This is a genomic window from Flavobacterium macrobrachii, from assembly GCF_014486675.1.
Lineage (GTDB): Bacteria > Bacteroidota > Bacteroidia > Flavobacteriales > Flavobacteriaceae > Flavobacterium > Flavobacterium macrobrachii.
Genome location: NZ_JACTAC010000008.1, coordinates 1 through 57,671 on the forward strand (window position 1 = coordinate 1; position 57,671 = coordinate 57,671).

Sequence of the window (57,671 nt, forward strand, 5' to 3'; positions counted from 1 at the left end):
GTTTATATATGTATGGTTTATTTTTTTGCTGCTTTCTTTTCCCAGAATTCTGTAAGTTCGTCTATATCGACTGGATTGGCAGCTTCTTGGTTTACTAATCTTCCTCGTGTAAATGCGCGATCGAGTATGGATTCTATAAGAAAGTCTTCATTTACTTCGTAAGGAAGGTATTTTGCTTTTAGACTTATATCAAATAATTTAGCGGTATTGTTTGACCAAAATGCTTTCCAACCGCTTTTATAGTCTTTTATTAGTTCGAATGTTGTGAAACCGGTTTGTCTATGGATTAGCTTTACTAATATTTGTCCTTGTTTACGGGAGAGTTTTTTTAATTGAGCTGTGAATTCGTTCTCCATATAGTTCTCGACTAACTTAAAGTATTTCTTTTTTTCTTTGTTGGTTTTTAACTTTTCGAGGTTTTTGTTTAGGAAGGTCAATCGGTCGGCAGCTACTTTTGCAAAAGGATATACTTTGTAAACTCTGCTTTGAAGTAATAGAAAATCTTTCTTTTCTTGTGCCGACATATTATCGCGATACACGAACAACTCGGGAAGTTTTATAGTATCAGAAGAGGTTGAATCTATTTCAAAGTGGACTATTTCCTTTTTAATAGTATCGGTTTTTACTTGAGCTAATGAGCTTATATAGAAAAACATTAATAAGACGATTATTTTAAATCTCTCCATGGTTAGTTAAAATTATTTGTAAAAATATAGATAATCACTACAACTCTAATGCCAAATTTATATTTTAGCAAAAAAAAATTATGGCAACTAAATCTATACTTTCTAAAAGTTCTATTTCCTTTTTGGAAAAATACCTTAATAATGCTTCTCCAACTGGTCACGAATCGGAAGGACAAAAAATTTGGATGGACTATCTTAAACCTTATGTTGATACTTTTATAACGGATACCTATGGAACGGCTGTTGGAGTGATTAATCCTGAATCCAATTTTAAGGTTGTTATTGAAGGTCATTCGGATGAAATTTCGTGGTATGTAAACTATATTACTGATAATGGTCTTATTTATGTAATAAGAAACGGCGGAAGTGATCATCAAATTGCGCCTTCAAAACGTGTAAATATTCATACTAAAAACGGAATCGTGAAAGGTGTTTTTGGTTGGCCAGCCATTCATACGAGAAATCGAGGCAAAGAAGAATCGGCTACTTTACACAATATTTTTATTGATTGTGGTTGTTCTACTAAAGAAGAAGTTGAAAAATTAGGCATTCATGTAGGTTGTGTGATTACTTATCCTGATGAATTTATGATTTTGAATAATGATAAATTCGTATGTAGAGCAATCGATAATAGAATGGGCGGATTTATGATTGCAGAAGTTGCTCGTTTATTAAAAGAAAATAAAAAGAAATTGCCTTTTGGTTTATACATTGTAAATTCTGTTCAGGAAGAAATTGGTCTTCGCGGTGCTGAAATGATTACGCAAACCATCAAACCAAACGTTGCCATTGTTACCGATGTTTGTCACGACACTTCAACGCCGATGATTGACAAAAAAATTGAAGGTGATCTTCAAATGGGAAAAGGTCCAGTTATTGCTTATGCGCCAGCTACACAAAACGTTTTAAGAGAATTAATTGTTGATACTGCTGTAGAAAACAAAATTCCATTTCAGCGACACGCTACTTCGAGAGTTACTGGAACTGACACTGATGCTTTTGCTTACAGTAACGGCGGAGTTGCATCGGCATTGATTTCGCTTCCGTTGCGATACATGCATACAACGGTTGAAATGGTTCACAAAGAAGATGTCGAAAATGTGATTAAACTGATTTATGAAAGTTTACTTAAAATAGAAAACAATCATAATTTTTCTTATTTCAAATAAAAGTCAAAAAGCATCATTATCACAATGATGCTTTTTTTCTAACCCAAAAACAAATTACTAAAACAAATTCTTAAAGTTTCATTTCTTCCACTTTTAATGAGGTTTTATTGTCAGACATTGGAAAACGCTTCATATTTTTATTTATTTTCTCAAAATCCAATGGATAAGTTTCCGTTGAAACTGTACTTTCAATGATTTGGTTATCTTCCAAAATAACATCTTCCAATGTTCTATCGATGCATAATGGTTGATAGTCTTCTGTTTCAGCTTGAATAATTTCGTTGTCCATTTTTATTTCATCTACAATTGATGAGTGATAAGTCGCTAAAACATTTGAAGGACTAAAATATAGCGGTTCTACTGATGCAACCGAGCTAACTTCAAGTTGATTATTACTTACTAAAGTCGTGATAAACTGCTCGTTTTCTAATTGTGGCTGAAAAACTTCTTTTGTAGAAGCATTACTAAAAGTAACAAAACTTAATGCTACAATTCCTAAAATCTTGATTGATGTTCTCATGATGATTGATTTTTTTAATTGATTGATGATGATTTTTTTGGTATTGTTATTAATATCCTATGCAAATATATATCTAAAACAATATACCTTGTATTGCATAGTACTTAAATTTAACGTAATTTTAACAAATTGGTATTTTTAATCAAATCTTATAATCTTGAAAGAAAAACAACGCTTTTGAGTAAAAGCGTTGTTTTTGAACTAATCTAAACCTGTTTTAAGTAAGCAACAGCTTCGGTAGCATTGGAATTCACTGCATATTGCAATGCTGTTTTCCCATTATTGTCTTTTGCATCAGCTTTTGCTCCATTTGCAATTAACACTTTTAGGATTTCAACTTTGTTGTATCTCGCTGCTAACATTAAAGGAGTTGAACCATTGGATTGTTCGTTAACATTAACGCCATATTCAATGAATTTTTTAACCGATTCTAAATCACCTTTGGCAATAGCATTACAAAGTGGTGTGTTTGTGTTTTCAAAAAACTCCATTTGAGCTTTTGATGTTGAAGTTTCGTTAGCAAATGAAACATTTCCAAATACTAAACAAGCCAGTCCTAAATAAATGATTGATTTTCTCATGATGATTAAATTATTTTGATTAATAAAAGAATAGACGATAGATCTTAATCTTCGTTACACCAAAGAGTTAACTATAACATTTATTTAACATTACTAACAAAAAAAGCCACGAAATACGTGGCTTTGAGTTTTTATATGACTTACATTATTTGATTAAAAACTGTAAGACATTGTTTTCTATTCGCTTATGAATATCCGAAATATCGGCTTTTACAAATTTATCCCCAATAATATTTTCAAATAATTCGATGTAGCGTTCAGAAACTGTTCCTATATATTCATCAGTCATATTTGGAATAACTTGTCCTTCTTTTCCTTGAAATCCGTTTTCAATTAACCATCGACGAACAAACTCTTTTGACAACTGTTTTTGTTCTTCACCTTTTTCTTGTCGTTCCTGATAACCATCAGCATAAAAATAACGAGACGAATCGGGTGTATGAATTTCATCAATCAAAACGATTTTGCCATCTTTTGTTTTTCCAAATTCATATTTAGTATCAACCAAAATCAATCCTCTTGAAGCTGCAATTTCAGTTCCTCTTTGATACAACGCTCGAGTATATTTTTCTAAAACCAAATAATCTTCTTTTGTAACTATTCCGTTTGATAAAATAGCTTCACGGGAAATATCTTCATCGTGTGAACCATTATCAGCTTTTGTTGTTGGCGTTATAATCGGTTCTGGAAGTTTATCATTTTCTTTTAAACCTTCTGCTAAAGTAACACCACATAAAGTTCTTTTTCCTGCTGCATATTCGCGAGCAGCATGACCAGCAAGATAACCTCTAATTACCATTTCAACTTTAAATGGTTCGCAAAGATGACCAACGGCTACATTTGGATCAGGAGTTGCAATCAACCAATTTGGCACAATATCTTCGGTTAATTGCATAAATCGTGTGGCAATTTGGTTTAGAATTTGTCCTTTATAAGGAATTCCTTTTGGCATTACGACATCAAATGCAGATAATCTATCGGTAGCAATCATGACCAAAAGTTCATCATTAATGTTATAAACTTCTCTTACTTTACCTCTATAAACAGATTTTTGATTAGGAAACTGGAAATCAGTTGTTGTAATTGTATTCATTATTGTTGTGTTGTTGTGTGGTGCAAAAGTAGTTCCTTTTAAAAACAATGACAATACCATTTTTAATATTTATTCAAAATTGATTTGTATGTTTGATGAAATTTTATTTGATGAAGAAAAAAATCATTATTGTTTTCGCTTTATTACTAATTGCTCTAGCCATATTAAACTACAGAATTCCATTTTTTCACGAAATTGGTGGTGCTTGGTCAATTGGTTATAATTTTTCTGAAAAATTCCCTGAGAATATTAAGATAGAGAAGAATAAAATTTTTTCTGTTGAAGATCTTAAAAGAGTATCCGATAGTACTCAGTTTTTGGCAGATCCATTTTTTATAAAAGAAAAAGATAGTTTCTATATTTTTTTTGAACATAAAAAAATCAAAAAACATCCTGCCGAAATCGGTCTTTTAACATCAAAAGATGGTGAAAAATATACCTATAAAGGAACAGTTTTAAAACAAAATTTCCATCTATCATATCCACAAGTTTTTAAATATAAAAATAACTTTTATATGCTACCAGAAACTCAAGGTGGTAATAACGTCATATTGTATAAGGCAAGTAATTTTCCTTACGATTGGAAGGTTGAAGATACTTTAATAGCGAATATAAAATTGAAAGACCCAACGATATTTCTTTCAGACACACTTAATATTATAGCAGCAACAGATTCAAATACAAACCTTTTCATTTACACCTCTAAATCGCTAAATGGAAAATGGGAATTACACAAAAAACCAATTGCAATGATAGGAACTGAGGCAAGACCTGGCGGAAGATTTTTTAAAGACTCAAAAGGTCTAATCTTACCCATTCAAAATTCAAAATTGGGTTACGGTTCAGGGTTATCACTTTATCGTTTTCAATTTAAAAATAATACTTATTCCATTGAAAAAATAAAACATCTTTACTTGTCCAAAAACAAATCTTTTAAAGAGTTTAATTACGGAATGCATCATATAGATATTCAAAAAGTAGATGACAAATACTATTATGTGTATGATGGAAATCGATTAGAGAACAACGACAAAAAATTTAATATTAAACGTTCTTTAAAAGCTAACTATTATGATTTAAAGAATTGGACTTTTCAGACTATTTTAAAATAAAAAAGAGCAGTTAATAACTGCTCTTTCTATTTAACAAAAATCCTTATTAGAATTTTAAATTATATGTTGCTCCAATTCCTACTGCTTGAAGATTTGTATCATTTTCAGCAAAAGTATTTTGGAAGTAAGCATAAATATTCCAGTTAGAATTATGGTAACCAACTTGTGGGTTAACATAAAGTCCACCAGCGTTATCTTCAACATTAGTAAGGAAACCATAACCTAAATCAGCTCCAACGAATACACCTTCGTTTTGGAAATAATATCTTCCAAAAGCAGCAACTGGAACTAAACCAAAATCATCTGCTCCATCTTTTCCAAAGAAATGGTTGTAACCAGAAGTTAATCCAATTCCAAAATGAGGTGTTACTAAATATTGACCTCTTAAATCCAATCCTAATGCAAAAGAAGAAACATCAGAAGCATCACCAACAGGTAAAGCTGCGTTTAATCCTAATTTTAACCACGAGTTTTTAGCATTGATTTCAACATCTTGTGCAAAAGTTGAAGTTCCAACAATCATGGCGAATAATAAAAATACTTTTTTCATTTTTTTTATAAATTTTAATTTAACAAGTCGCAACTGTCAATTTCTGTGCCAAAATTTATGATTCCCATAGTTTATTGCACAAAAAAATACCTAATTCACTGATTTAAAAAAGTTACAACCAATAAAAAAGCCTGACATTTTGTATCAGGCTTATTATGTTAATCATGATTTTCGATACTTTTATAGGCATCAATTACTTTTTTAACTAATCGGTGGCGAACAATATCTTTGTCATCGAGGTATAAAATTCCAATTCCTTCTACGTCTTTCAAAATTAAAATAGCTTCTTTCAATCCCGAAATGGTTCTTCGTGGTAAATCAACTTGTCCTGGATCGCCAGTTATAATGAATTTGGCATTTTTTCCCATACGGGTTAAAAACATTTTCATCTGCGAATGGGTTGTATTTTGTGCTTCGTCCAAAATTACAAAGGCATTATCCAACGTTCGTCCACGCATAAAAGCCAACGGTGCAATTTGGATTATTCCTTTCAAAATATAATCTTCCAAAGTTTGCGGTGGCAACATATCGCGCAATGCATCATATAAAGGTTGCATGTACGGATCCAATTTTTCCTTCATATCACCAGGAAGAAAACCTAAATTTTCACCAGCTTCAACAGCAGGTCGAGTTAATATAATTCGCTTGACTTGTTTTTCCTTTAATGCTTTTACTGCCAATGCAACTCCAGTGTAGGTTTTTCCTGTTCCAGCTGGACCAATGGCAAAAACCATATCATTTTTAGAAACAAAATCTACTAGTTTCTGTTGATTAGGTGTAAGTGCTTTGATAAGTTTTCCGCCAATTCCGTGTACCAAAATCTTGTCATGATCTGGCATTCGTTGTTCTTCGCTAGAATTACTTTGGATAACTCTATCAATAACATTGGTGTCAATGTTATTATAACGTGTAAAATGCAACATCAATCTATTGAAACGATTTTCAAATTCATCCAATTCTTCTTTTTCGCCAAATGCTTTTAAAGTTGTGCCACGTGCCACAATTTTTAATTTTGGATAATACTTTTTTATCGTTTCAAGATGAGCATCTTGTGCACCCCAAAATTCTTTTGGAGCAATGTCGTGTAATTCAATGATACGTTCGTTCAAAAGCAGTAGTATTAAATTAATTTTTTAGCTAAAAATAAATTAGCTTTGCATTCAAATTTAATCAAAATAGATGATTGATTTTTCTATTTTTGGAACAGATTTCAATCAAGTTATAAACAATTAATGTCAATAATTACTCTTACAACAGATTACGGATTAAAAGACCATTTTGTGGGTTCGCTAAAAGGAAAAATTCTAACCGAATTTACCGAAGCAACCATTATTGATATTTCTCATAACATTGATGCGTTTAACATTGCCGAAACAAGTTATATTATCGGTGCAGCTTATTCTAGTTTTCCAAAAGGAACGGTTCATTTAATTGGTGTTGATATTGAAAGAAATCGAGAAACGCAGCATATTGCTATGCAATGGAACGATCAATACTTTATTTGTGCCGATAATGGTGTTTTAAGTATTTTAACCCAAAAGATTATTCCGCAAAAAATTGTGGCTATCAATATTCACGACCGTTTACACAGTGATGCAACCGATTTGGATGTTTTTGTAAAAGTAGCTTGTCATCTTGCAAAAGGCGGTTTGCTCAACGTTATTGGTAAAGAAATCACTTCTGTTAAAGATGTAACCGAATTACAAGCAACGGTTTTAGACAACCAAATTAAAGGAAATGTAATTTATATTGATCATTATGGTAATGTAGTTACTAATATTTCCAAAAATCTGTTTCTTGAAATCGGAAAAGGTCGACCTTATGAAATAAAGTTCAAGACCAAAACTATCAAAACTATTTTACCAAACTATTCGGATATTGTAATTTCTGATAAATATTCGATAAAAGATTATGAAGGCGAAAAATTAGCCATTTTCAACGAAGCTGGTTTCCTTGAAATTGCTCTGTTTAGAAGTAATCCTGAAACCGTTGGAACTGCCAATACTTTATTAGGTTTAAATTATCGCGATACTATTTTAATTGAATTTAAAAATTAAAACCTTATGTTCATACGCATCGTAAAAATGAGTTTTCACGAAGAAAATATTCCAAAATTCATGGAAAATTTCAATTTAATTAAAGAAAAAATACGAAACTCGCCTGGAAACCGTTATCTAGAATTGTATCAGGATAAAAACAATCCCGAAATATTTTTCACCTATAGTTTTTGGGAAACCGAAGAAGATTTAGAAAATTACCGAAAATCGGCTTTGTTTGACGAAGTTTGGACGTTTACAAAAAAACTATTCAACGATAAACCCGAAGCTTGGAGCGTAAATAAATTAGTAAGTTTAACATAGTTGTCGGTTCTCAGTTGTCAGTTCAAAAACAATAACCGACAACCGAAAACTGATAACAGACAACAAAAAAATATGAAATCAATCGCATTAAGAGAAATTAAATCCTTTTTTGGTTCGCCAATTGGTTATTTGGTTATCGCCATTTTTCTGTTGCTCAACGGATTATTCCTTTGGGTTTTTGATGGAGAATATAATATTTTACAAAGCGGTTTTGCCGATTTAAGTCCGTTTTTTACACTTTCGCCATGGATTTTAATTTTCCTAATTCCAGCAGTAACCATGCGAAGCTTTTCGGATGAAAAAAAACAAGGAACAATCGAATTACTTTTGACCAAGCCTTTATCAATTTGGCAAATTGTAAACGGAAAATTCCTTGGCGCATTTCTTTTAATCGTTATCGCCATTATTCCAACATTAATTTATGTTTACGTAGTTTCGTCTTTAGGATTGGATAGTAATATTGATTTAGGAGGTACAATGGGTTCTTATTTTGGACTATTATTTTTAGTTGCCGCTTATACTTCCATCGGAATTTTCACTTCAACGTTATCCGAAAACCAGATTGTATCGTTTATACTTTCGGTGTTTTTATGCTTTTTGTTCTATTATGGTTTTGAAGGCATGACAACTTTGGTAAAATCACAATCGGATGTAATTTCACGAATTGGAATGGATTATCATTTTAAAAGTATGGCACGCGGCGTTATCGATACTCGCGATGTTCTTTACTTTGTAAGTGTTTCGTTTTTATTTTTATCGCTAACCGTTATTAACTTAAAATCGTTGAAATCCTAATGAAAACAGTACAACATAATTTCAAGAAAATCATCGTTATTCTGGCTGTTTTGGTTGGAATAAACATTGCTGGTCATTTTATTTTTAAACGATTTGACTTAACAGCAGACAAACGTTATACGTTATCCGAAACGTCACTTCAAATTGTAGATGAAATAACGGAACCAGTTTATATTGATGTTTTTTTGGAAGGAAATTTTCCTGGCGAATTCAAAAAACTACAAACAGAAACGCAACAATTATTAGAAGAATTTAAAGCTGAAAATCCGAATGTTATTTTCCAATTTGTAAATCCGTTGGATGAAGAAGCTAATCGTGACGAAACCATTCAATCGTTTTTGGAACGCGGTTTAACTCCAGTAAATGTTACGGTTAACGAAAAAGGACAACAAACTCAAGAAGTGGTTTTTCCGTGGGCAATTGCTACTTGTGGCGATAAAAGTATCAAAGTTCCATTATTGAAAAACATGATGGGTGCATCGACTGCCGAAAAAGTAATTAGTTCAGTGCAACATCTTGAATATGCTTTTGCTAATGCTATAAATTCTGTTTCTAAAGAAAAGCAAAAACGCGTTGCTGTTATCAAAGGAAATGGCGAACTACACGATATTCTAATTGCTGATTTTGTAAAATCGGTTCGTGATAATTACTACATTGGAACTTTTACATTAGATTCTGTCGCAAAAAACCCAAACGAATCGCTTAAATATCTAAAAAAATATGACTTAGCTGTTATTGCAAAACCTACCGAAGTCTTTACTGATGCCGAAAAACAAGTGCTTGACCAGTTTGTTATCAACGGCGGAAAAACCCTTTGGTTGATGGATCATGTTAGCATGGAAATGGATAGTTTAATGCAAACAGGTGAAAATTTGGCGTTTCCACGTGATTTGAATTTGAACGATATGTTCTTTAAATATGGTATTAGAATTCGCCCTGATTTGATTAAAGATTTAATGAATACGCCAATTGCTTTAGCAACTGGTCAACAAGGAAGTGCAACGCAATACAGTCAGTTTCCATGGTTTTTTTCGCCAGCAGTTTATAGCGAATCGGCTAATCCTATTGTGAGTAATTTAGATGTCATCAAATTTGAATTTGCTAATCCAATTGAACCTCTAAAAAATGACATCAACAAAACGGTTTTATTAACGTCTTCTAAATATTCAAAACTTATTGGAACACCAAGTGAAATCAATTTAAACATGGTTGAAGAACGACCAGAGCAAAAAGAATTTGCTGGCGGCGGAAATTATCCTGTTGCTGTTTTATTAGAAGGAAAATTTCATTCGGCATTTGAAAATCGAGTTTTAGCGTTTAACGACAATACGTTTAAACCTGTTGGAAAAGACAATAAAATGATTGTAATTTCAGATGGTGATGTTATTAAAAATCAATTGGATAAAAACTTCCAACCCTTGGAATTAGGTTATGACAAATGGACTAATAATTTGTATGCCAACAAAGAATTCCTGATGAATTGTGTCAATTATTTGCTTGACGACAACGGACTTATTAACATCCGAAGTAAAGAAGTTAATTTACCAATGTTAGATAAAGAAAAAGTAGTCGAAAACTATACAACGTCACAAATCATAACCGTTGGTTTACCGCTAGTTGTCTTATTAGTATTTGGTCTTGTATTTACATTTTTGCGTAAGCGAAAATATAGTAAGTAATGTTAATAAAAAACTTTTTGAAATCTATTAGTTTAAGATATATTTGTAAAAATTAAATTCACTATGAAGTTTATAGTATCGAGTTCATACTTATTAAAACAATTACAGGTTTTAGGTAGCGTTATCAACAGTAGCAACACCTTACCTATTTTAGATAATTTCCTTTTTGAATTAGACAATAAAACGTTAACCGTTTCTGCATCTGATTTAGAAACTACGATGTCTGCCACTCTTGAATTAGAATCAGACAGCAAAGGAAGCGTTGCCGTTCCTGCAAAACTTTTGTTGGATATTTTAAAAACTTTTCCTGAACAACCGTTAACATTTACCGTTGAAGAAAACAGCACGATTGAAATTAGCTCTAATTCTGGAAAATATGCTATTGCTTATGCACCAGGAGAAGAATTTCCAAAATCGGTAAATCTAGACGAACCATCATCAACAGTTGTTCCTGCCGATGTTTTAGCAACAGCAATCAGTAAAACCATTTTTGCTGCTGGAAACGATGATTTACGTCCAGTTATGTCGGGAGTTTTCTTCCAATTTTCGCCAGAAGGTTTAATTTTTGTAGCAACCGATGCGCATAAATTAGTAAAATATGCTCGTACCGATGTAAAAGCGTCGCAAGTAGCTGATTTTATTATGCCAAAAAAACCTTTGAATATCTTGAAAAGTATTCTTGGAGCAACCGACAGCGAAGTTACAATTGAATACAACGACTCTAATGCAACTTTTTCTTTTGACAATTATGTATTAACGTGTCGATTAATTGATGGAAAATATCCAAATTATGAAGCTGTTATTCCAAAAGAAAATCCTAACAAATTAATGATTAACAGAAACATGTTCTTGAGTTCTGTTCGTCGTGTTGCAATTTTCTCTAATAAAACAACACACCAAATTCGTTTGAAAATTGCTGGAGCTGAATTAAATATTTCTGCCGAAGATATTGATTACTCAAACAAAGCTGAAGAACGTTTGACTTGTGATTATCAAGGCGACGATATTCAAATTGGTTTTAATTCTCGTTTTCTTTCAGAAATGTTGACCAATTTAACTTCAGACGAAATTCAGTTGGAAATGTCTATGCCAAACCGCGCTGGAATTTTAACTCCAATTGACGGTTTAGACGAAGGCGAAACCGTTACTATGCTTGTTATGCCAGTAATGCTAAACAACTAAAACTAACTAACCAATCTTTATATTTAAAAACCGTTTTGCTGAAAATCAAAGCGGTTTTTTTATACTTAAATTAATAAGTAAAAAGTAAAAAACTAATTACTATTGACTAATTACTACTTACTAAATTTAATCTTTGTAAAAATTTTTAAAAATGATTTCACAAGAAACGATTGTTGCTTTAGCTTCGCCATCTGGTGCTGGTGCAATTGCAGTTATTAGACTATCAGGAAAAGATGCCATCACCATTGCCGAAAGTGTGTTTCAATCGGTTTCAGGAAAAAAAATCAGCAATCAAAAAACGCATACCATTCATCTTGGACATATTGTTGACGAAGGAAAAACGTTTGATCAAGTTCTTTTATCTATTTTTAAAAATCCAAATTCCTATACAGGCGAAAATGTTGTTGAAATTTCGTGTCACGGTTCAACTTACATTCAACAACAAATTATTCAATTATTACTTCGTAAAGGTTGTAAAATGGCACAAGCTGGTGAATTTACGTTGCGTGCTTTTTTAAACGGAAAACTCGATTTATCTCAAGCCGAAGCAGTTGCCGATTTAATTTCTTCGGATAATGAAGCGTCACATCAAATTGCGATGCAGCAAATGCGTGGCGGATTTAGTTCTGAAATTGCCAAATTGAGAGAAGAATTATTGAATTTTGCTTCGCTAATTGAACTCGAATTAGACTTTGCCGAAGAAGATGTAGAATTTGCTGACAGAACACAATTCAAAGAACTTTTAACTCGAATTGAATTTGTTTTAAAACGATTGATTGACAGTTTTGCCGTTGGAAATGTCATAAAAAACGGAATTCCTGTTGCTATCGTTGGCGAACCAAACGTTGGAAAATCAACGCTTTTAAACGCATTGTTAAACGAAGAACGAGCTATAGTTTCAGATATTGCTGGAACAACTCGTGACACCATTGAAGACGAATTAGTAATTGATGGAATTGGTTTCCGATTTATCGATACTGCTGGAATTCGAGAAACAAAAGATGTGGTAGAAAGTATCGGAATTAAGAAAACATTTGAAAAAATTGAACAAGCGCAAGTCGTTTTATACTTGTTTGAGAGTTTAAAATTTAAAGTTCAAAGTTCTGAATATATTATAGAAATTGAAAAGATTAAAAACCAATTTCCATTAAAACCATTAGTTGTAGTTATCAATAAAATTGATTTGCTTTCAGAAACTGAAATTCTAAACATAAAGGAACAACTTGAAACACTGAACGTCAAACTACAAACCATTTCAGCTAAAAACAACCTTGGAATTGATGATTTAAAAAGTCAATTGCTATCCTTTGTCAATACTGGTGCTTTGCGAAACAATGAAACCATAGTAACCAATACTCGTCATTATGATTCATTACTAAAAGCTTTGGAAGAAATTCAAAAAGTGCGTTTTGGTCTCGATGGCGGTTTGTCTTCTGATTTAATGGCAATTGATATCAAACAAGCGTTATACTACTTTGGTGAGATTACTGGCGAAGTCACAAATGATGAACTTTTAGGCAATATTTTTGCTAATTTCTGCATTGGAAAGTAAACATTAAATTTTATTAAAAATACAACCTGTTTTTTTTTACTAGCTAAAGTTACATTAAATACAAAAAATAATGAGTTTTAATCTCAACATAAAAAAAATGTCGCTTTGGTTTTTAAAAAGACCAAAAACAATAGGAACGATTGTATTTTTTGTAATGCTAACAATTGCTGGTATTGCTGTTAAACTTCGATATGAAGTTATAAAAGAAAATGAGGAAAGAGAAATGTCTAACACAATCAACATTGTAAGACAAAACTTTGAAGAAGTTTTTAAAAACTGTTACACCTCAGCTTTGACACTAGCAATGACGATAAATGACAAAGGAATACCAGAGAATTTTGACAAAATTAGCCAGCAATTATTAAATAAAAACGAATCAATTGATGCTGTTCAATTAGTTCCAAATGGTGTAATAAAATATGTTTATCCGTTTGAAGAAAACAAAGCAGCTTTAAATTACGACATCTTAAATGCGAATTCATCTGTTAGTTATGAAGCAAAAAAATCTATTAAATCAAAGATAATGTTTTTTGCTGGTCCATTTCAATTAAAACAAGGAGGAATTGCTGTTATTGGACGACTACCTGTATATAAAAACAATAAATTTTGGGGCTTTTCTGCAGTAATAATAAAGCTTGAAACACTACTTAAACAATCAGGAATTAAATCAATAGATATTTCCAAGTATTACTTTCAATTTTCGAAAAAAAATCCAATTACAAATAAGGAAGAATTTTTTCTACCTGAAAAAATGGATATCCAAAACAAACATTATCAAATTGTATCTATACCCGATGGTGATTGGAAGTTATATCTTATCCATAGAAACAAAAACGTCATCATTGAGCAAATATATACTTCTTTGTTTCTAGGAATTTTTTTAGCGTTAATTTCTGGATTATGGATTTACTCCATTTTAAAAAAACCTGCCGAACTACAGCAATTAATTGAAAAACAAACTAGAAAAATTTTAAAACGTGAAACCGAGTTTAGAGCTATTTTTAATCAAGCTCCAGTAGGAATAGCAAAAATTGATACAATGACTGGAAAATTCATCACAGTAAATGATGAGTATGGAAAAATTGTTGGATATTCTACAGAAGAACTTTTAAATACTGATTTTCAATCAATAACTCACTCAAGTGATTTAGAATTAGACATAAAAATGATGTCTGATTTAAAAAATGGTCTTGTCAATGATTTCCATATTGAAAAAAGGTACATAAATAAATCAGGAAATATTGTATGGGTTAATTTATTTGTAGCAACACTGTGGAAAAAACAAAATATAATTATTAATCACATAGCAATTGTAGAAGATATAACAGAAAAGAAAAAAGCCGAGGAAGAATTAAATCAATCTTTCATGTTAGTTTCGGAACAAAATAAAAGGTTATTAAATTTTTCATACATCGTTTCCCATAATTTACGTTCTCACACAAGTAATATCCAACTTATTGCAGATCTACTAGAAAATTCAAAATCAAAAGATGAACAAGATGAAATGATCACACTTTTGAAAAAAGTTTCACAATCGCTTGACGAAACAATGAGAAATTTGAATGAAGTTGTAAATATTAGAAACAATATTAACCTAAAAATTGAAAACTTAAATTTAAATAATTTTATAGAAAACACCTTAAGTCTTTTAAAACCACAAATTGAAAACAAATCAGCTATTGTAGAAAACAATGCATCAGATGATATTTTTATTGAATACAATAGAGCTTATCTGGAAAGTATTTTACACAATTTCATCTCCAATGCTCTACGCTACAGTCATCCAGATAGAAATCCTATCATTACATTATCATTTAACAAAAATGAAAAAATTGAGTATTAAAGATAATGGCATTGGAATTGATTTGAAAAGAAACAAAGAAGATCTTTTTGGAATGTATAAAACATTTAATAATAATCCAGATGCAAAAGGCTTAGGTCTATTTTTAACTAAAAATCAAATAGATGCTATGGGAGGAAAAATTGAAACAGAAAGCGAGCTTGGTATTGGTACTAATTTTATAATTTATTTCAAATAAAACTCATAATTTGACAAAACAGATGTTATTTTAAAATAATCCTCTTAACCAAAACGCCATCATTAGTTTTAATTTTTGCAAAATAAACTCCCGAACTTAAATTTGGTGTTATTGTTGTTTCGGGTTGAATTCTTTGTTGGAAAACTTTCATCCCTAAATTGTTGTATAATTCAATTTCGGCATTATGATTTATACCAAAAACGGAGAAGCTTTCGCTGGCAGGATTTGGATATAAAACGATTTTCGCCAATTGGTTTTCTGGAGTAGAAAGTGATGTAAACCATTGTTGATCTGCATTTGCTCCCCAAATGTAATCGGCTAAATTTGGATAATCAATAAACGGATTTCTATTGTATTGCCATGTATAGATGTAATTGTTTCTATTCATTTCAAAATCGTCACTTGGATCAATTTGATTCCATTGTAAAAGCGAAGCCAAATCGCCAATTTGTCCAACAGTTGAATCGGGTAAATCTCCATTTACCACTTCTAATCCGTTGTATCGAACTGCCATATAAAACAAAGCTCTAGCTACGTCGCCTTTCCATGAACCTTGATTTCCATTTGGACCATTATAACCAGTTAATCCATAATCTTTGTTGCTTCTGTTGGTGTTTTCTGGCCCATCTTCAGCTCTAAGGTGATGCGCATCAGCATGTCCAGCAGCAATATCGCTAGCACTTGTTGGAAGCCAAATATCAATTCCATCAGCCGTATCAGAAGTTGCATTAGAAAAACCACCACGTGATTGTGGATAAATATGTTCGCGATTCCATTTTCCTGTACTAATGCTTCCTGTTTGATATTCTAATTTTGCTCTTGGACTTTCAACATACATCAACCAAACTTGATTACTATTTAGCGGATTTTGGTCTGCAGACTTTAGAATTTCTACAATATCACCATAAGTATGCGCACGAACAACCTCAGGATTTGCAATAATATTTTGTAATTCTTGTCTTAAAGCTGTACCTGACAAACCTTCTAGTGAATCATAATAACCAGTTGGTGCAGTACTTTGAACAATTCCATAAGTTGGTGCTAATGGCGTTCCAAAAGACGCAACAATAAAATCATTATCGATTACTCTAACTTCTATAAAATCGTTTAATCTGTTGTAGCCAAATGGCAAAGTGTTGAATTTGATAACTACAACTTCATCGCCTTCGTCTAATGTGTCATCTACTGTTGTAATTGTTCTTGAAATTGATGCTGTTCCAGTTGGAATAGTAATATCGGTTGAACCTGTAAAATCACTGTTGTTGAATGTTCCGTTATTTAATGAAAACGAAAAAGTTAAATCTGTAGTAACTGGATTTTGGGTAGTAAAAGTTATTGAAAACGAATTACCTTCATTCACTTGAGTTGCAGAAATTGATATGGTTATTCCATTATAAACAAAACCACTACCATCGTTGTTTGCTCCTGGAGTTGGTAGTTTTATCTCATAAGTTCCATCGTTTTTTCGTTGGATAGAATTTGTTGCACTTGGACCATTTCCGCTTTCGTCAAGTTGAATTGTTACTCCTAATAAAGTCATCAATGAAGTAGCTGGAGGATCATTTGTTCCATATACAATGGCATCAATCAAATTATCAGTTGTTGCTGTAGAATTATTTGGAAAATCTGAGGATGAACCTAAGTAAAGTGCAACGCCATCAGGACCATTTTGAAAAATATTATCCGGCAATAATTTATCTGGAACGGGTGAAACTAATTTGTTTCCAATAGTAGCAATTCCATTAATATCAGTAGTTAAACCATCTAAATCAATTACATAATAGCTTAAATTTGCTAAACTTCCAGTTCCATTAAATAGTACTAAAACATATCCATCAAGTGAGAAATTAGGTGTTGTTGATTTTAATTCTATAAACTCTCTATCATCAACCGAAGGTGTATCAGAATCTAGTTCATTGATAACAACTTGTGAAAAACTTATTGTAGAAAATAGAAGTAGTAAAAATGATAATTTTTTAATCATTGCAATTTTTTCCCAAAGGTAAAAACACAATAGGATACTTTTATCAAAATTAACGGTTAATTGATGATTTATTATTATTTATTAAGAGTAATCGCTCTTTAGTTTACCTTTAAAGACTAAACTTTTATTAAATAAAAATGGTTATGATATAAAATTAAATACATTTGCATTCGAAATTAAAATAACAAACATAATAAATGAAAAAATTAGTATCATTTGGATTACTCGCTATTTTACTAGTATCTTGTAAAAAAGATGGCGAATATACTATCGAAGGCTCAGTAAAAGGATTAAAAACAGGAAAAGTATTTTTAGAAAGACAAGACGATGCATTAGGGTTTGTTCCTGTTGATACTGTTGATATGGTCGATGGTAAATTTAACATTAAAGGAATTGCAGAAGGACCAGAAATGTATTTTGTTCAGGTAGAAAAAGTACAAGGTAAAGTTCCATTTATTCTTGAAGAAGGAGAAATCGGAATGGAAGTTGACAAAGACAGTTTGTTTAAATCTAAAATTTCTGGAACATACAGTAACGATGAGTTCTTTAAATTCCAAACAGAGTCCAATAAAATTCAAAAGAAATCCCAAAAAGCAGTTATGGAATTTCAAATGAAAAATATGGCTAAAATGAATGATGCGCAAAAAAACAACGATACAGTTGTAATTAATTCATTGCGAAAAGAATACAAAGCACTTCAAAAAGAAATGACGGATTATATGTTTAGTTACCCAGAAAAAAATCCAAAATCATATATTAGTTTATTAATCACACAATCTATGGTTGGAAACCCTGAGTTTACTGATGTAAAAACAGAAAAAATCTTCAACAGTCTTGATAAGGAACTTAAAGAAAGTAAAGTAGGTAAAAAAGTTGCCGAAAAAATTAAAGAAGTAAAACAATTAAAATCAGCAGTAAGTGCACCAATACCAAGTGCTGTAAAAGTAGGTAGTCCAGCTCCAGATTTTAAAGGAAAATCTCCAGAAGGAAAAGAAGTTTCGTTAAAACAAAGTTTAGGAAAAGTTACCATTATCGATTTTTGGGCTAGTTGGTGCGGACCATGTAGAGCTGAAAATCCTAGTGTTGTAGCTTTATATAATGAGTTTCATGCAAAAGGATTAAATATCGTTGGTGTTTCTCTTGACGAAAAAGCAGATAAATGGAAAGAAGCCATTGCAAAAGATAAAATCACTTGGACACAAATTTCTAATCTTAAAGGTTGGGAAGATCCTATTGCTAAACAATATAATGTAACCGAAATTCCATCAACATATGTACTTGATGAAAAAGGAGTAATTATTGCAGTAAATTTAAGAGGTGATGAATTGAAGAAAAAAATTGCTTCATTACTTTAATAAATGGTTTAAACAAAGAATTAAAAGAAATCTCCTTAAGGAGATTTTTTTATGTCTTTCGTTTTGAAATGATTACATTTTTTGCAAAAATAAAATTGATTTTTTGTTTGTCTAAGTCAAAAGTGTTCCTATATTTGCAACCGCTATTAATGCTGGGGAGATACTCAAGCGGCCAACGAGGGCGGACTGTAAATCCGCTGATTACATCTTCGCAGGTTCGAATCCTGCTCTCCCCACAAAAACATCACCATAAAAACACATCAAAGTTGATGTGTTTTTTTTATTTAAAATAATCTCATTTTTATTTCTACAAAAAAATTAATTTAATTAATAAAAGTTCTAGTTCAGTATCACAACTAGTTGAAAAAACAATACAGAAAAGAGCTGAAACAAAATCAAATCTTAACATTTTTATTAAATAATTTTCACTAGCATTGCAACTGCTAAAAAACTAACCTACCAAATGAAAATTATTAAAACGCTATTTGCGTTTGCTGCGATATTCTCAATGAATTCGGGCAGTGCACGAGCAATTATTGAAACGTGGCCAGAAATCAAAAACTACCACGACCTAATGACGAAGTCCTACAAATCAGCCAAAAAAGGAGACTTTAATCCTATCAAAAATTACGCAACTACTCTTTCTAAAGATGCCGAAAAACTTTGTATTGAAAACATGCCCCAAAATTTTAGACAACCTAAAACCATTGAAGCCTTAGTAAAACTAAAAAGAGAAAGCAAAAACATGCACGAACTCGTAGAAAACAAAGCTACTAACAACGAAATTTTTGAAACCTTAAAGTCAATTCATCTTACGTTTAAAAAAATGTCGGATTTATGTTGCCAAAAAAAGTAATTCTATCAAGTCCTCAACACATCATTTATTTTAGCACAATTTATTATCAACAAATCACAAATCTTAAACTGATTTCCTAAAATTATATTTTACCTTTGTTGGCTCAAAAAAAAGGATTATGATTTATAAATTCAGAGCAATACTTGATGCTGAAGAAGATGTATTCAGAGATATTGCGATAAACGAAGATGATACTTTAGAAGATTTACACAACGCCATCGTTAATGCTTTTGGTTTTGACGGAATGGAAGTAGCTTCATTCTACACTTGTGACGATACTTGGAACCAAGAAGATGAAATTCCAATGTTTGATTCAGGTGATGTTATTGGCGAACAAAAAACAATGAGCGATTATCAAATTAATGATTTGCTTAGCGAAGACCAAACCAAAATTATCTACGTTTATGATTTTATCAACATGTGGACATTTTTAGTTGAACTGGCTGCTGTCCAAGAACCAGAAGTTGGTGTAACTTATCCAAGTCTTTTGTTTTCTCACGGAGAATTGCCAGCCGAAGCCATTGAAAAACAATTTGAAGCAGATAATGACGACGATTTATACTCAGAATTTGAAGACGATTTAGACGAAGATGATTTAGACATGTTTGGCGGAGATGATAGCTTTGAAGACTATGGATTTGAAGAAAATTGGAATTAAAAATTAGAAATTGACCTATAAATGATAAACTTATTTAATACCCATGTAGAAACACTTTCCATTCACCGAGTGGGAAATAAAAGCCGCAACGAAGCCATTTTTATTTCAGACGAACCCTATCAGCTGAATGACGAAATTATGCCATTATTGAAGGAATTTTTCTTTAAGTCGTTTCGCGAAAAAGAAGAAAACTATTTTCAGTTTGCACATGATGTTGATTTAGAATACAACGATATGTTCAATTTGGCATCAGAAATTTTCACAAATCCTAGTGATTTTCATGAAGTTTCAAAAAAAATAACCAAACACCTTTTTGAACAATCCAATCATCCGCATATAAAAAACGGAGAAGTTTATATTTCTTATCTAACCAACGTTTCGATTGACAATACTGTTGTTGATGCCATTGGTGTTTTTAAAAGCGAAATCAAGACCGATTTTCTTCAATTTGAAGAAAAAGAAAAAAATCTGGAAATGATTTTACAACAAGGAATTAATCTTAACAAACTTGATAAAGGTTGTTTAATTTTTAATCATAAAAAAGAAGAAGGTTATAAAATCCTTACGGTTGATAGCAATCGATATGATGCAAGATATTGGCTAGAACATTTTCTTTCGGTTGATGCTTTTCAAGACGAAAATTTCTATACTAAAAAGTATTTAAAATTCTGTCAAAGTTTTGCCAAAGACGTTGTTCTTCCAGCCGAAGACAAGAAAGAAGAAGTAATGTTCATGAACCGTGCGGTAAATCATTTTGCTAAAAATGATGAATTTGAAGAAACCAAATTCTTAAACGAAGTTTTGGACAATCCAGATTTAATTCCGGAATTCAAAAACTACAAAGTTGATAAAGGCGAAAAATTCAGCATTGAAGATATTACGACTTTCCCAATTGCAAATGCAGCCGTTAGCGATGCACGAAAATCAATAAAAAACGTAATAAATTTAGACACAAATATTCAAATCAAACTGGATTTTATCAATCCAGAAAGTGCTGAAAAATTTGTAGAAAAAGGTTGGGACGAAGAAAAACAAATGTATTATTACTTAGTTTATTTCAACAAAGAACAGAAATCATAATTTTTAAATTCCAATATTATAAATTCCAAATTCCTAACAATCAATAGCTTAGGAATTTGGAATTTGTTTTTTCATTGAATTTGGAATTTCAGTATTGAAATTTAATTTTTATTTATATCTTTCATCATATTTCCCCAAATTTATGGCAAAGAAACTTTTGGTTTTACTCCTATTTGTCTTTTGTTGTCAAAATTTGACAGCTCAGCAAACAGTTGCAAAAGACTCAGCAAAAGTTTATAAAGACATTGAAAAATTCTCAAAAAAATCAAAGTTTGGAAAATTTGTTCATAGGTTGTTATTCAAATCCACCCGAAAATCAAAACCTTCCAAAAAAGCATCTACCCAAAGATACTATCTAAAAAAAGCTTTTGATAAACACGAAGGCAAAATCATTAGAAACATAAACATCGAAACACTCGATCCGTTTGGATATTCAGTTGATAATACAAAAGATCAACCCGAAAAAGGAATTGAAAAATTTGGAAACGCACTGCATGCTAAATCCAAAAATTTTACCATTCGAAATATTTTATTATTCAAAAAGAATGAACCTTTGGATTCTATTATTGCAAAAGAATCCGAACGTTTAATTAGACGTCAACGATTCGTTAGAAGTGTTATTATTAAACCTTTACCTATTGAAAATAATAAGGATTCTGTAGATATTTCCATTCGAGTTCTTGATTCTTGGAGTTTAATACCAACAGGTTCAATATCTGGTTCGAGAGCAAATTTTGAACTATCAGAACGAAATGTTTTTGGTCTTGCCCATGAACTATCACACGATTTTACCCAACGTTTTTCAGATAAAAGCAACTCTCACAATTCTAGGTATTTAATTAGAAATATTAAAAATTCGTTTACTAATGTGACTTTGAATTATAACGAGTCGTTAGAAAAAAATATTTCTAAAAGCATTCGAGTGGAACGATTATTTTTCTCGCCTTTGACAAGACTTGCTGGTGGAATTTTTTTAGAAAACAGAGCTTTTTCTGACTCGCTACCCAATTTATCAAATGAATTTGAAACAATTCGCTTCAAAAATGAAACACGTGATTTTTGGCTTGGACATGCTTTTAAACTTTTTGGCGGAAAAAATGAAGATTATAGAACAACCAATTTGGTTACAACCATTGGATATAAAAAAATAAATTACATCAAAACACCAACCTTAGAAATTGATCCCAATCGTTTTTTTGCGAACGAAGAACTTTACTTAGCAAGTATTGGTGTAAACACAAGAAAATTTGCCGAAGACAAATATCTTTTCAATTTTGGCATTATTGAAGACATTCCTTTTGGGCAAGTCTATTCCATTACAGGTGGATTTCAGAATAAAAACAATCAAAAACGAGCTTATTTTGGCGGAAGATTTGCTTATGGTAATTATTTCGACTTTGGTTATCTTGGAATCAATTCCGAATGGGGAAGTTTTTTTGAAGGTAGAGATACAAGAGAAACAACATTTAAAATTGAAGCAAACTATTTTACAAATTTGATTTATTTTGGCGATTGGAAAATTAGACAATTTATAAAATCGTCAATAGTTATTGGAAATAATCGTGTTCCTATTTTAAAAGATAGAGTAATGCTTGGTGACGATGATGGAATTCAAGGTTTTAATAATCCTTTGATTAGCGGAATTAGAAAAGCAACAATTACTTTGCAAACCCAAACCTACGTTCCTGGAAGTTGGCATGGATTTCGTTTCAGTCCATTTTACAATATGACACTTGGTATGCTTGGAAATGAAACCGATAAATTTTTAAACAAAAGTTTATTATCAAAATTTAGCATTGGCGTGTTGATTAATAATGATTATTTAGTTTTCAATAGTTTTCAAATTTCCTTCTCTTTTTATCCAAAAATACCTTTTCAAGGAACTAATATTTTTAATACAAATAGTTATAAAAATAATGATTTATCACTTCCTGATTATGAAATTGGTCAACCTACAATTGCTTTGTTTAGATAAATCTCTCTTGTTATTTTTTGTAATTATTAACTTATTTTTATTGTAAAAAAATGTATTTAATCGATTTTTTATTGCTTTTTAACACAAATTAAACTATTTTTAATTGTTCAGAAAAAATAGAAAACATGAAAATTAAAAGGTATTCTAAAAATTTATTCGGCAAAAAAATTGTATGTATAGTTTTTGGACATCAGTTTATTGAAACCAAAAAAGTAAACATTCACTTTAGCGAATTTGAATGTTCCTACTGTAAAATGCAAGCTACCAACGATAAAATTGGAAAGAAAACCGCTTTGACCAATGAATTGAAAGAAATCAATGAAACACTATCATATTTGAATTTAAAAAAAGAATTTGTAAAAAGATTTTATTACTCCAAAAAAGATTAGTAACAAATTAAGGCTACAATCGTCATACATTAAATCCTTAATCAAAAAAAAACTTGGAGAATTCAATCCTTTCAATCAAAAATCTACACAAAAAATATGGTAAAGTCCATGCTGTAAATGACGTTTCACTCGACATATACAAAGGAAATGTATATGGAATTTTAGGTCCAAACGGTAGTGGAAAATCAACTACACTTGGAATTGTACTAAACGTTGTAAACAAAACTTCTGGCGAATACTACTGGTTTGGCGGAAAATTGGAAACTCACGATGCACTGAAAAAAGTGGGTGCCATTATCGAACGTCCAAACTTTTATCCTTATATGACTGCCAAAGAAAATCTAGAATTGGTATGCAGAATAAAAGGTGTTAACTCTGAAAAAGTGGATGAAAAACTGGAAATTGTTGGATTAATCGACCGCAAAAACAGTAAATTCAAAACTTTCTCTTTGGGAATGAAACAGCGTTTAGCCATTGCTTCGGCTTTATTAAACGATCCCGAAATTTTAATTTTAGACGAACCAACCAATGGTTTAGATCCACAAGGAATTCATCAAGTTCGCGATATTATTCGCCTTATTGCTTCTCAAGGAACAACTATTTTGTTGGCTTCGCATCTACTTGACGAAGTTGAAAAAGTATGTAGTCATGTTTTAGTTCTACGTTTTGGAAAAATTCTTTACAATGGAAAAGTAGATGAAATGGTTAACCATAACGCCTATTTTGAACTACAGAGCAGCAACAATCAAAAGCTTATTGAAGTCCTAAAATATCATCCTGAATTGGAAAATTTTGAAGGCAATGAGGAAAAAATCATTGCTCATTTTAAAACCCAAGTTGAAGCTTCTGAACTAAATAAATTTTTCTTTGAAAAAGGAATTTCTTTAAATCATTTAGTAAAAAGAAAGCAAAGCCTGGAAGAACAATTTCTTACATTAACCAATTCAATCGAAACCCAATCATGAAACGTTTATTAGCCATAGAGCTTCAAAAAATCTGGAAAAATCGCGCTAGCAAAGTATTAACCATTGGATATTTTGTTATTCTTTCCTTCATCGCTTTAATTGCTGCAATAAAATTTGACATCGGAATTTTTAAATTTCATTTAGCAGAAATGGGAATTTTTAACTTTCCATATATTTGGCATTTCAACACATTTATCGCTGCATTTTTAAAAATATTTTTAGCAGTCATAATTGTTTCTATGATGGCAAACGAATACAGTTATGGAACGTTAAAGCAAAATCTCATCGACGGAATGAGTAAAAAAGAACTGATTTTGTCAAAATTCTTAACCATTGTTCTTTTTGCTGGAATTTCAACTGTTTTTGTTTTTATAATGTCATTACTTTTAGGATTTGGCTTTTCATCCTATACTGAAATTGGAATTGTTTTCTCAGATTTAGAGTATCTTCTCGCCTATTTTGTCAAATTATTAGGTTTTTTTTCGTTGTGTTTATTTCTAGGAATACTAATTAAACGTTCTGCTTTTGCATTGGGTTCGCTTTTTATTTGGTTTATATTTGAAATGATTACCTATGGTATTTCACTCAACCAAATAAAAAACACAGCTTTAGTTGATAAAGTTTATGATTTTTTTCCTTTAATGTCTATGTGGAATTTAATTAAAGAACCAATAACAAGACTAAGTTCTGTAAAAAATCTTCAAGAAGCTGTAGGTGAAAATTCTATCAAAGATTATGATGTTCATTTTTCTTCACTACTTATTGTTTTGGTTTGGACGGCTATTTTTGTTTATTCTTCTTACATTATTATTAAAAAAAGAGATTTGTAAACAAATTGTAATGGACAGAATCTTAAAGAAAACATAAAGCGAGGCAATCATTTTATGTTTTCTTATTTATTTGTTAATTTTAGCAAATGAAAAAGAAGCTTAGATTTATATTTTTATTTTTATTAATTTTTAACAATTGTTTATCACAATTCAGTAAAACTCATTATATTCCACCACTTTGTGGCTCATCGAGTGTTATTCCTGGACAACAATTTATTTATATATCAACTCCAAATACTCTTCCAGTAAATTTTAAAATTATTGAAATTGGAGGAAATGTAATAGAAGGTACTGTTTCAAAGTCTAATCCATACATATATAATGTAGGTTTTGGGCAAGACTCTCAATTACATGTTGATGCAAGTATCAGCTCAAACATTTTTAATAACAAAGGTTTTATAATTGAAGCAGAAGATTTAATGTATGTTTCTGCAAGAGTAATTGATACAAGTAGTAATCAAGCTGGACAATTAGTTTCAAAAGGTAAAGCTTCGCTTGGTAACCGTTTCAGAATTGGTGCATTAACAAACTTAGATGTATCTGTTTACACCAATATACATACTACTTTTATATCAGTTTTGGCTACTGAAAATAATACCACTATTAACTTTAGCAATTTTAAACAAGGTGTAACTTTAGTAAATGGAAGTACTGGAGATAATCCGTTTAGCATATCATTGAATAGTGGTGAAAGTTATGTATTGGCCGTTCAAGGTCCAAATAATGCAAATAGAGATGGATTAATTGGAGCACTAGTAACATCAGACAAACCTATTGCAGTAAATTGTGGTTCATTTGGTGGAAGTAATGCAACTGGAAACTTAGACTTAGGTTTTGATCAAATCGTTCCGGCTGAGAGAATCAATACAAACGAGTATATATTTATTAAGAGTACAGGTATTGACACTGTTGAAAAAGTTTTACTAGTAGCTGATGAAGATGGAACAGAAATAACACTTCGAGACGATTTAACACCGTCTTTTACACTAAATGCTGGAGAATATCTTGCATTAAATGGTGATACTTTCGACGCGCTAGGTAATTTATACATCCGTTCAAATAAAAGAGTTTTTGCCTATCAAAGTGTTGGTGATAACGGTGCGCAGGATCAACGAAATCAAGAACTTTTCTTTGTGCCACCACTAAGCTGTCAAACTCCAAGAATTATTGATAACATTCCTCAAATTGATTTTATTGGCAACAGACAATTTAATGGAAGAGTAACAATTGTAACTCAAACTGGTTCAACCTTAAATTTCACAATTAACGGAGACAATTTTACTACAGCAACTTTTCCTTTTCCTTTATCTGGTCCAAATCCTGTAACTGGAAATCCAAATTACGAAACCTATGTAATTACAGGTTTAACTGGAAATGTTTCAGTATTTTCTACAGGTGAAATTTATCTTGCCGCTTATGGTTCAGAACAAGCGGCAACTTTTGGCGGATTTTATTCAGGATTTACATTTGAACCCGAAATATCTTTTGCTAAACTTGATGTAGCACAAGATTCCTGTATCCCAAATACCCGATTATCTGTAAATACCTTGAGTCCATTTGACACGTTTCAATGGTTTTTTAATGACGCTTTGATTCCTTCAGCGACTGATAATTTTTTTATACCAACTCAACCTGGCTATTATAAAGTTTCCGCAACTATTTCGGGTTGTGGCTTACCTATTGAATCTAATAATATTCCTGTAAGTTCTTGCTCGCTTGATACTGATGGAGATGGAATTAATAACAATTTGGACACCGATAATGATAATGATGGATTGATCAATTGTCAAGAGTCTTATGGCGATGTAAATTTTAATTTTACAAATTCGCCTGTTGGAACAATACAAATTGGCAATTACAGCAATACTTATCTTGAAACTGTTACTACAGCAGGAAGCGTTACGCCATCAGCAACACCTTTTATTACTGAAACAAATGGAAATTTTGTTTCTGAAGCTGCAACTGGAAAAGGAAATTCGGTAACTTACACTGCTAATTTCAACAACCCAATTAATCTTGCTATTGAATATGCATCTGTTATAACTAATCCAAACAATATATTAAGTCAAGATACCGAGATAAAAGTTTCATGTCCTGTTGATAAAACTATTACTATTTTAAATCCTGATAATCAACTATTGATTGACACAAATTATGATGGTGTTTTTGAAAGCGGTGTTACACAATTTTCCTCTTTTGAAATTCGTTTTCGTTTAAATTCTGGTCTAACATTAACTCCAGAAAACAGTACTTTTTCAATAAAAGCAAATTCGATAAGCAGCATATCCATTACCAATACGAATCTAACCGATTCAAATACTAGTCGTGTTACGCTAAAACTCGTAGCAACTTGTGTTCCAAAAGATAGTGATGTCGATGGAATTCCGGACCAAAACGACTATGACAGCGACAACGATTCGATTGCTGATTATTATGAAAGTCAAGGAGCAAATTTTGTTGCAAGAAGCAATGTCGATGCCAATCTTGATGGAATTGACGATGCATTTGGAACAGGAATTACTGCTGCTGATACTGACAGCGATGGTGTTCCAGATTATTTAGATGCTGATTCTGATAACGATGGAATTTTTGACATCATAGAATCCGGAAGTCCAGGAAATCAAAACAATACCAACGGAATTATGGTTGGCAATTTTGGAACAAATGGATTACAAAATAGTCTAGAAACTTTTCCAAATAGCGGAATTCTAAACTATACCATTGCCGATAGCGATAATGATGGAATTTGGAATTTTATTGAACTAGATAGCGATGATGATGGTTGTTTTGATACCATAGAAGCAAGTTTTGAAGACAACAACAACGATGGAATTCTCGGTAGTGATATTCCAACAAATATTGTTGATGGACTTGTTATTTCTGCCAGCGGTTATGGAATTCCTAATCAAAATTACACAATTGGCGCGCCAATTTCCATTACAACTCATCCAGCCGATGCTACTATTTGCGAACTTCAAAATGCAATATTTACTATTAATTCTCCTGCAGTTGATAGCTATCAATGGCAACTTTCTACTGATGATGAAACAACTTGGAACAACTTAACTAATAACGCAACCTATTCTGGCACAACAACTGTTAGCTTAACGGTTTCTAATGTTTCGCCAACAATGGTTGGCTATAAATACCGTGTTTTCTTAAATAGAATTGGAAATTCCTGCGGATTATATTCCAATACTGCTAGATTGACAACATATGCTTTACCAGTTGTAACAACGCCAATTACATTAAGACAATGTGATGTTGATACCGATGGAATCTCTGATTTTAATTTGACACAAATTAATGGCTTAATTTCAACAAATGCTGCAAACGAAACTTTTACTTATTTCACTTCACAAATTGCAGCTGAACAAGAAATTGCAAATCAAGAAATTACCAATCCAATTGCTTATAATACCGGAACTTCAACAGTTTTTGCTCGTGTAGAAAATTCAAACGGTTGTTATAGTGTTACACAAATTAATTTGGTGGTTTCCGTTAGCCAAATTCCACCGAGTTTTGCAATTTTAAATATTGACATACACAAATGTGATGATTATCTTGATGCAACCAATGATGATCGGGATGGAATAACTTCGTTCAATTTTACAACTATCAAAAACGATCTACAAGCCATTCTTCCGGCAACAGTTTCTATCAGTTTCTACAGAAATGAAGCCGATTTTCTAGCTGAAACTGATGCTGATGGAAATTCATTAGCCATAACAGATATTGCAAATTACAGAAATATTGGTTATCCAAATTCGCAGACGATTTGGATTCGAGTTGATAGTACCATCGATAATTCTTGTTTTGGATTTAAAACATTTGAAATCATTGTAGAAGCATTGCCTATTGCAAATAATGTAAATGCAACCAACCAAATTCGCCATTGTGATGATGACCATGATGGAATTTATGCATTTGACACAACTGGAATTGAAGCTACCGTTTTAAACGGGCAAACCAATGTAAATATGCTTTATACCAGAGCAAATGGAACGCAAACCACTACATTACCAAATCCTTTATTGATAAACCAAAGCGAAACAATAACTGTAAGAGTAATTAATAATGTTACTCCGATTCAAACTGAAAAATGTTTTGACGAAATCCAATTGGAATTTATTGTTGACGATTTGCCAGAAGCTTTTGCCGTTCCAGTTACAGCAATAACCTATTGTGACGACGAAGCTGATCCATTATATCAAGACGGAATTGTAGATTTTGACACTACCGATTTTCAAACTACCATTTTGGGTGGACAATCCAATATGAATGTTTATTATTTTGATGAAAATAATAATCCATTGCCAAGTCCATTACCAAATCCTTTTAGAAGCGGAACGCAAAATATTCGTGTAGTTGTTGAAAATAAAATAAACACTGGTTGTAAAGCTGAAGTTGTGCTTCCATTTATAGTAAATCCAACACCAAAAATAGATTTAAACGAGCGTGTTTTAATTTGTCTTCCTGATACACAAACTACTATTGACGCACATGTTTTAGACGGAACGCCGATTTCTAGTTATACCTATCAATGGTTTTTAAACGGAAATTTATTAGTTGGAGAAACAAGTTATGACATAACTGTAGTAACACCAGGAATTTACAACGTAACCGTTACAAACAGTACTAATTGTGTCATGTCACGAAAAATTGAGGTAGTCATTTCTGAAGCTCCAACATTTGATAGTCTTATTATACAAGATTTAACCGATATCAATACGATTTTGGTAAATGTAACAGGTACTGGAGATTATGAATTTGCGCTTGACGACATTGCTGGTCCATATCAAAGTTCAAACCTTTTCTACCAAGTACCGTTTGGCTTACATCAAGTTTATATTAGAGATATTGAAGGTTGTGCTACTATTGGACCTTTTCAAGCTGCAGTACTCGGAATTCCTCAATATTTCACTCCAAACGGAGATGGTTTTCATGATACTTGGAATGTAAAAGGAGTTACTAATACATACAACTCGCTTTCAATTATTTACATTTTTGATAGATTTGGAAAACTTTTAAAACAAATTAGTCCAGTTAGCGAAGGTTGGGACGGTTCATATAATGGTCGTGTAATGCCATCTGATGATTATTGGTATTCAATACAATTCGAAGATGGTCGAAGTGCAAAAGGGCATTTTTCATTGAAACGATAATTTTTTTCATTACCAATTAAATTATGTTATTTAAAAGATTTTATCTAATTATAGGATTAGTTTTTAGTTCGGCTTCTGCTCAATATATTACTACCGATGAAACGCGAACAGCGGTCGAATTGATAGAAGATGTGTTGATAAATTCAGGTTGTGCTAACATTTCAAATGTATCCGCTTCGGGAGGATTTTTTGCTTCAGGAGAAAAAAGTTGGGGTTATTTTAATGCCACTGGAACCAGTTTCCCTTTTGAAGAAGGCATTGTTTTAAGTACTGGAAAAATTGTAAACACACAAGGTCCAAATAGCTTTATTTCAGATGATGGTGGCGGAATGGGTTGGACAGGCGATAACGACTTAAATCAAGCATTGGGTTTAAACAATACTTTTAATGCAACTGTCTTAGAATTTGATTTTATTCCACTTGGTAACCAAATTAGCTTTGATTATATCTTTTCTTCCGAACAATACTTAACTAATCCAAATCCAAATCAATGTAGTTTTACCGATGGTTTTGTTTTTTTATTAAAAGAAGTTCCTAGTCAATCGAATTATGAAAATTTAGCCGTAATTCCAAACACAACTATTCCTGTAAAAGTGAATACCGTTCGTGGAACAGGAACAATTTGTCCTGCTGCTAATGCAACTTATTTTGATGCTTTCAATGGCACAGAACATCCAACTAATTTCAACGGACAAACTAAAGTCTTAACTGCAAAAGCAGATATTATTCCGGGACAAAAGTATCACATAAAATTAGTCATTGCCGATGAAGGAAATTATCGATACGATTCGGCTATTTTCTTGAAAGGAAGCAGTTTTTCTACTGGAGTAAATTTAGGTGATGACAAAACTTTTGTCAATCAAAATCCGGTTTGCCCTAGTGAAAGCATTACGCTAAACGCTACTACAACAGGAGTTCTAAACTATCAATGGTTTTTTAACGATAATCCAATTCCGGGTGAAACGGATAGCACTTTGACCTTAAATCCGCCATATAACGTTAACCAAAACGGAACGTATTCTGTTGAATTGACTTTTTCACCTACTTGTATATCAACTTCTGAAATTGATTTGGATTTTGCAACAGCACTTACAGTTGACCAAACTTCATATACTTTTTGTGATACCGATGCTGCTCAAGATGGAATTACAACTGTTACTCTTAGCGATATTATTCCAACGTTGTTCTTGAATTTACCTTCTAATCTTCAAATGAATTTTTACAGTAGTCCAACAAGTACAGTTCCTTTATCAAATTCGTTTTTGCTTACAACTCCTTTTCAGCAAACAATTTATGCTAAAATAAGTAATAGTTCTTGTTACAATCCTATTGCTGTAACGTTGAACATCAACACTTTTAACGCAATTATTAATGACGAAACGGCTACTATTTGCAACAATATTTCAACTACTTTAACGGCTGATAGCGGTTTTCAATCGTATACTTGGAATACTGGCGAGACAACTCCATCAATTAATGTTACTACTGCTGGAACTTATACCGTTTTGATTGAAAATACAAATGGTTGTACAAAAACGAAAACATTTACCGTTACCAATTCTGAAATTGCTACTATAGAAAACATTGTAATTACTGGTTTTGACGAAAATACTTCGGCTGAAATTTTAGTTTCTGGCAACGGAATTTATGAATTTTCTATTGATGGTGTAAATTATCAGAATAGTCAAATTTTTACTAATTTGACAGGTTTGGTCTATACGGCTTTTGTAAAAAATGGTTGTGGTATTGTGCCAAAAGATTTTTATTTAGTTCAAATCCCGAAGTTTTTTACACCCAATGGAGATAACATAAACGATATTTGGTACATCAAAGGTATTCGTCCAATGACGCCAAATGCTCGTTCGATTGTTTCAATTTTTGATCGATATGGCAAATTGTTAACTCTGTTTCCTGCTTTTGGAAATGGTTGGGATGGAACTTATAATGGACAGCAAATGTTTGCTGATGATTATTGGTATGTTATTGAATTAGGCGATGGACGAACGGCAAAAGGTCATTTTTCGTTGTTGAGATAATTAATTTACCACAGATTTAACGGATTTTTGCTGAAGTAAAAATAATGGTTTGCTGCTTTTTATCCCGAAGCTTCGGGACTGATTGAAGTGGAAATCCTTTTATGAATTGCCATGGGTTTAAACCCGGCAATTCAAAAGATTGAAACGGAAAGCAGGAAAATGGTTTTTAAAAATTCTCGAATGATACGCTCCAAAAAAAATCCCAAACTCTTTATTGAAATTTGGGATTTAGATTTTTGGAATGTTATTCCTTATATCTTGAAACGTTTTCTATCGTTTTCGTTCAAATAGATTTTACGTAAACGTAGTGATTTTGGTGTTACTTCTACATATTCGTCTTTTTGAATGTATTCTAAAGCTTCTTCTAATGAGAATTTGATTGCTGGAACAATTTTGTTTTTATCGTCGGCACCAGCTGAACGGAAGTTGGTTAACTGCTTGGTTTTGGTGATGTTAATAGTCATATCATCGCCACGAGAATTTTCTCCAACTACTTGTCCTTCGTAGATGTCTTCGTTTGGATCAACAAAGAATTTACCTCTATCTTGTAGTTTATTGATTGAGTAAGGAATGGCTTTTCCGTTTTCCATAGAGATTAACGAACCGTTGATACGACCAGCGATTTCTCCTTTGAATGGTTCGTATCCAATAAAACGATGCGCCATGATTGCTTCTCCAGCGGTTGCTGTTAACAATTGATTTCTCAATCCGATGATTCCACGTGATGGAATGTTGAATTTGATAATCATTCGCTCGCCTTTTCCTTCCATAGAAAGCATTTCTCCTTTTCGAACTGAAACGAATTCAACTGCTCTTCCTGAAACGTGTTCTGGTAAATCGATGGTTAATTCTTCGATTGGCTCACATTTTACACCATCAATTTCTTTGATAATTACTTGTGGTTGACCAATTTGCAACTCATAACCTTCTCTTCTCATGGTTTCGATCAAAACTGATAAGTGAAGTACACCACGACCGAAAACCATAAATTTGTCGGCTGAATCAGTATCGGCTACACGAAGTGCAAGGTTTTTTTCTAATTCTTTTGCTAAACGATCTTTGATGTGTCGTGATGTTACAAACTTTCCTTCTTTTCCGAAGAAAGGAGAATCGTTAATTGTAAATAACATACTCATGGTTGGTTCGTCGATTGCAATGGTTTGCAATGCTTCCGGATTTTCGAAATCTGCGATTGTATCTCCAATTTCAAAACCTTCTACTCCAACGATTGCACAAATATCTCCAGCGATTACACTTTCTACTTTTTTACGTCCAAGACCTTCAAAAGTGTGTAATTCTTTAATTCTTGATTTAATAACTTTTCCATCTCTTTTTACTAAAGAAATTGGCATTCCTTCTTTTAAAACACCTCTTTCAAGACGACCAATAGCGATACGACCTGTAAATGAAGAGAAATCTAACGATGTAATCAACATTTGTGGTGTTCCTTCTGATACTTTTGGAGCTGGAACGTGTTCTACAACCATATCTAATAATGGTTCGATGTTTTCTGTTTGGTTTTCCCAATGGTCAGACATCCAGTTGTTTTTAGCAGAACCATAAACAGTTGGGAAATCCAACTGCCATTCTTCTGCTCCTAATTCAAACATTAGGTCGAAAACTTTTTCGTGAACTTCTTCTGGTGTACAGTTTTCTTTGTCAACCTTATTGATTACTACACACGGTTTTAATCCTAAGTCGATTGCTTTTTGCAACACGAAACGCGTTTGTGGCATTGGACCTTCAAATGCATCTACTAAAAGACAAACTCCGTCTGCCATGTTCAATACACGTTCTACTTCACCACCAAAATCTGCGTGACCTGGAGTATCGATAATATTAATTTTTGTACCTTTATATACTACCGAAACATTCTTTGAAGTAATCGTAATTCCTCTTTCGCGTTCTAAATCGTTGTTGTCCAATATTAAATCGCCAGTATTCTCGTTTTCACGAAAAAGTTGACAGTGATACATAATTTTATCAACCAAAGTCGTTTTACCGTGGTCAACGTGAGCAATAATAGCAATGTTTCTAATAGATTCCATCTGTGTTTTTTTTGAAGGTGCAAAGGTACACTTTTATTTTCATATAAAAAACGCACGTTAAGTAGTTTAAAAATAAAATAATAGAAACTATTTAATGTTATTTCATCGATTAGTTGGTTGTAAATTTTTATATTTATTTTAATTTTATATATATTTGGAGTAATGAAAATTAACTCTAATAGAATAACCCTCATTTATTTTGTTATCTTGATAGCAGTGGTATTTTTGACCCAAAAAATATTTACTACTTATTCTCTTACGAATGAAACTAATTTGATATTTACCAATAAAGAAATTGTAATTATATTATTATCAATTGTTTTGTTCCGATATTTCTTGTATGCAAACGAAAAACACAACAAATCAGTATTAAACAAACTTAAAAAAAGTAATCAAGATATTATAGAGTCAAAGGAGCGATATGATATAGTTGCCAAAGCAACAAGTGATACTATTTGGGATTGGAAAATTGATGATGATGCATTTATATGGAATAAAGGTATTCAAGGTGTTTTTGGTTACAAAAAAGAAGACGTTGGTAAAAATTCAAACTGGTGGTTTGAAAGAATACATCCAGAAGATAGTTTAAAAATGTCAGTACGTCTTTATTCATTTTTAGATTACAAAACAGATAAATGGCAAGATGAGTATCGTTTTCAATGTGCAGATGGCTCATATAAATACGTAATAGACAAAGGATTTCTTGTTAAAGATGATAAGGGAAAAATAATCCGAATGATTGGTGCAATTCAAGATGTTACCAAACAAAAAGAAGAAGAACAAAGATTAAGATTACTTGAAACAGTTATTACAAAATCAAATGATGCCGTAATGATTTGTGGAATTAAATTAAACGAAAATTCACTTCCAAGTATAGTTTTTGTTAATTCCGCCTTTGAGGATATGACCGGATACAAAACATCTGAAGCAATTGGAATGCCACTTGACATTATTTTTGGAGCAAAATCTGATAGTAAACAAATAGACTTACTCAAACAAAAAATAAAGGAATACCAAATTTGTGATATTGAAACGGTTTGCTACAAAAAAGACAACACATTGTTTTGGATTAATTTTACAATGATTCCTGTTACCAATAAGGATGGTGAACATTCGCATTGGATTTCAGTACAAAGAGATGTAACAGAATTAAAGGAAAAAGAAAAAGAAAGAGAACAATTAATTCGAGAATTAACAAAAAACAACAATGATTTAAAACAATTTTCCTATATAACTTCACATAACTTAAGAGCACCACTTTCTAACTTAACTGGATTATTAAATCTAATTGATGATATACCAATTGAAAATCCAGATTTAAAAGAATTAATTGATGGCTTCAGCACCTCAACTCACTTATTAAATGAAACAATAAATGACTTAGTAAAAGTTATAATAATAAAAGACAATCCAGCTATTGAAAAAGAAAGAATATTGATTAAAGATATTTTCGAAAATGTATTTAATCAGCTTAACTTCTTAATTAACTTACACAAACCTATTTTAAAGATTGAACTTTCAGAGGAATATATATCAAATATTAACAAATCTTATCTTGAGAGTATCTTTTTAAACTTAATGACAAATTCAATCAAATACCGATCAGCAACAAATCAGTTAAAAATCACAATAACTTCTAAAGTTATTAATGAAGAACTTGTGATAAGTTTCAAGGATAACGGAATTGGTATTGATATGGGCAGAAACAAAGATAAAATTTTTGGATTATACCAAAGATTCCACAACCATCCTGACAGTAAAGGATTAGGCCTATATTTGGTAAAATCGCAAGTAGAAAGCATGGGAGGAAACATTTCAGTTGAAAGTAAACTTGGAAAAGGAACTACATTTACATTAAACTTTAAAAACATTTAAAATGCTAAGAAAAGTAATTTGTATTGACGACGACCCAATTACTTTGAAGCTTTGCAAAAAAGTAATGGAAAGAGTAGAATTTGCATCAGAAATAAATACTTTACAAAACGGAGAAGAAGCCATAAAACAATTTGAAGACTATGAAAAAATTGATACGAAAAATGCCCCAGATATGGTATTTATTGACTTAAACATGCCTGTAATGAATGGCTGGGAATTTTTAGATGAATATTTTAAAAGAGAATACCATAAAAAATTCAAAACTCACTTCATAGTTCTTTCTTCAACAATTGACCCAAAAGATGTCGAAAAGTCCAAATTATACTCAATGGTAGTTGACTTTCTTTCAAAACCAATAACAAAAACTATGTTAGAAGAATTAAAAAGTAAATATTAAAAAAAAAGGATAATCACTTGATTATCCTTTTTTTATATTTAAATTTCTATTAACATATTACAATTTTGCAACGTGCCTAGTTAATTTTGATTTTAGGTTAGAAGCTTTATTATCATGAATGATGTTTTTCTTAGCTAATTTATCAATCATAGATATTACAGAAGATAATTTAGCAGCTGCTTCAGTTTTATCAGTAGCTAATCTTAATGCTTTAATTGCATTACGAGTAGTTTTGTGTTGATATCTATTCAACACTCTTTTCTTTTCATTGCTTCTAATTCTTTTTAGAGCTGACTTATGATTTGCCATTTTCTTTTAATTTAATTGTAATAATTGTATAAACTATTAGTTAAAAAAGAAAAACCTCCCACATTAGCCTAAGCGAATACTTTGGTTTTAACTAATAAAACAAAGTCCGAGACACTGGATGATTGTTTTATAAAACTATTTTACAACTAATTTGTAGCCCGTAGGGGAATCGAACCCCTCTTACCAGGATGAAAACCTGGCGTCCTAACCGATAGACGAACGGGCCATTTTTATAACCTTTTCGAAATAAACAATACGTTTACAGAACTTGTAGCCCGTAGGGGAATCGAACCCCTCTTACCAGGATGAAAACCTGGCGTCCTAACCGATAGACGAACGGGCCATTTTTTACTTAAAATTGCGGTGGCAAAAATACAACTATTTTTTAATTCCGCAAGAGTAAAACCAATTTTTTATATTTTTTTATTAGTATGCTTTTGCAAACAACACTCTACCAGCAGATTTACCTCCAGAAAAAATACAAATTCCTTCTTCATTTTTTCTATCTAAAGGAACACATCGGATAGTTGCTTTGGTCAATTCCTTAATTTTTTCTTCAGTTTCTGGTGTTCCATCCCAATGAGCAGAAACAAATCCTGCTTTGTTATCTAAAACCTCTTTAAACTCTTCAAAAGAATTTACTTCGGTAATATGAGAATTTCTGTAAGACAAAGCTTTACTGAATAATTCCGCTTGTATTTGCTCTAATAAAGACTGAATATATTCTACAATTTCGTCCTTTGAAACAATTTCTTTAGACAAATTATCACGTCTTGCTACTTCAAACGTACCATTTTCCAAATCATTTGGACCAACAGCTATCCTAACTGGAACTCCTTTTAATTCATATTCTGCGAATTTGAAACCTGGTTTTTGAGTAGTTCTGTTATCGTATTTTACAGAAATATTCAACTTTCTAAATTTAGAAACTAACTCCTCAACAACAGCATTTATAGCTTCCAATTGTTCATCTGTTCTATGAATTGGAACAATAACCACTTGTATTGGTGCTAAATTTGGAGGTAGAACAAGTCCATTATCATCAGAATGCGTCATTACCAACGCACCCATTAATCGAGTTGAAACTCCCCAAGATGTTCCCCAAACATACTCTTGCTTTCCTTCTTGATTAGCAAATTTTACATCAAAGGCTTTTGCAAAATTTTGACCTAAAAAGTGAGAAGTTCCAGCTTGTAATGCTTTTCCATCTTGCATCAAAGCTTCAATACAATAGGTCTCATCGGCACCAGCAAAACGTTCATTGGCTGTTTTTATTCCTTTCACAACTGGAATTGCCATAAAACCTTCAACAAAATCAGCATAAACATTCATCATTCTTTCTGTTTCTTCAATTGCTTCTTGACGTGTTGCATGTGCTGTGTGTCCTTCTTGCCATAAAAACTCTGCTGTTCTTAAAAACAAACGAGTTCTCATTTCCCAACGAACAACATTTGCCCATTGATTTATCAAAAGTGGCAAGTCACGATACGACTGAACCCAGCCTTTGTATGTTGACCAAATAATTGCTTCACTCGTTGGGCGAACAATTAATTCTTCTTCTAACTTTGCATTAGGATCAACCATTAATTTTCCTGGACGAGTTTCATCGTTTTTCAATCGATAATGCGTGACAATTGCACATTCTTTTGCAAAACCTTCGGCATTTTTCTCCTCGGCTTCAAACATACTTTTGGGTACAAAAAGCGGGAAATAAGCATTAGAATGTCCTGTTTCTTTAAACATTTTATCCAATTGGGCTTGCATTTTTTCCCAAATAGCATAACCATATGGCTTAATAACCATACAACCACGAACTCCTGAATTTTCAGCTAAATCAGCCTTCACAACCAATTCGTTATACCATTTTGAATAATCTTCTTCTCTTTTTGTTAAGTTTTTGCTCATGATGAAATTTTGGCACAAATATTGTTAATCTTTTTTTAACTATTTTATTCAGCAAAACTAACTATTTTTGTATAGTCCAACAATAAAAATGCTAATGTTATGAAAACTAATATCTTTTTCCTCAAAAAATCATCCTTCCTATTTGTAGTTGGATGTTTATCAACTTTGTTTTATTCATGTGGTTCTTACCAAAATTCGTCTTATTATGACAACGATGGTATTTATGCCGATCAACAAAACAGAACCGCTCAACCAGTTCAAAAAAGTTCTAACAATAATCAATATAAAGAATACTTTAGTTCTTTAAATCAAGAAGCGCAAGAAGTTTTTACTGATGTAGAAAGTTATTCATCTGTTCAACCAGAGCAAACTACAAATCAAACCGAAAACTCTATTTCCTATTCAAGCTGGGGAAACAATCCTCAAAACGTAACTGTTAATGTCTATGACAACAATTGGGGATTAGCTAATTGGAACAACTACTGGTACGGAAATTATTGGGGATGGAACAACTGGGCATGGAATAGTTGGTATGGACCAAACTGGGGTTGGAATGCTGGTTGGGGTTGGAACAATTGGGCATGGAATAGCTGGTATGGACCAAACTGGGGTTGGGGTTGGAATAACTGGTATGGACCAAACTGGGGTTGGAATAACGGATTTCACAACAATTGGCATTATGGCAATGGAAGAAGAGGTACAAACCAAAACTACTCTATGGGTAGTCGCTATGCAAACAGAAGCAACTCTAACTTTGCTACATCAGGAAGAAGAGGTACAACTTTTGGAACGAGAAACTCTTCAATTGGAACTCGAAACACTACTTTTGGAACATCTAGAAACAATTCTGTTACAAGACCTGTAAATACCACAAGAGAAAATAGTGGAACAAGAAATCCAAACGCAACAACTACACAAACAAGAAATAATACAGTTCGTTCTACATCTACTCCATCTAGAAACTATTCTGAAACTCCAAGAAGTAATTCAAATTCTGGAACACGTTCTAATTCAAACATGGGCGGAGGAAGAAGTTCTTCTGGTGGATTTGGCGGAGGAAGCTATGGTGGCGGAGGCGGAAGATCTGGCGGAGGCGGAAGACGTTAATAGACTCTAATCCCATGAAACAAAAAAGTCTCATGGGTTTCTTTTAATAAATAATTGTTACTATGAAAAAATACATTTCAATCATTCTCTTAGGATTATCGATACCTAACTTTTATGCGCAACAAATAACCATAGACGAACCGCTTCGTTTGTCTGTGGATAACATTACAGGAACAGCAAGATTTAGAGCTATGAGCGGAGCTTTTGGTGCGCTTGGCGGCGATTTATCTGCCATTACTCAAAATCCTGCAGGTTCGGTATTTTTTAATAATAATTTTGGAACAATTACAGCTTCCAACTATAACTCCAAAAATATTGCTCGCTATTTTGGAACAACAACAAGAGACAATGACAGTTCATTAGACTTAAACCAAATTGGTGCTGTTTTTATTTTTAAAGATGCAAGCGGAGCTAGTGATTGGAAGAAAATTTCACTGGCAATCAACTATGAAAATACCAGTAATTTTGATAACAGCACTTTCATTGCTGGTACAAATCCATACAATTCTATAGGAAATTACTTTGTTGATATTGCGCAAGGAATTGAATTGGATTATTTAACAAACTATTATTACGAGCAATTACCTTTTGATATGCAGCAAGCATATTTAGGTTATGATACGTATATTTTTGAAGCTGATAGCGATAGTCCTACGAACACTTCCTATTCCACCAATATTCCAATAGGTGGAAATTATTATCAAGAGAATAGTTCTGTAACTTCGGGATATAGCGGAAAATTGACAACCAATTTTGCTACTGCTTACAAAGACATTTTAATGCTTGGTGTGAACTTAAACTTCCATTTTGTAGATATCAGAAGATCATTTTCAATTTATGAAAGCAACAATAATCCGTTATATGATGACCGACCAACTATTTCAAGTTTACGTTTTGACAACAACATAAATACACTTGGAAATGGTTTTTCATTTAACATTGGAGCAATTGTAAAACCAACGGATTATCTTAGAGTTGGGCTTTCATATGAGTCTCCAACATGGTATCGTTTAACTGATGATGCAACACAAGGCGTTAGTACTAGAGTTGTGAACAACAATGTAGAATCTACTTTTGCTTCTTATCAACCAACAATCGTTTACGAACCATATAAAATTCAAACTCCTGATAGATGGACAGGAAGTTTAGCTTTCATTTATCAGAAAAAAGGATTGATAAGTCTTGATGTCTCTAGAAAAGATTATTCAACCACACGTATCAAACCTAAAAATGAATATATTGGATTGAATTCATATATGAGCAATGTTTTGAACGATGCAATCGAAGTTAGACTTGGTGGTGAATATAAAATCAAACAAGTTTCACTTCGTGCTGGTTATCGTTTTGACCAAAGTCCATATAAAGTTGATCGAGCATTTGGTGATTTAACTGGATATTCTGGTGGATTAGGATATACTTTTGGTGAAAACCGAATTGATTTAGCTTATACCTACGAACACAGAAACATGAATCAAGCCTTAATTTCTTCAGGAATGAATGATCCAGCAAGAATTAGTAGGTACAACAACAATGTAACCTTGAGTTATTCTGTTAATTTCTGATTTTTATTTAATAACACTATTTATCGTATAAAAATCATCCTCATTTATAATTAATTTCAAAACAGATATGAAAAATTTACACCTAATCTTTTTTTTATTTTTTTCTTTTTTTAGCACAACCCTTTCAGCAAATAAAAAAAACACTTATGACCCAAATGTTTCAATTCAAATACTTAATATTACGACCAATGGTTTAGTACTTCCCAATAATACAATCAGTTTTAACGGGGTTAGTGATTTAGAAGTGGAATTTGATGTTAAGATTACTTACACAGGAGCAAATTCCGTTTATTTTCAAGGAAATGCAAGCGCTTATTTTTATGAGCCAAACTCATTTGACAATGAAGTAGCTGAAAATTATAATAATGGTGTCGCACCAATGTATCTGTTTAAAAAATTTTTAACATTGACAACAAACGGCTCAAGTTATAGCTATACTTTCCATAAAAAAATCCATCTTAAAAGAAACACAGTATACAATACTGGATGCTCTATTGTTTTTAGATATACTCATGACAAAACAGCATCTATCCCATCTACAACTTTATCTAAATTAACATACAATATTATCGGCGGAACAAAAACTTCTAACCAACCTTATGTACCTCCAACAGTAAGCGTAAACTTAAACAGTATTTCATATAGTAATGGATTACCGCTCGTAAATAATGAAATTGTTATTCCTAAATCAGATCAGGTATTTGACGATGAAGAAACAGCAACTAGAAGCATTAATTTATCATTTGATTTTAACGTTACTCATGGATCGGATTTAGTCCTTGGTTATTATCCACATATTAAAATATTTGTAAATAATACCAGTTATATAAGTGAATGGTATGAACCAACTGATACTCACGGAACATTTACTTTCAATAATTTTAAAATAAAAGCATCAGATATAACACTTAACTCTTATTTAAAGATAGCAGTTTATTTTCAAGGAACAAGTACATATTATGATTGTGCATTAGTAAAGCTTAGCAATCCAATTAGAGACAATCTTATTTCACAAAATCAATCAATCCCAATTGGTCAAACTATACAACCTTTTACTTCCAATCAACCCACTATTTGGACAAGCGGGGGCAACTGTCCAAAGCTTAGAATAGAATGTAACGACCCTAGAGTTTATTCACCAATAAACTCCTATCAATGGCAAACAAAAACGGAAAATGGTATATGGACAAACATCTTAGGAGCAAACAATAAAGAATACTTTGCGACTAATTCATTTAATCAAACAACATATTTCAGAAGATTAGCCTTTTATAATGGTCTTTATAATATTAGTAATGAAATTGTAATTGATGTTAGTACAACAAACTATTTAAACTCCATTTGCTGTAATCAAAATTTACCTACTTCAACCAGTCAACCACAAACAATAACTGGCAATAGTGTTACCAATAATTTAACTTACCAATGGCAAATGTCAAATAACCCTAGAACAACAAGCTGGGTCGATCTTCCAGGGGAAACATATCAGAATTGTAATGGATGTAATTATCCAACTGGTTCAAGAAATTCCACTATACTTTTTCAAAGATTATTAAAAAACAATGGAACTATCGTTAGTACAAGTAATACTATTACAGTTACAAGAGGTATCAATGCAAGAATGGCAAATACTAATAGTAATTCCGTAATTGTGTATCCAAATCCAACATCTGATTTCTTATTTATAAAAAACATGAATACAAATACAGATTATATCAAATTATTCAATTCCTTAGGTAAGGAAATAAATATTGAAAAATTAATTGTTGAAGACAATATTTTACAAATAAATGTAGAATTTCTACCAAGTGGATATTATTATTTATCCACAAGCAACGATAAAAACGACCTCATAAAAATATTCAAAGAGTAAATTTTATTATACAAAAAAACCATCTCAAAAACTGAGATGGTTTTTTATTTGAACAAATCCGAGGGCAACTTTCAAATAAAAAACGTAATTTTGCACTCCAATTTTTAAGTCAATGAGAACGAAGTCTTTAAAGAAAAATAAAATCAACGTAATTACGCTTGGATGTTCCAAAAACACTTATGATAGCGAAGTATTAATGGGACAATTGAAAGCCAGCGGAAAAGACGTTGTGCATGAACAAGAAGGTAATATCGTTGTGATAAACACCTGTGGATTTATCGATAATGCCAAAGCGGAATCGGTAAATACCATACTTGAATATGCCGATAAAAAAGAAAGAGGAATTGTTGACAAAGTTTTTGTAACTGGATGTCTTTCTGAAAGATACCGACCAGATTTAGAAAAAGAAATTCCTAATGTTGACCAATATTTTGGAACTACCGAATTGCCTTTATTACTAAAAGCACTTGGTGCCGATTATAAGCATGAACTTCTTGGAGAACGTTTAACAACAACGCCAAAAAACTATGCTTATCTAAAAATTGCTGAAGGTTGCGACAGACCTTGTAGCTTTTGTGCCATTCCGTTAATGCGTGGCAAACACGTTTCTCAACCTATCGAAAAATTGGTTAAAGAAGCCGAAGGTTTAGCCAAAAATGGTGTGAAAGAACTTATCTTAATTGCACAAGATTTGACTTATTATGGTTTAGATTTATATAAAAAACGTAATCTGGCCGAATTACTTGAAAATTTAGTAAAAGTAGAAGGCATTGAATGGATACGTCTTCATTATGCTTTTCCAACAGGTTTTCCAATGGATGTATTGGATTTGATGAAGCGCGAACCAAAAATTTGTAATTATATTGATATTCCGTTGCAACATATTTCAGATAACATCTTGAAATCAATGCGTCGTGGAACTACCAAAGAAAAAACCACAAAACTTTTAAAAGAATTCCGCGAAGCTGTTCCAGGAATGACAATCAGAACAACTTTAATCGTTGGTTATCCTGGCGAAACACAAGAAGATTTTGAAATCATGAGAGATTGGGTTCAGGAAATGAAATTTGAAAGATTAGGATGTTTTGCATATTCTCACGAAGAAAATACACATGCTTTTTCTTTAGAAGATGATGTTCCCGAAGAAGTAAAACAAGCTCGTGCTGCCGAAATCATGGATTTACAATCGCAAATTTCATGGGATTTAAACCAAGAAAAAATTGGACAAATTTTCAAATGTATTATTGATAGAAAAGAAGGTCAATATTTCATTGGAAGAACCGAATTTGATAGTCCAGATGTTGACAACGAAGTACTTATTGATGCATCAAAATTTTATGTAAAAACAGGCGAATTCGTTAATGTAAAAATTATCGATGCAACCGAATTTGACCTTTATGGCGAACCTAAAAATTAATTGATTATGAAAAATTTATGCTGTATTCTTTTTGTATTAATTACAACAATATCATTTGCTCAATTAGACAGACGAATTGGTCGAACGCCTCAAATGAACAATAGCAATTCGCAAAAAAAAGTTGATCCAAAAGAAGCTGCCTTAAATTATTTGAAAAAAGAGCTAAATTTAGACACCTTTCAAGAAGCAGCAACCAAAACTTTCATCGAAGAAAACATGAAAGAAAGAGAATTTATTCTGGGCTTAGATATTTCTGAAGCTGATAAAATCGAAAAACTCACGGTTTCAAATGAAAAAATGAATACTCAGATGAAAACCATTCTGAATGAAAATCAAAAAGTCCTTTTGGAAAAATTGAAAGAAAAAAACTCCAAAGACAAAAAGAAAAAAAGCAAGAAAGATAAAAAAGAAGAAAAAGACGAGTTAATTCTGGAAGAAAATTAAAGCGATAATAATCCGTTTTTCTTTAAAACTTCGATAGGTTTTGAAAACCAAAACAACTCAAAATCTTCAAATTGTTGTTCGAAACTTTCTTTCACTTGACCAAAAGTCATTTTTCTATCATTTTGAACTCCACAATTTTTTAACATTTCAATAAGCCATAATGCTTTGTCTTTTTCAAGTGAAATGTCAAACGTTTGTCTTTTGTCGTGAAAAGTTAGCTTCATCATTTTCCAAGAAATCCCTTTTTTAGATTTTGAAAACGCTTCAACTTGAGGCTTTCCTCCTATCCAAATAATTTTAGCCGAAGATATTACAATAAATGAAGTATCTTCTAACAAACTGTTCTCAATAAAATCTGGGCTAATCTTAGTTTTTGGAATTTTAAAATCAAACCAATCTTGTAAATCGTAATCAAAACAAATGCCGTGCATGTAATTAAACAGTGATTTCTTTAGTCCAAAACTGAATTTATCATGATTAATACCTGTTTTGTCTTTAAACTGAATATCGTTATTGGCAAAAGTAATCTCATTCATTTCTGGAACAACACCAAATTCTTCTGGAAACATGCCAACCGGCGAATGTGCCGTCATTGCAAATTGATGCCAAAATCCGCTTTGAAGAATTCCAATTTCAAACATTTGACGAACCATTTCCAAACTATCAACCGTTTCTTGAACCGTTTGCGTTGGATAACCATACATCAAATAAGCATGAACCATAATGCCACTTTCGGTGAAATTTCGGGTTACTTGTGCTACTTGTTCGACTGTTACGCCTTTTTTTATCAATTCCAATAATCTATCTGAAGCCACTTCTAATCCGCCAGAAACTGCAATACAACCCGAAGCTTTTAGCAAAACACATAAATCGGCGGTGAAACTTTTTTCAAACCGAATATTCGTCCACCAAGTAACCGTAAGATTTCGTTTCAAAATTTCCAAAGCTACTTCTCGCATCAAAGCTGGTGGCGCAGCTTCATCTACAAAATGAAAACCATTTTCGCCTGTTTGAGAAATCAATTCTTCCACTCGATCAACCAAAATTTTGGCAGCAATAGGTTCATAAACCTTTATATAATCGAGTGAAATATCGCAAAAAGTACATTTTCCCCAATAGCAACCATGTGCCATCGTGAGTTTGTTCCATCGTCCATCGCTCCAAAGACTATGCATTGGATTGGCAATTTCTATAACCGAAATGTATTTGTCTAACAGCAAATCGGAATAATCTGGTGTTCCAACTTCAGCTTGTTTATAATCGTGGCGAGAAGAATTATTAATATAAATTACTTTGTTATTTTCTAATTTAAAAGTTCTTTTAAACTCATTAGAATTTGGAATTTGAACATTGTAATATAATAACTCAACTGGAAGTTCTCCATCATCTAAAGTGATAAAATCAAAGAATTCAAAAACGCGTTTATCTTTTAACTCACGGAGTTCGGTATTAGGAAAACCTCCGCCCATTGAAACTTTAATCTTTGGAAAATGTTTTTTTATGAATTGTGCACAACGAAAAGCACTGTATAAATTGCCCGGAAACGGAACCGAAATACAAACCAATTTTGGGTTAACCAATTTGAGTTTTTCTTCTAAAATTTGTAGTGTGATTTTATCAATATAGGTCAAATCGTTTTGTAAATGAGCATACATTTCATCAAATGAATTAGCACTTCTACCCAAACGTTCCGCATAACGACTGAAACCAAAGTTTTCATCGACACATTCCACTATAAAATCAGACAAATCCTCCAGATACAATGTTGCCAAATGCTTGGCTTTATCTTGCATTCCCATGGTGCCAAAAGCCCATCCCGAAGCATCGGGATCATTATTGTAAGTATCAAATCGAGAAGCTTCGGGAAGAAAATTTCCACTGCAAATTTGTCGCGCCAAAGTTGGATTTTTTCCTTGAAGAAAAGCAATTACACAATCGATAGTTTTCATATAATCGTGTCTTAGCGAAAAAATTCGTTGCGAATTTTCACCAAACTCTTCAAACTTAAAACTTGCAACTTGAAACAAATTTTCTAATCCATTCTTTGAAAAAAGTTCCAAAATCACTTCTATTCCCAAATCCATTTGAAAGGAGGAAATATTTTTGGTATTCAAAAACCCTTTCAAATAAGCCGTTGCTGGATATGGTGTATTAAGCTGTGTAAATGGTGGCGATATGAGAAGGATGTTTTTCAAGAATTGTAAATTTCAGCAAAAATACTTTATATTTTTGTTGTTTTGATAAACATTATAAATACTGCTACAAATTTTAATAATAAATTTACCTCATTTTATTTTTAAATACTATTTTTACTTTCAAAGTAACATTTTTCGCTTCATGAAATATTTATCAATTATTTTCTCTCTGCTAATCTATAATTTATGTTTTTCTCAAAACTTAAATAAATCAAATGGTTTTATTGAAAACAAAGGCCAAATCGTTGACCAAAACGGAAAATCTAACCAAGCAGTAAAATATCTTTTAAACACAAACGGATTAAATGTACAGTTAAGACAAAAAGGATTTTCATACGATTTTTATGAAACAAAAAAACAAGTTACTAAAAAATCAAATCAAAGAATAATTAAAGCCATTCCTGACTATAAAGAGGAAGAAAAAATTACTTTTAAAAATATTTATCATCGAATTGATATTGATTTTGTAAACTCTAATCCTAATTCAACTTTAAAAGCCGAAGAAAAATCAACAGATTATGACAACTATTATAATGTGGCATCCAAACCGGAAGGTGTATTAAATGTACATAGATTTCAAAAGGTTACTTACCAAAATATCTATCCCAACATTGATGTAGTTTTCTTTATCCCAGAAGACACGACCAAACCTGTTGAGTATAATTTCGTTATAAAACCTAATGGAAAAATCACTGATATTCAAATGAAATTCAGCGGTACGAAGACAGAAATTGTGGAAAACAAAATCAAAATGAAAATTCGATTTGGTGAAATGGAAGAAACTTTACCAATGAGTTGGATTGAGAACAAAAATGAAAAAAAAGAAGTTTTCGTCAATTACAAAAAAATTGGTAAAAACATCTACGGATTTGAAACAGATGAAAACATCTCAAATCAAAAGGTAATTATTGACCCAGTACCAATAAGACTTTGGGGAACTTACTATGGTGGTTCTGGAGGAGAAATGTCAGGTTCAATACTTATTGACAGTAATAATAACGTTTTAATTTCTGGAGGAACAGGAAGCCTAAATAATATAGCAACTGCTGGTTCTAATACTAGTGGTTATAATAGTGGAAATGATTTTATTGCAAAATTTAACACCAATGGTGATAGAATTTGGTCTTCCTATTATCCTTTTTCAACTAGTGATATGAAAATTGACCAAAATGACAATATGTATGTTTTTGGAAGCTTACTTCAAGCTAACCCAAATATTCCTTCAGCAGGTTGTCATCAATCTATAAAAGACATTTACACATCAGGCTTTTTAATAAAACTTAACTCATCTGGCGCAAAAGAATGGGGAACATACTATGGTGGAAATCAAAATGAAACAATTCATGGCTTAACAGTTGATAACAATGGAAACATATATATAGTTGGTGGAACCAATAGCACAAATGCATTTTCAACTCCCGGAGCCTTTCAGACAACAAAATCTTCTCCAGGAGATTATGAAACTGGTTTTTTAGCTAAATTTGATTCATTAGGGAATAGAATTTGGGGGACATTTTATGGCGGTGAGTTAGCCGATGGTTTTTATAATTGTGACATCTCCGATGATGGCTATTTATATGCTTCAGGAACACATAACAGCCAAAATAACATAACTACACCTGGAGCTTATCAAACAGCTTTTAATGGAACTGGTGGAATGATTGTAAAATTCGATTTAGACGGAAATAGAATTTGGGGAACCTTCATTGCTGACAAAACTTATACTCTTAGATGTAAATTAAAAGGTGATAATATATATTTAACTGGTCGAGCTTTTCCAAACAGTAATATCGGAACACCAGGAACATTTCAAGAAACCTTTCAAACACTTCCTTCTGGCTCGACCATGAGTGGGAATGAAAATAGTTTCGTTTGTAAATTTAACTATCAAACGCAACAGTATATTTGGGGTAGTTACTTTTTAGATCAGATTATAGGAGTTGATATCGATTCAAGTAACAATATGTTTTTCTCAGGTTACACAGGCATTAATACAGGAATAACAACCCCTGACAGCTTTATGCCAACTAAAACTCTATATCAAAAATCATATCTAATTAAATTAAATCAAAATGGGCAAAGGACTTGGGGAACATATTATGGAGGAAGTCATGCAGAACAATTAGGATTTGTAGCAATTGATCATAACAATGATATCTATCTTTATGGAAACACAAACGGAAGTACAAGCGGTATTGCAACCATAAATGCTAGTCAAACTACTCTTGGCTCAAATCCAGACACTTATCTTGTCAAATTCCGTGACTGTCAATCATTAGCTACAGTAAACTCAAATTCCCCAATTTGTCTTGGAGAAGATTTGAATTTAACAGCATCTGGAGGAACTGGCTATTCATGGACAGGTCCAAATGGATTTACATCTAATCTACAAAATCCTATAATACTAAATACTACTTCATTAAATTCTGGTCAATATGCTTGTAGTATATCTGGAAGTGGAGGCTGTGACGATACGATAACTATTGACGTTTTAATTGGCGATACAACTAAACCAACTCCTGACATCGCTACACTACCAACAATAACTGGTGATTGTAATATAATAATTTCTGCTCCGACGGCAACTGACAATTGTTCAGGGAATATTGTTGGTACAACTACAACTCAAGTGAACATTCTTCCTTCTGGAAGTCACACTATTGTTTGGAATTATAATGATGGAAACGGAAACATTGAAACACAAAATCAAACAATCATTATAAATCAGGTTACTTTACCAAGTGGTAATCCTAGCCAATCCTTCTGCATTCAACAAAATGCAACGATTAATGATATAACCATAACTGGTCAAAATATCAAATGGTATGATTCTGAAACTGGAGGAAATTTACTTTCTGGTTCAACTATTTTGGTTGATGGAATGACTTATTACGCTTCACAAACACTAAACAGTTGTGAAAGTTCAAGAATTCCTATTACAATTCAAATACATGACACATCAGCTCCAACTGGTAGTAATCAATCTTTTTGTACAGTTCAAAACCCAACATTAAATAATATCATAATCAACGGAAATACTATCAAATGGTATTCAGATAATATAAGTACGACTGAACTTCCACAAACAACTTTGCTTACTGACAATACAACTTATTATGCTACACAAACGCTAAACGGATGCGAAAGCACAACTCGATTACCTATAACTATCAGTCTGATTTCTACTTTAAATGCTAATGATTATTCGTCTATCGTTTGTGATAACGGAAATGACGGAACCGAAACCACAAACCTAACCTCATTCAATAGCTTTTTAATAACTTCAGTTCAAGGAAATACCTTTACATATTATAAATCATTAAATGGTGCTGAAAATCAAACATCGAGTGAACAATTAAATAATAATCACTCTATTCAATCAGGAGTAAACACAATATTCGTAAGAATTGATTCGTCTAACGGTTGTCATCAAATTGTTCAATTACAACTTACATTAGTAAATGTACCAGAAATTCCAATTCTAGATGAAATTACACTTTGTGAAACAGGCATTGTTTCTGTCAATGCTGGTTCAGGATTTAATAGTTATACTTGGTCAAACAATGCTACAAGTCAATCAATAGTAATAAATCAAGCTGGAAGCTATTGGGTTACGGTAACAAAAAATCATAACTCAACTGTTTGTTCATCAACTAAAAACTTTACAGTAGTATTGTCTAACAAACCAACAATTACTTCAATAAATACTATTGATTGGACAGATTTTGAAAACAGTATTACTGTTAATGTTACTGGCTTAGGCGATTATGAATATTCTATTGATGGAATTAACTTCCAGGAAAGTCCTGTTTTTAGTGGTTTGTCAAACGGAGTCTATACAATAACGGTTAAAGACACTAAAGAATGCGGAATAGCAACAAAACAAGTGTATCTTTTAAACTATCCTAAATTCTTTACTCCAAATGGTGACGGACATAACGACACATGGAAAGTCAAATTCTCTCAATTTGAAGAAAATTTTGTAACTCAAATTTTTGACCGCTACGGTAAATTAATCAAAGTTTTAAACAACCTTGAAAGTTGGGACGGAACTTATAACGGAAAACAGCTTCCTTCTGATGACTATTGGTTCCAAATTACAAGAAAAGACGGAAGAATTCACAGAGGACATTTTGCTATGCTAAGATAAAAAAAAGTGCTTTCGCACTTTTTATTTCTCCGATTTCTTTCTTTCGTTGTAATATTCGGTTAGTTTTTTTCCATAAAGCGATTTGGCAACTTTTGGCGTCATCGTTTTGTGAATAGTATCTAAATATTTCAAGTTGATGTCATAAATTTCGGCCAAAGCTACATAAGGAGAAACTTCATGATCGCCGTTGTTTACAGCAAAATTAGTTGAATAAAGGTATTTTCTTTTCAGAATTCTGGCTTGTTCTTCTTCTATTTTTGCGATTTCGTCGGTCTTATTTTCTTTATAAGCCATTACTTTTTTCTGAATTAATTCAAGGTCTTTGTCAATGAATTTTGACATCACTTTTTTATATTCTTCGTATAATTCGTGATTTTTTGAACCTGTAATTTTAGCATCGGCAGTAAAAAAATCCAATGAGGTTTCGATATTCATTTTTCCTTGTTCGGCAAAAAATGGAATATTATTATCCAATGAATTCGATACACCACGATCTAAAAACAAATACAACATTTCAGGTGATTGAATGTCAAATTCGCTTTTAAAATTAGAATCGCCACTGATAATGATGCTGTCAATAGCAACCAAAGTAGTATCTTTCATTCGCTGAATATAAAGTTTACCTTCTTTCAGTCCTTTTATATTTCCAGTTAAAACAAAGTTTTTATCCGATTTTTTTTCGGCACAAGAAAACAAAAACAATGTGCTTAACACTAAAACTATCGATTTACGCATAATAAAATTTTTGGCGCAATGTTACAAAAAAATCCTCAAATGGCTAGCCAAATGAGGATTTGATTATTTCTTTTTTACTAAGTTATCCTTTTAACCAAGCTTCTTTTAGTTTGGTTTTTGAAGCATCAATTTGCTGATAACCTTCAACTTCTGCCATTGTTACTTTTACTTTTCCAGCAACGGTTTGCTCTTTTCCATCTCTTTTTATTTTCATAGAAACAGCATCGCCTTCTTTCCAATCTTGGCTTGACATGATCATTTCATAGATGTTATCAAGGTTATAATTTACATCGTTTACCGCTAGAATTATGTCGCCACCTTTCATTCCCAAAGACTTCATTAATTCGTTTATTTCCAAATCAGAACGAACAATTATTTCTTTAGTTGCAGAATTTATGGTAACCAATGGCGTAGTTTCATTTTTCAAAAATGGATTCATTGGTACTTGAATTTTTCCTTTACCAACGCCAACTTTTGCAAAAAACTCATCATAATTTATTGGTGTTGTGCCTTCGATATGCGTTTTGATAAATGCTCCAACTTCTGGATAAGTAATCGATATAATTTTGTCAAAAAGTTCTTCGTCATTGAATGGTTTTTCTGCACCATATTCTGCCGAAAGTTTTTGCATCATATCCAAAATTCCTCTTTCGCCATTGCTTTTTTCACGGATAATAATGTCGATACACATTCCGATTAGCGCGCCTTTTTCATATACATTTAAGTATTGATCTTTGTATGGTTTTTCCAAAACATTGGCACTCATCACGGTAAACGACATGGTATCATTCATTTTAGCAGCATTTCCAATTTTTCCAACCATTCGCTGATAAAACTCATCTTCGTCGATTAAACCTTGATTGATTTGGAACAAATTCGCAAAATATTCCGTTACACCTTCATACATCCAAAGGTGTTTTGACATTTTTGGATTGTTATAATCAAAATAATGAATCTCTTTAGAATGAACACACAAAGGCGTTAAAATATGGAAAAACTCATGAGAAACCACATCAATTAATTGTTGTCCAAGCATGTTTGCCGGCATTGCTTCTGGAAAAACAACCGTTGTAGAAGTATGATGTTCCAAAGCTCCAAAACCTTTGGCATCATTTTTTTCCATATCTGACAAATACAATAAAACGGTATATTGCTTGTTACTGTTTACTTTTCCTAAAAAGGCTTTTTGCGCACGCATCATTTTTTCTAAATCAGGCAAAAGACTTTTAGCCGAATGAACGCCATTTGGAGAATAAACGCTAAACAAAATCTCCATTCCATCAACGGTAAATGTTTCAAAATCAGGTTTTGAATACATTATTGGATTATCGGTCAATTCAAAATATCTTGAAACGGTAAACACATCATTTGTAGCACTTTTATCAGTATCAAGCAATGAAGTTGTTCCTACCAAATTTTCAGGATGCGCAACGTTTAAGGTATATTTTACGTCGGTTTTTCCATTAAAATAACCCACAAATCCGTGATTATTCAACATAAAATTAGTTCCAGCTAAAATATTAGTTCCAGCAGGCGAAAACACTTCTTCTTTACCAAAACCTCTTCCAGTTTCAATATCATAAGTATCATTAACTAAATAAGTGATTTTTGCTAATGATTTTGCATTAGAAATTTTCCAAGTATTATCATCTGATTTTGCAACCGTTAATTCTTTTCCTTTTTTATCAAACGCTTTAAAACCTTCGATATATTTTCCATAATCATCGGTAGAATAGGTTCCAGGAACAGTTTTTGGGATTTGATAAATGACTTCGCTTTTACCAAATTCTGGTGCAAGAACGGTAACCAAAACTTTGTCTTCTTTTACATTGATTAAATCAATAGTTGCTTTTACTTCTTCATTTATTGCTTTTTTCTGAGCAAATACGCCAGTAGAAAAAGCTGTTATAAAAAGAATAGATAAAACTGTTTTTTTCATTTGATATATATTTTAACAAATTGGTCAACAAAAATAACCATTCGTTACAAAACAATTGATTTTTGGCAAATGATTAACAAATTGAACCTTTTTTAAAGAAAAAAACTCTTGCTGAACAAGAGTTGTATTTTTAGTCAAATTTATTTTTGATATAGTATTTTCCTTCTAAATCATCGTCAAAGTCGTCAATGATTGGCTTTGGTTTGGGTTTGCTACCAACAGCTTTTTTCTTCCATAGCTCAAAATTGTCTTTGGATAAACGTTTTCTCATCAATTCGGTTACTTCATTTTCTGTAAGTCCAAATTCTTCCTTAATTACTTCAAAAGGTTTTCTTTCCTCTTGAGCCATACTGACAACTCTTTCAATTTGTTCGCTGTCAAGTTCTACTCGCTTACTTTTTTTCATTTCTGTAAAAGCATTATTAAAAAATAGGTATCAACTTAGTATTAGTAATTCAATATTAGTAAAAAAAATAATTAGTTTGTAAGAGTAGTTCATTTTTTTTGAAAAATTAATTCTCTGGCGAACGTTGTTTTTGAAAAGGAATTGATAATAAGTTCTTTAAATTATTATGTTCTTCGGGTTTCATATGAGTATCAACGCCAAAAATTAATTTTTCTCTATCTAATGTTTTGAATGTTCCAAATAATCTATCCCAAACGGAAAAAATATTACCATAATTGCTGTCTGTATAGGGCAAAACATAATGATGATGTACTTTATGCATATCGGGCGAAACGAGAAAATAACTCATTAATTTATCGATATTTTTTGGCAAAACGATATTAGCATGCGTAAATTGTGTAGCAACTACCGATAATGTTTGGTACAAAAAAACCATCCACATTGGACTTCCAACCGCTAAAACACCAAAAGTGGTAAAAACAAAACGGATTACGCTTTCTCCAGGATGATGTCGATTACCTGAAGTGGTATCAATCCAAGTATCAGTATGATGTATCAAATGAAAACGCCATAGGAATTTAACTTTATGTTCAACTAAATGCGCCAAATAAGCTCCAATTAAATCTAAAAGCAATAATCCAACTATAGCAAAAAGCCATGCATTCATTTTGGGCAACCAATTCAAAATTCCAAATTGATTATCAACTGTCCATTGTGCTGTTTTTAGCAAAATAAAAGCCAAGCAGAAGTTGACAATAATCGTTGTTAACGTAAAAAAGATATTAATTCCGGCATGTTGCCATTTGTTATATTGAAATTTCACAAATGGAATTGCGCTTTCAATGAGCCAAAAAAAAGCAATTCCACCAGCTAAAATCAAAGCTCTGTGCGATGACGGAATTGTCGAAAAGTAGTTGATTATTTCTTGCATAATAACAAATATACTAAAAGTAACTATTTGATAATTCGGAAGGTTAAATTTATTCTGGAACCAATAGGTTTTGCTGTTTTCGGGATTTGATGTTTCCAAAAATGCTGTGTTGGTCCTTTCATAATCAACAAACTTCCGTGTTCGAGATTGATTTTTAGCTTTTGCTCCTTGATGGAATTGTGCTGTAAATGAAAACTTCGTTCTACTCCAAAACTTACCGAAGCAATTACCGGATTTCTGCCAAGTTCTTTCTCATCATCAGCATGCCAACCGTTGCTATCTTTTCCATCGCGATAATAGTTCAACAAAACAGTGGTAAAATTTTCGTTACAAACTTCTTCAATTTCATTTTTGATAAAAAGTAATAACGAATTCCAAGCATGAGGTTGCATTACAATATTAGAATAACTGTATGGTTTTCCTTCATTGCCAAAAAGCGCTGTTAATCTGGGTTGCGGATAGGTTTTTCCAAAAACAGTAATATCATCTTGTTGCCAAGGAATTTCGGTTTTTAATTTTTCAAAAAACGTATCGGCTTTTTCTTTTCCAAAAAGATCAGGATAATAGATTATTTCGGCATCGGGAAGCTCAAAATGAATGTTTTCAGGTGGAAAAAGTGTATTCATAAAACAAAAATAAAGAGAAAAAAATGAAAAATTTCACTCTTTCTCTTCATCTATTAATAAAATATTTGAATTTATTAGTTTCGATTACCAAACTTTATATTCATCAACACAATTGCCAGAATAATTAATATAATTCCAATCCATTGTGTTAAAATAACATCTTCATTCAAAATCATAAAAGCCATCATAACTGAAACTGGTAATTCTAATGCAGATACAATACTTCCCAAACCTATTCCTGTCAACGGAAATCCTGCATTAAGCAAAAGTGGTGGAATTACGGTTCCAAACAGCGCAATTATAATTCCCCATTTATAGAAAATATCATAGTTGAATGGTGTTTTTTGAGTAAGAAATGCAAAAATAAAAACGACAATTATTCCTCCTAAAAGCATATACAAACTTCGTTGTGCCGACGAAATAGTTAACGCTACTTTATTAGCCGCAAACATTGTTGTTGTAAATGAAGCTGCAGCTAAAAGTCCGAGAACAACACCTCGCCAATCTAAATCCATACTTTCACTAAACAAATTAGTTGCCAATGCGGTTCCAAAAAGCACAATCAATACGGCAAAAACCTTGATTTTTGAAGGTAATTTTTTTTCTAGAAACATTTCCAAAACAACACCCATCCAAACGGTTTGCATCAATAAAACAATTCCAATTGATACCGGAATGATTTTTACTGCCAAATAATAAAATATACTGGTTAATCCCGTAGAAGTTCCAACCAGCATTAGCTTTTTTATATCAGATGAAGATGCTTTAACAACATTGTTTCCTTTTCTTTGCTTTTGAAAAGCATTAATCCCTAAAACGATTAGAATTCCAATCACAAATTGAGCGACGATAACTTCTGCTGGCGTATAATTTAAACCTTGCGAACTGGTATCTTTATAAGCCAATTTCACAAACGTAGCCAACATTCCATAACTCGCAGCGCCAAGTCCAACCAAGAACACGCCTTTTAATACATTGTTTCCAACCATTTTCTTTTCCATATATTTTTTAACTTTATTGCATAAAAAAAGGAAAGCTTTCGCTTTCCTTTTTGATTGAGCCGATAGAGGGACTCGAACCCACGACCTGCTGATTACAAATCAGCTGCTCTAGCCAGCTGAGCTACACCGGCATCTCAATT

45 protein-coding genes and 4 tRNA genes are annotated in these 57,671 nt (G+C 32.0%); 29 read left to right on the forward strand and 20 right to left on the reverse strand.

The window, feature by feature from the left end:
* Positions 1–17 precede the first annotated feature (17 nt).
* Entirely contained in the window at positions 18–656 is a 639-nt protein-coding gene (locus IAI56_RS03325; protein ID WP_239106997.1) for a DUF4294 domain-containing protein, read from the reverse strand.
* Positions 657–766: 110 nt separating this feature from the next.
* On the opposite strand from IAI56_RS03325, the gene IAI56_RS03330 reads away from it, so the two are divergent.
* On the forward strand, positions 767–1,855 hold the full coding sequence (locus IAI56_RS03330) for a M42 family metallopeptidase (RefSeq protein ID WP_187656522.1): 1,089 nt from the start codon (positions 767–769) through the stop codon (positions 1,853–1,855).
* A 70-nt stretch (positions 1,856–1,925) separates the two neighbouring features.
* On the opposite strand, the gene IAI56_RS03335 is transcribed toward IAI56_RS03330, so the two are convergent.
* From IAI56_RS03335 to IAI56_RS03345, 3 genes are all read right to left on the reverse strand, one after another.
* Positions 1,926–2,375, reverse strand: a complete 450-nt coding sequence (locus IAI56_RS03335; protein ID WP_187656523.1) for a hypothetical protein — start codon at positions 2,373–2,375, stop codon at positions 1,926–1,928.
* Between the two features lie 206 nt (positions 2,376–2,581).
* Positions 2,582–2,956 (reverse strand): ankyrin repeat domain-containing protein, encoded by a 375-nt coding sequence (locus IAI56_RS03340; RefSeq protein WP_187656524.1) that lies wholly within the window; start codon positions 2,954–2,956, stop codon positions 2,582–2,584.
* A 145-nt stretch (positions 2,957–3,101) separates the two neighbouring features.
* Positions 3,102–4,049: a phosphoribosylaminoimidazolesuccinocarboxamide synthase gene (locus IAI56_RS03345; RefSeq protein WP_187656574.1), complete on the reverse strand. Its 948-nt coding sequence runs from the start codon at positions 4,047–4,049 to the stop codon at positions 3,102–3,104.
* A 110-nt stretch (positions 4,050–4,159) separates the two neighbouring features.
* Between IAI56_RS03345 and IAI56_RS03350 the strand changes: the two genes are divergently transcribed.
* Positions 4,160–5,161 carry a glucosamine inositolphosphorylceramide transferase family protein gene (locus IAI56_RS03350; RefSeq protein WP_187656525.1) on the forward strand — a complete coding sequence of 334 codons (1,002 nt, stop codon included), beginning with the start codon at positions 4,160–4,162 and terminating at the stop codon, positions 5,159–5,161.
* A 46-nt stretch (positions 5,162–5,207) separates the two neighbouring features.
* Here IAI56_RS03350 and IAI56_RS03355 read toward each other — a convergent pair whose 3' ends face one another.
* Both IAI56_RS03355 and IAI56_RS03360 read right to left on the reverse strand, forming a co-directional pair.
* A complete protein-coding gene (locus tag IAI56_RS03355) occupies positions 5,208–5,711 on the reverse strand; it encodes a hypothetical protein (RefSeq protein ID WP_187656526.1) in 504 nt (167 codons plus the stop codon).
* Positions 5,712–5,869: 158 nt separating this feature from the next.
* Positions 5,870–6,820, reverse strand: a complete 951-nt coding sequence (locus IAI56_RS03360; RefSeq protein WP_187656527.1) for a PhoH family protein — start codon at positions 6,818–6,820, stop codon at positions 5,870–5,872.
* Positions 6,821–6,943: 123 nt separating this feature from the next.
* Here IAI56_RS03360 and IAI56_RS03365 point away from each other — a divergent pair, with 123 nt between their 5' ends.
* From IAI56_RS03365 to IAI56_RS03400, 8 genes are all read left to right on the forward strand, one after another.
* Positions 6,944–7,768: an SAM hydrolase/SAM-dependent halogenase family protein gene (locus tag IAI56_RS03365; RefSeq protein ID WP_187656528.1), complete on the forward strand. Its 825-nt coding sequence runs from the start codon at positions 6,944–6,946 to the stop codon at positions 7,766–7,768.
* 6 nt (positions 7,769–7,774) lie between these two features.
* Positions 7,775–8,071 carry a putative quinol monooxygenase gene (locus IAI56_RS03370; RefSeq protein WP_187656529.1) on the forward strand — a complete coding sequence of 99 codons (297 nt, stop codon included), beginning with the start codon at positions 7,775–7,777 and terminating at the stop codon, positions 8,069–8,071.
* Positions 8,072–8,143: 72 nt separating this feature from the next.
* Positions 8,144–8,866 (forward strand): gliding motility-associated ABC transporter permease subunit GldF, encoded by a 723-nt coding sequence (gene gldF / locus IAI56_RS03375; RefSeq protein WP_187656530.1) that lies wholly within the window; start codon positions 8,144–8,146, stop codon positions 8,864–8,866.
* The gene (gene gldG / locus IAI56_RS03380; protein WP_187656531.1) at positions 8,866–10,545 is read left to right on the forward strand and encodes a gliding motility-associated ABC transporter substrate-binding protein GldG; all 1,680 of its coding nucleotides are present in this window, start codon (positions 8,866–8,868) and stop codon (positions 10,543–10,545) included. The genes gldF and gldG overlap by 1 nt, the downstream gene beginning before the upstream one ends.
* Positions 10,546–10,608: 63 nt before the next feature.
* The gene (gene dnaN / locus IAI56_RS03385; RefSeq protein WP_169522511.1) at positions 10,609–11,727 is read left to right on the forward strand and encodes a DNA polymerase III subunit beta; all 1,119 of its coding nucleotides are present in this window, start codon (positions 10,609–10,611) and stop codon (positions 11,725–11,727) included.
* 151 nt (positions 11,728–11,878) lie between these two features.
* A complete protein-coding gene (mnmE, locus tag IAI56_RS03390; protein WP_187656532.1) occupies positions 11,879–13,279 on the forward strand; it encodes a tRNA uridine-5-carboxymethylaminomethyl(34) synthesis GTPase MnmE in 1,401 nt (466 codons plus the stop codon).
* A gap of 70 nt (positions 13,280–13,349) precedes the next feature.
* On the forward strand, positions 13,350–15,122 hold the full coding sequence (locus IAI56_RS03395; protein ID WP_187656533.1) for a PAS domain S-box protein: 1,773 nt from the start codon (positions 13,350–13,352) through the stop codon (positions 15,120–15,122).
* On the forward strand, positions 15,112–15,318 hold the full coding sequence (locus tag IAI56_RS03400; RefSeq protein ID WP_342354537.1) for an ATP-binding protein: 207 nt from the start codon (positions 15,112–15,114) through the stop codon (positions 15,316–15,318). Before IAI56_RS03395 ends, IAI56_RS03400 begins: the two co-directional genes overlap by 11 nt.
* A 25-nt stretch (positions 15,319–15,343) precedes the next feature.
* Here the strand turns inward: IAI56_RS03400 and IAI56_RS03405 are convergent, their stop codons facing one another.
* The gene (locus IAI56_RS03405) at positions 15,344–17,302 is read right to left on the reverse strand and encodes an endonuclease (protein WP_187656535.1); all 1,959 of its coding nucleotides are present in this window, start codon (positions 17,300–17,302) and stop codon (positions 15,344–15,346) included.
* A 197-nt stretch (positions 17,303–17,499) separates the two neighbouring features.
* On the opposite strand from IAI56_RS03405, the gene IAI56_RS03410 reads away from it, so the two are divergent.
* The 11 genes from IAI56_RS03410 (at position 17,500) to IAI56_RS03460 (ending at position 32,611) form a co-directional block, all read left to right on the forward strand.
* Positions 17,500–18,657, forward strand: coding sequence for a TlpA disulfide reductase family protein (locus tag IAI56_RS03410; RefSeq protein ID WP_187656536.1), 1,158 nt, complete (start codon positions 17,500–17,502; stop codon positions 18,655–18,657).
* Between the two features lie 154 nt (positions 18,658–18,811).
* A tRNA-Tyr gene (locus IAI56_RS03415) sits at positions 18,812–18,893 on the forward strand.
* A gap of 227 nt (positions 18,894–19,120) precedes the next feature.
* Entirely contained in the window at positions 19,121–19,513 is a 393-nt protein-coding gene (locus IAI56_RS03420) for a hypothetical protein (RefSeq protein ID WP_187656537.1), read from the forward strand.
* A gap of 118 nt (positions 19,514–19,631) precedes the next feature.
* On the forward strand, positions 19,632–20,171 hold the full coding sequence (locus tag IAI56_RS03425; RefSeq protein ID WP_187656538.1) for an IS1096 element passenger TnpR family protein: 540 nt from the start codon (positions 19,632–19,634) through the stop codon (positions 20,169–20,171).
* A 21-nt stretch (positions 20,172–20,192) separates the two neighbouring features.
* Positions 20,193–21,251 (forward strand): nucleoid-associated protein, encoded by a 1,059-nt coding sequence (locus IAI56_RS03430; protein ID WP_187656539.1) that lies wholly within the window; start codon positions 20,193–20,195, stop codon positions 21,249–21,251.
* Positions 21,252–21,393: 142 nt separating this feature from the next.
* Entirely contained in the window at positions 21,394–23,226 is a 1,833-nt protein-coding gene (locus IAI56_RS03435) for a hypothetical protein (RefSeq protein ID WP_187656540.1), read from the forward strand.
* A 125-nt stretch (positions 23,227–23,351) separates the two neighbouring features.
* On the forward strand, positions 23,352–23,615 hold the full coding sequence (locus IAI56_RS03440; protein ID WP_187656541.1) for a hypothetical protein: 264 nt from the start codon (positions 23,352–23,354) through the stop codon (positions 23,613–23,615).
* Between the two features lie 53 nt (positions 23,616–23,668).
* Entirely contained in the window at positions 23,669–24,580 is a 912-nt protein-coding gene (locus IAI56_RS03445; RefSeq protein ID WP_187656542.1) for an ABC transporter ATP-binding protein, read from the forward strand.
* On the forward strand, positions 24,577–25,410 hold the full coding sequence (locus tag IAI56_RS03450) for an ABC transporter permease (protein WP_187656543.1): 834 nt from the start codon (positions 24,577–24,579) through the stop codon (positions 25,408–25,410). Before IAI56_RS03445 ends, IAI56_RS03450 begins: the two co-directional genes overlap by 4 nt.
* 86 nt (positions 25,411–25,496) lie before the next feature.
* A complete protein-coding gene (locus IAI56_RS03455; protein ID WP_187656544.1) occupies positions 25,497–30,575 on the forward strand; it encodes a T9SS type B sorting domain-containing protein in 5,079 nt (1,692 codons plus the stop codon).
* A gap of 23 nt (positions 30,576–30,598) precedes the next feature.
* The gene (locus IAI56_RS03460) at positions 30,599–32,611 is read left to right on the forward strand and encodes a T9SS type B sorting domain-containing protein (protein ID WP_187656545.1); all 2,013 of its coding nucleotides are present in this window, start codon (positions 30,599–30,601) and stop codon (positions 32,609–32,611) included.
* A gap of 251 nt (positions 32,612–32,862) precedes the next feature.
* Here IAI56_RS03460 and typA read toward each other — a convergent pair whose 3' ends face one another.
* Positions 32,863–34,659, reverse strand: coding sequence for a translational GTPase TypA (gene typA, locus IAI56_RS03465; protein WP_187656546.1), 1,797 nt, complete (start codon positions 34,657–34,659; stop codon positions 32,863–32,865).
* A gap of 216 nt (positions 34,660–34,875) precedes the next feature.
* On the opposite strand from typA, the gene IAI56_RS03470 reads away from it, so the two are divergent.
* Positions 34,876–36,534: a PAS domain-containing sensor histidine kinase gene (locus IAI56_RS03470; protein WP_317192464.1), complete on the forward strand. Its 1,659-nt coding sequence runs from the start codon at positions 34,876–34,878 to the stop codon at positions 36,532–36,534.
* A 1-nt stretch (position 36,535) separates the two neighbouring features.
* Positions 36,536–36,931 (forward strand): response regulator, encoded by a 396-nt coding sequence (locus IAI56_RS03475; RefSeq protein WP_187656548.1) that lies wholly within the window; start codon positions 36,536–36,538, stop codon positions 36,929–36,931.
* A gap of 57 nt (positions 36,932–36,988) precedes the next feature.
* On the opposite strand, the gene rpsT is transcribed toward IAI56_RS03475, so the two are convergent.
* The 4 genes from rpsT to proS all read right to left on the reverse strand — a co-directional run bounded on the left by rpsT (position 36,989) and on the right by proS (position 39,145).
* A complete protein-coding gene (gene rpsT / locus IAI56_RS03480) occupies positions 36,989–37,240 on the reverse strand; it encodes a 30S ribosomal protein S20 (protein WP_187656549.1) in 252 nt (83 codons plus the stop codon).
* 154 nt (positions 37,241–37,394) lie between these two features.
* Positions 37,395–37,466, reverse strand: a tRNA-Glu gene (locus IAI56_RS03485).
* Between the two features lie 45 nt (positions 37,467–37,511).
* Positions 37,512–37,583: transfer RNA gene (locus IAI56_RS03490), tRNA-Glu, on the reverse strand.
* Between the two features lie 83 nt (positions 37,584–37,666).
* Entirely contained in the window at positions 37,667–39,145 is a 1,479-nt protein-coding gene (proS, locus tag IAI56_RS03495) for a proline--tRNA ligase (protein ID WP_187656550.1), read from the reverse strand.
* A gap of 99 nt (positions 39,146–39,244) precedes the next feature.
* Between proS and IAI56_RS03500 the strand changes: the two genes are divergently transcribed.
* From IAI56_RS03500 to IAI56_RS03520, 5 genes are all read left to right on the forward strand, one after another.
* Positions 39,245–40,252 (forward strand): hypothetical protein, encoded by a 1,008-nt coding sequence (locus tag IAI56_RS03500; protein ID WP_187656551.1) that lies wholly within the window; start codon positions 39,245–39,247, stop codon positions 40,250–40,252.
* 62 nt (positions 40,253–40,314) lie between these two features.
* Positions 40,315–41,814, forward strand: coding sequence for an OmpP1/FadL family transporter (locus IAI56_RS03505; protein ID WP_187656552.1), 1,500 nt, complete (start codon positions 40,315–40,317; stop codon positions 41,812–41,814).
* A 67-nt stretch (positions 41,815–41,881) separates the two neighbouring features.
* On the forward strand, positions 41,882–43,687 hold the full coding sequence (locus IAI56_RS03510; RefSeq protein WP_187656553.1) for a T9SS type A sorting domain-containing protein: 1,806 nt from the start codon (positions 41,882–41,884) through the stop codon (positions 43,685–43,687).
* 112 nt (positions 43,688–43,799) lie between these two features.
* The gene (gene rimO, locus IAI56_RS03515; RefSeq protein WP_187656554.1) at positions 43,800–45,104 is read left to right on the forward strand and encodes a 30S ribosomal protein S12 methylthiotransferase RimO; all 1,305 of its coding nucleotides are present in this window, start codon (positions 43,800–43,802) and stop codon (positions 45,102–45,104) included.
* Positions 45,105–45,110: 6 nt separating this feature from the next.
* Positions 45,111–45,548: a hypothetical protein gene (locus IAI56_RS03520; RefSeq protein ID WP_187656555.1), complete on the forward strand. Its 438-nt coding sequence runs from the start codon at positions 45,111–45,113 to the stop codon at positions 45,546–45,548.
* On the opposite strand, the gene IAI56_RS03525 is transcribed toward IAI56_RS03520, so the two are convergent.
* Complete coding sequence (locus IAI56_RS03525; protein ID WP_187656556.1) at positions 45,545–47,743, reverse strand: B12-binding domain-containing radical SAM protein; 2,199 nt, start codon at positions 47,741–47,743, stop codon at positions 45,545–45,547. The two genes, IAI56_RS03520 and IAI56_RS03525, sit on opposite strands and share 4 nt — an antisense overlap.
* A gap of 142 nt (positions 47,744–47,885) precedes the next feature.
* Here IAI56_RS03525 and IAI56_RS03530 point away from each other — a divergent pair, with 142 nt between their 5' ends.
* A complete protein-coding gene (locus tag IAI56_RS03530; protein ID WP_187656557.1) occupies positions 47,886–51,893 on the forward strand; it encodes a DUF7948 domain-containing protein in 4,008 nt (1,335 codons plus the stop codon).
* A gap of 21 nt (positions 51,894–51,914) precedes the next feature.
* Here IAI56_RS03530 and IAI56_RS03535 read toward each other — a convergent pair whose 3' ends face one another.
* From IAI56_RS03535 to IAI56_RS03565, 7 genes are all read right to left on the reverse strand, one after another.
* On the reverse strand, positions 51,915–52,628 hold the full coding sequence (locus IAI56_RS03535) for a DUF4369 domain-containing protein (RefSeq protein WP_187656558.1): 714 nt from the start codon (positions 52,626–52,628) through the stop codon (positions 51,915–51,917).
* Between the two features lie 82 nt (positions 52,629–52,710).
* Positions 52,711–54,567, reverse strand: a complete 1,857-nt coding sequence (locus IAI56_RS03540) for a M61 family metallopeptidase (protein ID WP_187656559.1) — start codon at positions 54,565–54,567, stop codon at positions 52,711–52,713.
* 130 nt (positions 54,568–54,697) lie between these two features.
* On the reverse strand, positions 54,698–54,973 hold the full coding sequence (locus IAI56_RS03545) for a TIGR03643 family protein (protein ID WP_187656560.1): 276 nt from the start codon (positions 54,971–54,973) through the stop codon (positions 54,698–54,700).
* Between the two features lie 106 nt (positions 54,974–55,079).
* Positions 55,080–55,904 carry a sterol desaturase family protein gene (locus IAI56_RS03550; protein WP_187656561.1) on the reverse strand — a complete coding sequence of 275 codons (825 nt, stop codon included), beginning with the start codon at positions 55,902–55,904 and terminating at the stop codon, positions 55,080–55,082.
* Positions 55,905–55,927: 23 nt separating this feature from the next.
* Positions 55,928–56,530 carry an alpha-ketoglutarate-dependent dioxygenase AlkB family protein gene (locus IAI56_RS03555; RefSeq protein WP_187656562.1) on the reverse strand — a complete coding sequence of 201 codons (603 nt, stop codon included), beginning with the start codon at positions 56,528–56,530 and terminating at the stop codon, positions 55,928–55,930.
* A gap of 74 nt (positions 56,531–56,604) precedes the next feature.
* Complete coding sequence (locus IAI56_RS03560; protein ID WP_187656575.1) at positions 56,605–57,519, reverse strand: DMT family transporter; 915 nt, start codon at positions 57,517–57,519, stop codon at positions 56,605–56,607.
* A gap of 69 nt (positions 57,520–57,588) precedes the next feature.
* Positions 57,589–57,662: transfer RNA gene (locus IAI56_RS03565), tRNA-Thr, on the reverse strand.
* Positions 57,663–57,671: the final 9 nt, after the last annotated feature.

Coding starts and splice junctions, on each gene's coding strand:
- IAI56_RS03555 (WP_187656562.1), bottom strand. CDS start 56,530: ATGAATACACTTTTTCCACCTGAAAACATTCATTTTGAGCTTCCCGAT.
- dnaN (WP_169522511.1), top strand. CDS start 10,609: ATGAAGTTTATAGTATCGAGTTCATACTTATTAAAACAATTACAGGTT.
- IAI56_RS03405 (WP_187656535.1), bottom strand. CDS start 17,302: ATGATTAAAAAATTATCATTTTTACTACTTCTATTTTCTACAATAAGT.
- IAI56_RS03395 (WP_187656533.1), top strand. CDS start 13,350: ATGAGTTTTAATCTCAACATAAAAAAAATGTCGCTTTGGTTTTTAAAA.
- IAI56_RS03430 (WP_187656539.1), top strand. CDS start 20,193: ATGATAAACTTATTTAATACCCATGTAGAAACACTTTCCATTCACCGA.
- IAI56_RS03455 (WP_187656544.1), top strand. CDS start 25,497: ATGAAAAAGAAGCTTAGATTTATATTTTTATTTTTATTAATTTTTAAC.
- IAI56_RS03340 (WP_187656524.1), bottom strand. CDS start 2,956: ATGAGAAAATCAATCATTTATTTAGGACTGGCTTGTTTAGTATTTGGA.
- IAI56_RS03520 (WP_187656555.1), top strand. CDS start 45,111: ATGAAAAATTTATGCTGTATTCTTTTTGTATTAATTACAACAATATCA.
- IAI56_RS03450 (WP_187656543.1), top strand. CDS start 24,577: ATGAAACGTTTATTAGCCATAGAGCTTCAAAAAATCTGGAAAAATCGC.
- IAI56_RS03370 (WP_187656529.1), top strand. CDS start 7,775: ATGTTCATACGCATCGTAAAAATGAGTTTTCACGAAGAAAATATTCCA.
- IAI56_RS03560 (WP_187656575.1), bottom strand. CDS start 57,519: ATGGTTGGAAACAATGTATTAAAAGGCGTGTTCTTGGTTGGACTTGGC.
- IAI56_RS03345 (WP_187656574.1), bottom strand. CDS start 4,049: ATGAATACAATTACAACAACTGATTTCCAGTTTCCTAATCAAAAATCT.
- IAI56_RS03510 (WP_187656553.1), top strand. CDS start 41,882: ATGAAAAATTTACACCTAATCTTTTTTTTATTTTTTTCTTTTTTTAGC.
- IAI56_RS03425 (WP_187656538.1), top strand. CDS start 19,632: ATGATTTATAAATTCAGAGCAATACTTGATGCTGAAGAAGATGTATTC.
- rpsT (WP_187656549.1), bottom strand. CDS start 37,240: ATGGCAAATCATAAGTCAGCTCTAAAAAGAATTAGAAGCAATGAAAAG.
- IAI56_RS03535 (WP_187656558.1), bottom strand. CDS start 52,628: ATGCGTAAATCGATAGTTTTAGTGTTAAGCACATTGTTTTTGTTTTCT.
- IAI56_RS03420 (WP_187656537.1), top strand. CDS start 19,121: ATGAAAATTATTAAAACGCTATTTGCGTTTGCTGCGATATTCTCAATG.
- IAI56_RS03350 (WP_187656525.1), top strand. CDS start 4,160: ATGAAGAAAAAAATCATTATTGTTTTCGCTTTATTACTAATTGCTCTA.
- IAI56_RS03435 (WP_187656540.1), top strand. CDS start 21,394: ATGGCAAAGAAACTTTTGGTTTTACTCCTATTTGTCTTTTGTTGTCAA.
- gldG (WP_187656531.1), top strand. CDS start 8,866: ATGAAAACAGTACAACATAATTTCAAGAAAATCATCGTTATTCTGGCT.
- rimO (WP_187656554.1), top strand. CDS start 43,800: ATGAGAACGAAGTCTTTAAAGAAAAATAAAATCAACGTAATTACGCTT.
- IAI56_RS03545 (WP_187656560.1), bottom strand. CDS start 54,973: ATGAAAAAAAGTAAGCGAGTAGAACTTGACAGCGAACAAATTGAAAGA.
- mnmE (WP_187656532.1), top strand. CDS start 11,879: ATGATTTCACAAGAAACGATTGTTGCTTTAGCTTCGCCATCTGGTGCT.
- IAI56_RS03505 (WP_187656552.1), top strand. CDS start 40,315: ATGAAAAAATACATTTCAATCATTCTCTTAGGATTATCGATACCTAAC.
- IAI56_RS03460 (WP_187656545.1), top strand. CDS start 30,599: ATGTTATTTAAAAGATTTTATCTAATTATAGGATTAGTTTTTAGTTCG.
- IAI56_RS03540 (WP_187656559.1), bottom strand. CDS start 54,567: ATGAAAAAAACAGTTTTATCTATTCTTTTTATAACAGCTTTTTCTACT.
- IAI56_RS03550 (WP_187656561.1), bottom strand. CDS start 55,904: ATGCAAGAAATAATCAACTACTTTTCGACAATTCCGTCATCGCACAGA.
- IAI56_RS03530 (WP_187656557.1), top strand. CDS start 47,886: ATGAAATATTTATCAATTATTTTCTCTCTGCTAATCTATAATTTATGT.
- gldF (WP_187656530.1), top strand. CDS start 8,144: ATGAAATCAATCGCATTAAGAGAAATTAAATCCTTTTTTGGTTCGCCA.
- IAI56_RS03355 (WP_187656526.1), bottom strand. CDS start 5,711: ATGAAAAAAGTATTTTTATTATTCGCCATGATTGTTGGAACTTCAACT.
- proS (WP_187656550.1), bottom strand. CDS start 39,145: ATGAGCAAAAACTTAACAAAAAGAGAAGAAGATTATTCAAAATGGTAT.
- IAI56_RS03410 (WP_187656536.1), top strand. CDS start 17,500: ATGAAAAAATTAGTATCATTTGGATTACTCGCTATTTTACTAGTATCT.
- IAI56_RS03330 (WP_187656522.1), top strand. CDS start 767: ATGGCAACTAAATCTATACTTTCTAAAAGTTCTATTTCCTTTTTGGAA.
- IAI56_RS03500 (WP_187656551.1), top strand. CDS start 39,245: ATGAAAACTAATATCTTTTTCCTCAAAAAATCATCCTTCCTATTTGTA.
- IAI56_RS03365 (WP_187656528.1), top strand. CDS start 6,944: ATGTCAATAATTACTCTTACAACAGATTACGGATTAAAAGACCATTTT.
- IAI56_RS03325 (WP_239106997.1), bottom strand. CDS start 656: ATGTTTTTCTATATAAGCTCATTAGCTCAAGTAAAAACCGATACTATT.
- IAI56_RS03335 (WP_187656523.1), bottom strand. CDS start 2,375: ATGAGAACATCAATCAAGATTTTAGGAATTGTAGCATTAAGTTTTGTT.
- typA (WP_187656546.1), bottom strand. CDS start 34,659: ATGGAATCTATTAGAAACATTGCTATTATTGCTCACGTTGACCACGGT.
- IAI56_RS03440 (WP_187656541.1), top strand. CDS start 23,352: ATGAAAATTAAAAGGTATTCTAAAAATTTATTCGGCAAAAAAATTGTA.
- IAI56_RS03475 (WP_187656548.1), top strand. CDS start 36,536: ATGCTAAGAAAAGTAATTTGTATTGACGACGACCCAATTACTTTGAAG.